This window comes from Aeromonas sp. R2-4, from assembly GCF_040908365.1.
GTDB classification, from domain to species: Bacteria; Pseudomonadota; Gammaproteobacteria; order Enterobacterales; family Aeromonadaceae; genus Aeromonas; species Aeromonas veronii.
This window is the reverse complement of record NZ_JBFODO010000021.1, coordinates 1-57,671: the sequence shown is the minus strand read 5'-3', so window position 1 is coordinate 57,671 and position 57,671 is coordinate 1. Positions and strand designations below refer to the sequence as shown.

Below are 57,671 nucleotides of genomic sequence, written 5' to 3'. Positions count from 1 at the left end.
CCACGCAACGGGTTGTAGGGGTCGATGCCGGTGAACTCCAGCGCGGCCTTTTCCAGGTTGGCCCCTTCGAAAGGCTCGACATGAAAGTGGAATACCTGATCGGGAACGAGCCAGCCCTGCTCATCCATTTTCAGGGTGTAAGCCGCGATTTCGAGCAGGGCATCGGTCTTGGCGTTGAACCCGGCTGTTTCAACATCGATGACGACGGGGTAAAAACCACGGAAACGGCCCTTGAGGGTATGAACTGCGTCGGTCATGGGATCTCGGTCGGGATAAAATGAGGCGGCATTATGGCAAAAAAGCACAGGCTTGTCCCCCCATCCCACGCAGTCGGCCGCGGCAAGATGGCGCAGGATTCAATATCTGTGCAGCCACCAGCGGGCGGCAATCAGCGCCGTGAGCGTGCCCAACAGGGCGCTGGCCAGCACATCCACCGGCCAATGCATTCCCATTACCATGCGCGACAGACCAACCCCCAGCGCCCACAACGGCAGCAGCCAGACGCCCGTGGGGGCGCGGGCCAGCCAGATAAGGCCGAAAAATTGGGCCAGGCTGATGGCGGCGATACTGTGGCCGGAGGGGAAGGCGTAGTTCACCTCGGCCTGCCAGTGGTGGCCGAGCCACTCAGGCAGGGCCAGCAACTGGCTGGCGGCATGAACCTGTTCACTGCGCACATCGATGCTACTGGCGTAGAAGTGCTTGATGGCCGGGATCAGCGACTGACTCTCCAGCCAGAGCAGATAGGGTCTGGGCTCTTCGGTCAGGTGTTTGATCAGGCTCTTGAGCACCCAGTCGCTGGCGAGCAGGGCTGCCAGCGCACACCCCAGTGCAATGAAGGGGGACAGCTCCAGTTTGAGTTTGTAGCGGGTCTGCAACAGCAAGAGGGCGCCACTGACCCCGATCCCGGGAATATCGACCATGCGGGTAAGGGCGTATGACCACCATAGCCAGCCTGATTGCAGTGAACCGGTCAGAAAAGGCTGCCAGGGCAATGTGGCGAGTAGTAACAGGGGCAGGATTAACAGGGCTGTGAAGCCAAGCACCTGACTGCGGGTGAGTGAGGCGGTTGACATTGGGAGCGGCGGAGCGTGTGGCGGCATGGTGGGTATGGGCGATCGCGAAAAAAGAGGGGCATTGTGCCACCGTGACATGCTCGGACAAAGCCGAGCAGCACGTTTGTTACCTCTGCTTACACATTTTGTGGCCACATCCTCTGTTTGAGCGGGCGGATGGAGCGGCTGCCGCGCAATGTGGTCCCGTTTCGCGCCGGATTGCATCACAGGCTGAAATCTCGGGCGGCTTTGCGCTAGAATGGCGCCCCCGTGGCGGTTGTGACCAAAGAGAGCCCGATGAAGATAGTAGTTGATGAGAATATGCCCCATGCCGTGGAGCTGTTTGCCGAATTTGGCGAGGTGATCCCCTTGCCCGGACGGCAGATGCAGGCCCGCGATCTGCTGGATGCCGATGTGCTGCTGGTGCGTTCGGTCACCCGCGTCAACGGCGATTTGCTGGCGACCAGCCCCAAACTCGGGTTTGTCGGCACCGCCACCATAGGCACAGACCATGTGGACAAGGCCCTGCTGGCAAGCCGCAATATTCCCTTCTTCAGCGCCCCCGGTTGCAACAAGTATTCGGTGGGGGACTATGTGCTTTCCGCTTTGCTGGTGCTGGCGGAGCGTTACGAACTCGAGCTCTCGGCCATGACTCTGGCGGTGATTGGCGCGGGCAATACCGGCGAGTGCGTGGCTGGCAAGGCCCAAGCGCTCGGCATGCGGGTGCTGCGCTGCGATCCGCCCAGGGCGCGGGATAATCCTGATGCGGGCTTTGTCGATTACCAGACCGCCCTTGGCGCCGATATCGTCAGCTTTCACGTGCCCATCACCCGTGAAGGGCCGGATGCTACCTACCATCTGCTCGATGCCGAACAGATTGCCGCGCGTCCTGCCGGACAGATCCTGATCAACGCATCCCGTGGCGAGGTGTGGGATAACCGTGACCTGCTGGCGCGCCAGTTGGGCGATGCGCCTTTGCGACTGGTGATGGATGTGTGGGAGAACGAGCCCGAGCCACTGGCTGCGCTGGTGCCCCATACCGAGATTGCCACCCCCCATATCGCCGGTTACAGCCTGGAGGGTAAGGCTCGCGGTACCTGGATGCTCTATCAGGCGCTCTGCCAGCAGCTGGGACGCCAGCCTCGTCAGGATTTGAGTCGGCTGTTGCCCGCCCCCGATGTGCAGGCGGTGGTGCCGGGCCGCGCGCCGGATCAGGCGCTGATCAAGCAGCTGGTGCATCTGGTTTATGATGTGCGCCGTGATGATGCCCGTTTCCGGACCCGACTCGGCCTGCCCGGCAGCTTTGACGAGCAGCGCAAACACTACCCCGAGCGCCGTGAACTATCCTCCCTGCAGGTTGAGGGAGCGTTTGCCGACCAGGCGCTGGGCGAGCTGGGATTTGCGCTGTCACGCCCCTGAATCGGGGACTAAGAGTTGGAAGATAACCGGAAGGGGTGAGCCGTACTGGCTACCTCGACCCCCTTTTTTACTGAGCTGGCGCAGATGCTACTGCGCCGGCTCAGCCATATCAGGCAGCGTCATCTCGCCTTGCGGGAGACTGCCGACCATGGCGCCATCCGGCGCCATTGCAGCATTATCAGAGGAGAACAGAATGAGCCAGCAGTTTAACGTAGCGGTATTGGGTGCCAGCGGCGCCGTGGGTCAGGCGATGATCGAGATCCTGGAAGAGCGCGAATTTCCGGTAGCGACCCTCTATCCGCTGGCTTCCAGCCGCAGTGCCGGTGATACCGTGCGCTTTGGCGGCAAGAACCTCGATATCCTCGATGTGGAGGAGTTTGACTGGAGCCAGGTGCAGATCGCACTCTTCTCCGCCGGTGCCGAGGTCTCTGCCAAGTGGGCGCCGATTGCTGCCGAACACGGCTGCATCGTCATCGACAACACCTCCTGCTTCCGTTACGACGAAGATATCCCGCTGGTGATCCCGGAAGTGAACCCGGATGCGCTGGCCGATTTTCGCAATCGCAACATCATCGCCAATCCCAACTGCTCCACCATCCAGATGCTGGTGGCCCTGAAGCCGCTGCACGACGAAGTGGGCATTGCCCGCATCAACGTGGCCACCTATCAATCCGTGTCAGGCTCCGGCAAAGAGGGGGTCAGCGAGTTGGCGGGTCAGACCGCTCATCTGCTCAACGGTCGTCCGGTGGAACCGACCCTCTATCCGCAACAGATCGCCTTTAACCTGATCCCGCAGATCGACAGCTTCACTGACAACGGCTACACCCGTGAAGAGATGAAGATGGTATGGGAAACCCAGAAGATCCTGGGGGATGCCAGCATTGCCGTAAACCCCACCTGCGTGCGGGTGCCGGTCTTCTACGGCCACGCCGAGGCGGTACACGTCGAGCTGCACCAGCCGCTCGATGCCGAACAGGTCAAGGAGCTGCTCCGCAATGCGCCGGGTGTGACCCTGTTTGATGACGAAGGGGACTATCCGACCCCGGTGCGTGACGCAACCGGCAAGGATGAGGTGCTGGTGGGTCGGGTGCGCCAGGATATTTCTCATCCAAGTGGTATCAATATGTGGATCGTGGCCGATAACGTTCGTAAGGGCGCGGCAACCAACAGTGTACAGATTGCCGAGCTGCTGGTTCGCGACTATCTGTAAGGCCGGTCAGATGCCACAGATGCGCAGCAGGGAGTGCTGCGCATCCGGCCTGTGATCAAACCGGGGTGTGACCCATGCCGCACTCCGTCACTTCAAGATTCTGTTGCGATATCAACTGATTAAGTTTTTTCCTACACTCAGGGTCAAGTTGGGTGCTAAATGTGTCGGACTGCTGGCTTGCCAGGCGAGCCTGATTTATATTGAACCGACTGTTTTGGGGTAACTATCCAGATTTTTCAATGTGATAGGGCCGTCATACGAAGGAACGAATATGGGACATTCCCGCATAACATTGGCAACGCTACTCGCATTGGGTCTGCTGGGCACCGTCCAGGCTGAAGACTCGGCGCGGGAGCCTTTTTTTGTCGAGCTAAAAGGCCCTGACGAACCCGCACCTCCCGCCGTCAATTCCCAGCCGCTGGCGCAGCCGGTCGCCAGACCCGCCGCACAACCGGTGCGTACAACCGCCCAGCCGGTGGTGCGTCAGGTCACTGCCAATGCCGGTAGCTATGGCCCTGTTCGTCCGACCGATACCCTATGGAGCCTGGCGAGCAAATATCGCCCCTCCAATCGGGTCAGCGTCTACCAGACCATGGTGGCGATTTACGAGAAAAACCCCCGCAGTTTTGCCGATGGCAATATCAACCACATTCTGGTGGGGTCCCGCATTCTGCTGCCGACCGCGGCCGAGGCGAGCGTCATCACTGATGCACAGGCCCGCGCCAAGTTCCGTAGCGACAACGCCAGCTGGAAGGGGTTAAGCCCCAAATATCTGGCTGACAAGCAGGCCCATACCGCCAAGCCGGCTGCCGCCAAACCCGCGAAGGTTGAAGCCGCCAAGACCGAGCTGGTGAAGGCTGCGCCTGCGCCGCTGCCAGTGGCGAAAGCCGCCCCCATTCCCGCCCCGGTGGTGGCACCGCAACCGGCGGCTGAAACCAAAGAAGTGGCCAAGGTGAGCGAGCCAGCGCCGAAAGAGGCGGTAGCACCTGCTCCTAGCGCAGCAGAAGGCACCACACCGGCGCCTCTGCCTTCCGATCTGGATAAACCAGTGGGCAAACCGGCCACTGAGATGGCGCTGGCACTGGAAGATGCCAATGCCCAGCTCGGCCAGGTGACCGAGATGAACCACAGGCTCAAGCTGCGTCTGCAATCCCTGACCGAAGAGGTGGAGACCCTCAAGGCCCAGCTGCAGGATCAGACGGCGCTGCAAAAAGAGATTGCCGAGCTCAAGGCCCAACCGGTCCCGCCGGCGGCAGCCGAGCCTGAGCCTGAGAAAAACTGGTTGATGGATCTGCTCTCCTCACCGCTCAACCTCGCCATGATCATTCTGCTGCCGGTGCTGCTGGTATTGGCGCTGGTGACCCTGTGGCTGCGTGCCCGTGCCCGCCGCGAACTGGAAGAGCAGGAGAAGAGCCTCTCCGAATCCACCGCCATGATGATGGATCAGGAGCAGAGCGAGTTTGATGACCTGCTGAGCGTCGATGTGACCGACAACGAGCCGGTGCGCCCTGTGCCGGATCTCAACACCCCGGATGGCTTTATGCCGATGGAGCCTGACGAGCCGGCCGCTAAGCCGGATGTCGATCTGGTGTTCAGCGACGAGGGCGAGATGGAGCTGCAGGGCTTTGAGCCTGAGCGGATGGCGGCCCAGCCAGCCAGTCGTGACCCGGATCTTGTGCCGGATCTCGATCTCGCGCTGGATGAGCCCATTGCGCTGGCCAACGAGCCCGCCATGGATCTGGCCAGCGAGTTCAACCCCAAGCCCAAGGCCGCTGACGAGATTATGAGCGAAGAGGAGCTGCAGGCAGCCCTGTTTGCCGAGCTGGATGCGGATCTCTCAGCCGACCTCGAGCCCGATTTGAGCTCCATCGACGAAGTCGGCTCCGCTGACGACGATCTGGCGAGCTTCGATCTCGGCGATTTCGACAGTGCCCTCGACGAGCCTGCTGCTGGCAAAGATGATAACGCCATTGATCTCAGTGCCGCAGAGGACGCTGACGAGAGTGCGGATGCCATGCTGGCCGAGCTCGGTCTTGAGCCTGTCAAGGCGAAGGAAGCGGAGCTGGATCTGGAGTGGGATCCCAACGAGCTGGCGCTCTCCGATTTCGAAGATGCGTTTGCCGAGGTGGAATCACATCCGGCAGATCTCCAGCCCCGTGAGCAGGCACAGGAGAGTGGCTACGTCGAGATCGACAAGCTGCTGGCTGAAGCGGATGCCACTGCGCCGGAGCAGGAGCCGTATCAGGGCTTCTCGCTGGATGTGGGGCTCGATGGCTTCCCCGAGGTGCTGCCGGAATCCACCGGGTTTGATGTGGATGCCGACGACGGCGGTGTGGGTGCCAAGCTGGATCTGGCCCGTGCCTACCTCGAGATTGACGACAAGGATAGCGCCCGCGAGCTGCTGCAAGAGGCGGCGGAGCAGGGCAGCGATCACCAGCGTGCCGAAGCCGAGAAGTTGCTCAAGCGGTTGGGCTAAAGCATCTCCCATCACGGGATCAGCAAAATGGGGGCAGCCAGCAGGCTGCCCCTCATATTTTGGCGATTTGCGATGGGGGATCATGGCCGTGCAGGCTCGCAATCCAGGCCAATTGCGCGTGTGGTGGGACTTTTCAGGCTGAGCGCGTATAATCCGCCCCGTTTCTTTCACTGCGTTTTCACAACAAGACAAGTTTATCCATGCGAATTGCCCTAGGTATTGAATATGACGGCAGCCGGTATTTCGGCTGGCAGCGTCAGCGTGAAGTGATCAGCGTGCAGGCTGAACTGGAGACGGCGCTGAGCCGGATTGCCAACCACCCTGTCTCCATCCAGTGTGCCGGACGCACCGATGCCGGTGTCCATGCGACCGGTCAGGTGATCCACTTCGATACCGAGGCGAACCGTGCCGAAGGGGCCTGGACCTTGGGGCTCAATTCCAACCTGCCGCCGGATATCGCCGTGCGCTGGGTCAAGCAGGTGGACGAGAGCTTCCACGCCCGCTTCAGCGCCACCGCCCGTCGCTACCGCTATGTCATCTACAACCACAACTACCGGCCGGCGATCCTCGGCAGTGGCGTCAGCCACTACCACGAGACCATCGATGAGGAGTTGATGCACCAGGCGGGCCAGAGCCTGCTGGGGGAGCACGACTTCAGCACCTTCCGTGCCGTCGCCTGCCAATCCAACACCCCGTGGCGCAATGTGACCCATCTGTGTGTCAGCCGCTCCGGCCCCTACATCGTGCTCGACATCAAGGCCAACGCCTTCCTGCACCATATGGTGCGCAACATCACCGGCTCCCTGCTGCTGGTGGGGCAGGGGCTCAAACCGGTGGAGTGGATTGCCGAGGTGCTGGCTGCCAAGGATCGCAATCTGGCCGGGCCGACCGCCAAGGCCGGTGGCCTCTATCTGGTCGACGTGGATTACCCGGCCGAGTTTGCTCTGCCGCAGTTGCCGCTAGGCCCGCTGTGGCTGCCAGACTCGGCACCGGGTACGACCAGTTTTTAGTAACTGCGCCCGAAAAATTGTGGTTTAATGACCCGTCATTTGTTGCCATCGAGCTATTAAGTCATTGAACAATCTAGGCTCGATGCGTTTTGTCAGGCACAAAAGCATTAAGGAATTCCATGAGCTGGCTTGAGAAGATTCTTCCCAAGAGCAAGATCACTGCGCCCCGTCGTCACAACATTCCGGAAGGGGTGTGGACCAAGTGCAGTGCTTGTGAACAGGTGCTCTACCGGGCAGAGTTGGAGCGCAACCTCGAAGTGTGCCCCAAGTGTGATCATCATATGCGCATCAGCGCCCGCGCCCGTCTCGAGAGCTTCCTCGATGAGCAGGGTCGTACCGAGATCGGTGCCGAGCTGGAGCCGCAGGATGTACTGAAATTCAAGGATTCCAAGCGCTACAAGGATCGTTTGTCTGCCGCTCAGAAAGAGACGGCGGAGAAAGATGCGCTGGTGGTGATGAAAGGGACCCTCAAAGGGGTACCGGTTGTCGCCTGTTCGTTCGAGTTCTCCTTCATGGGGGGCTCCATGGCCTCCGTGGTCGGTGCCCGCTTCGTGCGCGCCGTCGAGGAGTGCATCAAGGAAGGCCGTGGCCTGGTCTGCTTCTCCGCCTCTGGTGGTGCTCGCATGCAGGAAGCCCTCTTCTCCTTGATGCAGATGGCCAAGACCAGTGCTGCGCTGGACAGACTCACCAAGGCGGGACTGCCCTATATCTCCGTGCTGACCGATCCCACCATGGGTGGCGTCTCTGCCAGTCTGGCGATGCTGGGTGACATCAACGTGGGCGAGCCCAAGGCGCTGATCGGCTTTGCCGGCCCGCGCGTTATCGAGCAGACCGTGCGCGAGAAGCTGCCGGAAGGCTTCCAGCGCTCCGAGTTCCTGCTGGAAAAGGGTGCCATCGATATCATCATCGATCGCCGCGAAATGCGTAACCGTCTGGCCAGCCTGCTCGCCAAAATGCTGAATACTCACGTCATCGAAGAGTGAAGATGAGTTCAAACATGCAACAATCCCAAAGCCGGTCGCTTGTCGACTGGCTTTCTTATTTGGAGCAGATCCATCCGGTCAATATCGACATGGGGCTGGATCGGGTCGGTGCTGTCGCCCGGCGTATGGGGCTTACCCAGCTGCCGTTCAAGGTGATCACGGTGGCGGGCACCAACGGCAAGGGCTCCAGCTGTGCCATGGCGGCCAGCATTCTGATGGCCGCAGGCTATAAGGTCGGCGTCTACTCCTCGCCCCATCTGCTGCGCTTTACCGAGCGGGTGCGGGTCAACGGGCAAGAGCTGCCCGACAGCGATCACTGCGCCGCTTTTGCCGAGGTGGAAGCTGCTCGTGGCGAGATTGCCCTTACTTTCTTCGAGTTCGCCACCCTGGCCGGTTTGTGGCTCTTCTGCCGCGCCGCGCCCGATGTGCTGCTGCTGGAAGTGGGGCTGGGCGGTCGGCTCGACGCCACCAATGTGGTGGAGTCCGATGTCGCCATGATCACCTCCATTGCCCTCGATCACTGCGACTGGCTGGGGGATACCCGCGAAGCAGTGGCTGTGGAGAAGGCTGGCGTCTATCGCGCTGGCAAGCCCGCCATCAGCGGTGAGCCCAATCCGCCCGCGACTATTGCCAGCGAAGCCCAGCGTCTTGGCGCCAACCTGCGTCAGGTCGGTATCGATTTTCGTGGCGATGAGCACGCGAGCGGTTGGGATTATCACGGCCTCAACCAGTGGCGGGATCTGCCAAAACCGGCGCTGCCGCTGATGAACGCGGTGACCGTGCTGGCGGCGCTGGAATCCCTCGGCTTGCCGCTGCCGGAGTCTGCTATCCGCGACGGGCTGGCCAATGCCCGGCTAGCTGGCCGGATGCAGCAGCTGCAAAGTGTGCCGCTGGTGATCGTCGATGTGGCCCATAACCCCCATTCGGCAGCCTATCTGGCAGCGCAATTGTGCAAGATGCCCTGCTTGGGTGTACGCCGCGCCGTGGTCGGCATGCTCAAAGACAAGGACATGGCGGGATCCCTTGCCGAACTCGATGGTCTGATCGGCGAGTGGTATCTGGCCAGCCTCACCGGCCCGCGCGCCGCCACTGCTGCGCAGCTGGCTGCGGCGCTGGGGGAGGGCAAGGGCCCTGCCAGGGAGTTTGATGATGTCAGCGCCGCTTATCAGGCAGCGTTGGCCGCATCGAGTCCGGACGATATGGTCATTGTGTTTGGTTCGTTTTACACTGTCGCCGACATTCTGGCGGGTGTCGCCGTCTAGGCCACACCCCGACTCCCCGGCCCTCGGGCGGGGAGCCAAATCGCATATTGAGTTACGTAAAGGTAGGATTCAACTTGGCCTCGAAGTTTCAAAACCGTCTGGTGGGCACCGTCATCCTGGTGGCCCTGGTTGTTATTTTCCTGCCGGACTTGCTGGATGGTCACAAGCTGGCACAAAAGGAGGAGGCCTTTGCCAAGATCCCGCTGCGCCCCGAGCTGGAGCCTGCCAAGCCTGCGCTGCAGGTCTCGGCAGCCAGCAGCCTGCCAGCCGATCATCTGGCCAGCCAGCAACAGGCCTCTGCGGCCCAGCAGTGGCAAGTGGAAGAGGTGGCTGACCCTATGACCCTCGCCGGTCAGGGCAACGGCGCGCAGCCGGCGACAACCCCTGCCGCACCGGCGCCGGTCCAGCCGCAACAGAATGCTCAACCCAAGCCACAGCCCAAGCCGGAAGTGGTGGCCAAAAAGCCGGTCGAACCGCCCAAGCCAGCACCCAAGCCTACGCCAGCCAAATCGGTTGAAGTGGTCAAGGCTCCCGCACCGAGCAAGCCGCAGGCGGGTCAGATCAAGTCCCTCGACGATCTGATTGAAAGCAAGATGACCCAGCCGACCACCCCCGCGCCTGCTGCGGCACCGGCGCAGGGTAGCTGGATCCTCCAGCTTGGCGCCTTCAAGAACGTCGACAGCGTCAACGCGCTGGTGAGCAAGCTGCGGGCGGCGGGCTACTCTGCCCACACCTCGCCGCGCACACCGGTGCAGGGTCAGCTCAACCGGGTCTTTATCGGACCGGATGTCTCCAAGGCCAAACTGCAGGGGATGCAGGGGCGGATTTCCCAGATGACCGGCCTCAGTGGCTCGGTGGTCTCTTACAATCCGTGACGGCTTGCCGTTGGCAATGGCCCTTTGAAACAAACACCGCGCCCCGTGCGCGGTGTTTTTTATCTGGCCGTCGTGATTTTTAAGGACGGCGTCGTACAGGTCACCCCCCGGTTGGGATTTTCGGGCAGTTGGGGTAGTCTGAGCCCTTCTGCTACTCACAGGAGTTCAAGATGATCCTCTCGACGACCCCCACGCTGGAAGGCAAAACCATTCGTGAATACCGCGGCATCGTGGTTGGCGAAGCCATTCTCGGCGCCAACATTTTCAAGGATCTCTTTGCCGGGATCCGCGACATCATCGGCGGCCGCTCCGGTGCCTATGAAAAAGAGCTGGCCCGTGCCCGCGAGATCGCCTTCGATGAGCTCAAAGAACGTGCTGCCGCCCTTGGCGCCAATGCGGTGGTCGGCATCGATATCGACTACGAGGTGGTGGGGCAAAATGGCAGCATGCTGATGGTCAGCATCAGTGGCACCGCCGTGGTGGTCTGATCGGGCACCCGCCTCTGCATGGGCAATGAGCCGATAACCGGGTTATCGGCTTTTTTATTGCCAGTCTGATACGTGGCGGCTGGCAGGGTTATCACTCAACTCATTGATTTTAAATATTTATATTTATTAATAATTCCGCTGGCCGGTTTTATTTTTTTTAACTGGGTGGCCCGAGAGGGCCAAGCTAGAGTGCCGCCATCAGGAACGACACCGCTCACGGACGAGGTTCTCTTCTCTTGAAGGCGCATCACTATGAATCAAAAACCTGCTCTGCTGACCCTTGTCATGCTGGCCATGACAGCCCATGCCGGCAGTGCCCTCGCGGCGCTGCCCAATTTCAGCGCCACTTGTCCCACCGATATCCGGGTCAAGTCACAAGGGGGCAACGTCTTTATCAATGGCAAGAAGGCGACCCTGAAAACACTGGCGCCCGCCGCCTATTCGGCCACAAACGGCAAGGTGGTCATCGGGATCACCTTCGATCTGCCCGCCAGCGAACCCACCCTGGATTACGTCATCAAGCATGATCGCCGGGCCCACGGCTTTTGCACCGTGCACGCCTGGTCGGCGGGCAAGGCAGCCGCACTGCCGATGGCCAAGGGAGACTCGCCCTATCAGGGCAAGTGGATCGCCAAGAACCGCGAGACAGGCGCCACGGTGGCCAATATTCAGGTGGATGGCAAGGAGCAGGTGTGGGTCAACGGAGTCAAGGTGAAGGCGAAACGGGCCGATGGCGCGCTGCAGTTTCGTCAGGGCACCATCCTCTACACCTTGCAGGGGGATCCGCGCATTCGCGATGAGAGCGACTGGAATGACAGCGATGTTCAGAATACCGGCCCCATCCGGCTCGAGTAACAGACGTGCCGTGCCACGGTTTGGTCATTGATGCAAAAAACAGAGAGCGGCATGGCCGCTCTCTGTTTTGTTGTCTCTATTGGTTGATCGCCGTGCGGGGCTAGATGCCGTGGATGGCGTTGGCTTCCCCATACCAGTCCAGCTTGTCGGCCAGAGTGACCACTGTGCCGATGATGATGAGGCTCGGGCTTTTCACCTGACGGGCCAGCTCGGCCAGCTGTTGCAGCTCGCCGCGCACCACCCGCTGACTGAGCTGGGTGCCTTGCTCCACCAGCGCCACCGGGGTGTGACCGGGCATGCCGTGGGTTTGCAGCGCATCCTGAATGCGGGCGGCGTGGGCCAGCCCCATGTAGAACACCAAGGTCTGGCGGGGGGCCGCCAGCGCCGACCACTCCTGGGCGATATTGCCCTCCTTGTCGTGGCCGGTGATGAACTGCACCCGCTGGGCGTGATCACGGTGGGTGAGGGGAATGCCGCTGTAGGCGGCGCAACCCGATGCAGCCGTGATGCCCGGTACCACCGAGAAGGGGATGCCCGCCTCGGCCAGGGTTTCCAGCTCCTCGCCACCCCGGCCAAAGATAAAGGGATCGCCCCCCTTGAGCCGCACCACCTGTTTGCCGAGGCGAGCCTGCTCCAGCAAAAGCTGGTTGATCGCCTGCTGGGGCACACAGTGGCGGCCCGCCTCCTTGCCAACAAAGATCCGCTCGGCATCCCGGCGAACAAGCGCCAGCACCTCCTGCGAGACCAGCCGGTCATAGACCACTACATCCGCCTGTTGCAGCTGCTGCAAGCCGTTCAGGGTGAGCAGCCCCGCATCGCCGGGGCCTGCGCCCACCAGGGTGACGCTTCCCTTGCTCAGCACCGGCTCATTCAATAGCTCAGCGACGCTCTGCTCGGCGGCCTGCTGCTGGCCGCGGGCCAGTTGGCGGGCGAGGCGATCGTGGCTAAAGAGCCGCTCCCAGAAGTGGCGGCGGGCCAGCTTGTCCGGAATGAGTTTGACCCGCTCGCGCAGCTTGCCCGCCAGCGCCGCGAGCTGGCCGAGGTGTTGCGGCAGCATGGCTTCGAGTTTTTCCCGCAGCTGGCGGCTCAGTACCGGTGCCGCGCCTGCGCTAGAGATGGCCACCATCAGCGGCGAGCGGTCGATGATGGCGGGCATGATGGCGCTGCAGTGGGCCGGAGAGTCCACCACATTGCAGAAGATCTGGCGCAGGCTCGCCTCATGAAAGACCTGATGGTTGACCTCTGGCTGGTTGGTGGCGGCTATCACCAGCCACTTGCCATCGAGCAGTTCGGGATGAAAGCCGGCGGCGCAGACGGTCAGGCGACCCTGCTCGGCCCAGCTCATCAGTTGGGGTTCCAGGTGCGGGGCATTGATGGTGATCTTCGCCTTGGCATCGAGCAGCAGGCGCGCCTTGCGCACCGCCACCTCACCGCCGCCGACGATCAGGACCGGCTTGTTTTGCAGCTGACAGAAGAGAGGGAGAAAGTCCATAACAGGCTCCGGATGCAGGCCCGCTCGCAATGCCGCGCCGGGCGAGATAGCAGGGCGCGCCGTGACGCACCCCGGATGGTCGGGGGAAAGATCCCCCGACGGGAATAAAAAAGGGGAAGGGTGATCTACGCCCTGGCCAACGACAGATCCCCACCGGTGTCGGCCACTTGATCACGCTTCCCCAAACGAGGTTTTTCCTATTGCACCGCTTTGACGTGCATGTTGGCGACGTACTGATCTTCGGCCCAGAATATGCGGTCAGCGACCATGGCTTCCGGGTTGAGGGTGACGCCGCGCAGCACCCGCTCCTTGAACTTGTGATAACCGGCCCGGTCGATAAGGTGACCCATGTGCAGGTAGATGGGTTTGCCATCCAGCATCTCGGCCTCGAACTCGAACAGGTTCTTGATCACCGCATGCAGCACCTCTTCGGTCACCCAGTTGAGGAACAGCTTGCCGGTACGGGGGGTCTTCTTGCTGGTGCGGCCCCCCAGCTTGACCATGTAGAGCTGCTTGGGATCCCGCTGCCAGGCCAGGGTCGGGCAGGCCAGTACGCACTCGCCACAGCCGATGCACTTGCTCTCCTCCTTGACCGCCTTGCCATGCTTGATGGCGAGGCAATCCACCGCGTGGTGGCTGCATGCCTTGACGCAGGCGCCGCAGCCGATGCAGCGCTCGGCATTGAAGTGGATTTTGGCGATGCCGAGGATGCCGAAGTCGGCCATGTTGGCCTTGGCGCAGTCGTTGGGGCAGCCAGCGATCACCATCTTGAGGTGATAGGGGTTGGGGTAGAGGTGTTTCTCCATCCGCTGGGCCAGCCCGGTGCAGTCGATATTACCCTTCTGGCAGATGGTGTTGCCCTGACAGGCTACGATGTTGCGCCCACCGATGGTCTGGTAACCGGCTGTGGTGTCCTCTACCTCGATGCCGCAGGTCTCCACCTCGATCTCCTTGATAAAGGGTTCGAGTGCGGCGTTGACCTTGTCCATGTCCTGATACTTGATGCCGGGCATCGCCAGCTTCTGGCGGGTGGTGAGGTGGATCAGGCCGTTGCCATACTGTTCGGCGATCTGCTGGGCCACTGCCAGCAGGTGGGCGGGCATGATCCCGCCTGGAATGCGTACGCTGATCATCGCTTCGCCGCGCACCTTGGAGAGGCGGTATTCGTTCTTGGCGCGGGCCTTGATGATGTCGATATCGAGACTCATGGTGTTCTCCCTCAGTCGATCAGATGCTGGGCCTGGTCAAAACGAAAGACCGGTCCATCCACGCAGATATAGGTGTCGCCCATCCGGCAGTGGCCGCATTTGCCCACGGCGCAGGCCATGCGGCGTTCGTAGTCGACCCAGATGCGATCCTTGGGGATGCCCCGTTCGAGGAAGGCGAGCACCACGAAGCGGATCATGATGGGGGGGCCGACCACGATCACCTGGATGTCCTCCTTGTCAGCGAGATCCAGCTGATCGATGTAGTCGGTGACCCGGCCGATGCGAAACTGCTCGCTCTCCTTGCCCTCGTCCAGGGTGACGATGAGGTTCTGCTGCTCGGCCCAGAGCGGCATCTCGTGGCGATAGAGCACCGCCTGCTCGTTCTTGAAGCCGAGGATCATGTCGAGGGACTTCACCTCTTCCGGATGTTTGCTGAAGCGGCGCAGCAGCCCCTTGACCGGCGCGACGCCGGTGCCGCCCGCTACCACGATGAGGTGCTGGTTGCGGTAGGTCTCCAGCGGGTAGCCGTTGCCGTGGACGCCGCGCATCCACACCTTGTCGCCTACATCGAGGGCAAACAGCGCATCGGTCACTTTGCCGACTTTGCGGATCAACAGATCCACATAGCCATCGCCATAGTCGGAGACCGAGATGGGCGCTTCGCCGACGGTGGGCAGGGAGATCTCCACAAACTGGCCGTAGTGGACATCAAAGTCGCGGGAGACCCGAAAGTTCCACTCCAGCTCGGTGTGACGCTCGATGGCCAGAATGGTGTAGGCCTTGGGCAGCAGGCGGTTTTCGACCATGTCCTGCTGCGGTTCTGCTGTTGCGGTTTGCTGGCACTGGCACATATCAGTTCGCCCCCTGCGCGTGGTCGGTTGCGATGGTCTGTTCGACCACATCGGTCATCTTGTTGATGATGTTGCTAAAGGAGATGTAGTGAGGGCAGCGATCGTCGCAGCGGCCGCAGCCGACGCACATGTGCTCCTCCCCCTGACGGGCCTTGTAGTCGTTGACCTTGTGCAGGGCGCGATAACGCAGGCGCTCGCCATGCTTGGTGCGAAAGCCGTGGCCACCGGCCATGTCGCTGAAGCCATCCACCATGCAGCTGGCCCACTGGCGACGGCGCTCACCCTGCTTGGGGTTCTCTGCATAAGTGAGGTCGTGCACGCTGTAGCAGCTGCAGGTCGGGCAGGAGGTGGTACAGCGGCCGCAGCCGATGCAGCGGCTGTCGTACTCGGCCCAGACCGGATGAGCGGTGAGGATCTGGCGGATCCGCTGGGGGTCGTTACAGACACTGTCCGGGGTGCGTACCTTGACCGGGTTGCTCTGGACAAATTCCGGGGTGAAGTCATCGGATTCACCGAGCTCGGCAAAGTAGCCGAGCAGCTCGGGATCCTTCACCTCGATGCGGGCTCCCTCATCGCTCAGACGAATGGCGGCGGCGTAGTCCCGGGTCTCGTTGCTGCCCATGGAGACGCAGAAGCAGTTCTCGAAGCTCTCGCGGCACTCCAGCAGTACCAGCTTGAGCTTGCTGCGCAGCCGGGCGTAGTAGACGTCGCTGTTCTGGCCGTTTTTCAGGTAGACCTGATCCAGCCTGCGCAGAGCGTGGATATCACAGCTGCGCAAGAACAGCAGGGTGGGCTTGGCCTCTACCTTTGATTCGCGCAGCTCCAGATTGTCGAAGTGGAACAGGGTCTGGGTGATGGGGAGCACCACCTCTTTCGGGGAGAAGTGGGACTTCTCCTGCCACACCAGATCGGCCGGATGACGGATGCTGTGATAGGTGACGTTGTCGGTGTCGGAGAAGCGGCCGCCCCGATATTCGGCCGCGGGCGCCATGATCCGGTAATCGGGCAGCAGCCGCTCGAACAGCTGCGCCAGCGCGGGATGGGTGAGAAGAAACGACATAAATAAACACCTTGTATGAGGGTGAGATGCCCTGGCATAGGGATGAGGAGCGGGCCGGGTGTCTGGCACCGGTTCTGGCCGCGCTTGCCTCGCCACGGTCTGTTTTTATGACTCATGTTGCTCAACTGACCCGATTGTTATTGTGTTGGCGGCGCGTGCGTCGCGGCAGGTCGGGTCATGCCTGTAAAACCCTTATCAATTGAGCAGGGCGGCCTGATAGCCTGCGCACTTGCCCATCACGTATCCCATCTCCAGCTTGTTGATATCGCGGGTGAAACGGGAAACGGGGAAGTAGTCGGCCGGGGCGATCACCTCGATCTGGCAGTCCTCCGGCGGATTGGCGATAAAATCGAGCGCCTCGTTGTAGCTGCGATCCCGCTGCTCCAGCGCCTGTGCCAGCGCGGGACGGGTCTTGAGCAGGGTACGGATCATCCAGGGGAAGGGCATCGGCTTGAGCCGATAGCCGAGCGGCTCGGAGAGGATCACCGTCAGGTGACGGGCACCGCGGCGGTAGGCCTCGATCACCGGGATGGAGTCGGCCACCCCGCCATCTGTCATCGGTACCCCGTGTACCTCCGGGTATTCGTGGGAGGCGAGGGGAATGGCGCAGCTGGCGGGCAGCACCTCGTTCATGTTCTCCGGCTTGACCCGGATGTACTCAGCCTTGCCGGTCAGGGTATTGGTCACCACCGCATAGAAGGGGATGCCGGTCTCCCGGTAGGCGTGAATGTCGAGGGGATACTTGCGACAGCTGGTGTTCCACAGCCAGTGGATATCCACCAGATTGCCCCCCTTGGCAAAACGCAGGGGATCCATAAACTGCTGGCTGCATGCCAGTTTGGTCAGGATCTCGTGGCTGCGGCCATGCTGGCTGGCGAGATAAGCCAGCAAGTTGGTGGCCCCCGCCGAGACGCCGATGGCGAAGTCAAAGGGGCGATAGTCATGCTCGATAAACGCATCCAGCACGCCGCTGGCAAATATGCCGCGCATGGCGCCGCCTTCTACAACCAATGCGCTGGGGGATGCGTTTTTGTTCATGACAGGCACCTCATTGATAAGTCAGAGAGAAAAAGTGGGAAAGAGAACGTTCGGGCTGTCAGGCCGACCGTTCTGACAACCAACCGGGGTTGGCCATCGCAATGAGGTCATTCTAGGAAGGGGATAGTGTTTAGAATATCTGTTAATAATGAATCAAGTGTTTTGTATTTCTAAACGACACTGATAAACCCGTTGTGATCAAAGGGGTTGTGTAGGAGTCTCAACGACTCTGTGATGGCTGGATATTGGCAAGGATGAGTGTGTCATGACGTTATTGGTTCCCCCGCAGCTCCGATGTGGCGATACCATCGCTTTTTTCTCCCCCTCCAGCGCGGCGACCGCCTGGGCACCCAACCGTTTTGCCCGCGCCAGAGCCTTTCTTGAGGGGCAGGGCTTTAGGCTCAAGGCGGGCAGCCTCACCGGCCAGCAGGATCACTGGCGCTCCGGTTCCATCGCCGCGCGGGCCGAGGAGCTCAACGCCCTTATTCGCGACCCAGAAGTGCGCTGCATCATGTCGGTGATTGGCGGCAGCAACTCCAACTCCCTGCTGCCCTACCTCGATTTTGATGCGCTGAGGCGCGATCCCAAGATCATTGTTGGCTACTCCGATGTGACGGCGCTGCTGCTCGGCATCCATGCCCAAACTGGCCTGGTTACCTTTTATGGCCCGGCGCTGGTGGCCTCCTTTGGCGAGTTGCCGCCGCTGGTGGATGAGACGCTGGCCAGTTTTTTACAGATTGTGCTGGCCGATGACGCTGGCGTCCCCTGCACGTTGCCTACGCCAGCACAATGGAGCGATGAACGGCTGGACTGGGAGAACCAGACCCGGGCCAAGCAGTGCCAGCCCAATCGGCTGATCTCGGTGGGCTCAGGCCGGGTTGAGGGGCGGCTGATGGGCGGCAACCTCAACACCATGGCGGGGATCTGGGGCTCCCCCTATATGCCGCCCATCGAGCGCGGTGATATTTTGCTGCTGGAGGACAGCCTGAAATCTGCCGAGACGCTGGAGCGCTCCTTTGCCCATCTCAAGCTGTGCGGGGTGTTTGAGCGGATCGGCGCGCTTATCCTCGGCAAGCACGAGTTGTTCAACGATCAGGGTAGCGGCAAGCGCCCCCTCGATATCCTGCTGGAGGTGGTGGGGGAGCCAAACTTCCCCATTCTGGCGGAGTTTGACTGCGCCCATACTCACCCCATGCTGACGTTGCCGCTGGGCATCGAGGCGGCACTCGATCTCGACCGCCAGCAGCTCACGCTACAGGAGCACTGGTGGCGAGCAGAATGAGCACGAAATGAATGTCAAAAAACAAGGCCGCTTAGCGGCCTTGTCTGTTTTTGTGGGGCGTGATCAGGGCAGGGCATCGGGCCGGAAGCTGGCGCGGATCTGCGGCACTAGGCTTGAAGGGTCGAACCCTTTCTCCTCGCCCAGCACCGGATGGAGCAGGGGCTTCTCTTCGATGGGGGTGATTTCCCCCGCCAGCAGCTGGCGGGTGGCCTGACCCATCTGGTAGAGCTGGCGCACCGGCGCAAACTGGGTCGCCAGATTGAGGGGATCATCGGCGCGGGTGAAGGCCATCATGGGGATCTGGTAGGTGGCATCGCGTGCCGGCTTGTCACCGTGAATGCCCTTGCCGGCAGACATCAAAAACGGCTGGTGATCGCCAAAGGCCACCACCAGATAGCGCTTGCCCGACTGGTCGAGGGTCTTGAGCAGCCGCTCCAGCGAGGCCATGGCATCCACCACCCCTGTGTAATAGGTGTTGAGCAGCTGGGTGTCACTCTCGCTCTGGTTCGGGCAGGCGCCGCTGCGCTCCTGCCCCTGATAGCGGGGGCCATCGAAGGGGCCATGCCCCTGCATGGTGACCGCATAGGCAAACAGCGGTTTGTCATCTTGTTCGCCGCGCTTGAGCAGGTGGTCGATCAGCGCATCATCGGAGATATAGAGCCCCTTGTGCTCGAGGGTGGTGAAGCGGGTGTCGAACCAGCGCTCCTCATAGCCGAGCGCCGGGATCGCCTTGGCGCGCCCCCAGAACTTCTCTACATAGGGGTGGGCAAACAAGGTCTTATAGCCGCTTTGTCTGGCGCTCTGGGCCAGTCCCGGCACCTGCTGTGAGAGGTAGTAGTAGGGCACCACCCCCTGCTTGAGCAAGCCCACCGGAAGGCCGGTGTTCATCTCGAACTCCGCCAGCACCGTCATGCCGCCGGTGGTGGGGGAGTGGATGGTTTTTTGCCACTGCTGCACGCTGGCGGGCAGGGAGAGGGTGGGAGCCGGGGCGCAGATCCGCCCCTTCCAGTCGAGCCAGAGCGACTCATATTGCAGCACGATCACCAGATCCCAGCGCGGCGCAATGCCCTGGGGCGGATAACTCAGCCGCGGGGTCAGCTCGTTGATCTGCAAGGGGTAGCGAAACACGCTGCCGCTTTGCAGCATCTCGTCCACCAGATTGAACAGATAGAGGCCGGGGCCGGAGCGGATGATGTCCCTGTGGTAGTTGACCGCGCGATCCACGTAGCGAATGTTGGCCCCCAGCAGCTTGTTGCCGGTCTGGGTGGCAAAGACGCAGAGGGCAAAGAAGGCGACGGTGGCCGCGGCTGTGCGCAACACCCAGCGTGACAGGGCAAAGCGCCAGCAGAGAAACAGTGCCAGCAAAACGGTGAAGATGGGCAGGATGGGGTGCTGGTCGAGCAGGATCCGCAGCAGCGCCAGCAGGTTGCCAAAATCATCACCCCCGAGCGGCACGCCGTAGATGGCGATCTTCATAAAGTTGGCCAGCAGACCTATGCCAGAAAGCGCGGTAAAGACCAGCCCCATATAGAGGTTGAAGCCCGCCAGCGCGCAGAGGCTCCAGCCCAGCACCATGCTGCCCCAGGCCAGATAGTAGTGCTCCGGCCGAAAGCCTGACCAGAGCAGAAATTCCCCCAGCTTGAACACCACGAAGCCGTGCAGCAGCACGAAGGTGAGGTTGCCGAGCAGCAGGCTGCCGATGATCCGCCAGCGCAGGCTGCGGCGCAGCTTTGGTAGCACCGTCTTGAGCACGGCGGCGCTCAGGGCCAGCACCAGGGTCAGGCTCACCACCAGATAGGTGAGGTTGAAGCCCTGTTCCGGCAGGGTTTGCAGGATCTGGCTGAAATCGCCGCTCTCGGGGCGATCTTTTAGCAGCAGACCGATGCGCAGCTGATAACGGCTGGCCAGTGCATCGTCCGGGGCGCGCAGGGTGCTGTTGAGATCCAGGGTGCAGCGGTTATTGCGGCACACCTGACGTTTATCCACCGCTTGACTCAGCTGGTCGATCCGCTCCCCCTTGTCGTTGAGCAGCTCCACCCGCACCTTGTCCCCCGCTTGCAATGGCCCTCGCAACTGCCACTGACTGCGCACCACCAGATAGAGACCGCGGCTGTCGCTTTTATAGAGCAGGGCGTGGCGGGTGAGGGTGGCCAGCGGGTTGTCGGCGGGGCCCAGCACCAGCGGCTGGGCACGGCCCAGCCAGCTGCCGGGATTGATCAGCGGCAACAACAGGGTCAGCAGCAGCAATCCGCCCAGCAGGGCAAGCAGCAGAGAGGGCAGACTCAGGACGCGGGGGCGGCCTGAGGAGGGGCGATTCATATAAGCTCATCCTTTGAGCGAGTGAGGGAGAGATCGTTCATCCGCATAGAGTTTGACCCGATGGTGCGGGCCTTGTTTCAGCTTGTCAATTTAATGACCACTTAATGAATATTTGGTTACAGCTCAACCTTGCAAATTGTGATCCCGATCGAGGGGTTGTTCGGAATATGTGATGAAAGCGTCATCATGGGGTTTTGCCACTGGCTTGGGAGGGATCTGCTGTTTAGTCTCTCGATAGCGACTGGAGGTACATGTATGAATCCCAAAGTGATGGCACGTCAGGCCAGATTGCTGCGCATGCTGGAGAGCAAGGAAGAGATCCGGATCGGACGCGAGCGCGACTGCCCGCTGCCGCTGGCCCAACTGGTCAAGCTGAAGGATAGCCATCCGGCTGTGGTCAAGGTCTATCGCCACGGTCTCACCGCCGAGGTGTTTCACCTCAAGGTGGAGGGGCATCACTGGTGCCTCAAGCGGCGCCGTCAGGATTCGCTGGTGGCCAACCTCGATGGCAAGACCGCCTTTCTGACCGAGCTGGAGCGGCGGCGCGAAATCGAGGCGCTGCGCGAGCTGCACCCTACCGTCCTCTCCCACGTGGTCTGCACCAGCTTTGGCTCGGCGCGTGCCGGGGTGCTGGTCTCCCCCTGGTTGCGGGGCGTGCCGGTCCATCAGCTCAACGAACGCAATCTGGCCCAGATGCTGGAGGTGCAGGGGGAGCTGGCCCGCTGGGGCTGGTTTGACTGGGACCCGAGCCCGGGCAACCTGCTCGATGACGGCGAGCAGATCTGCGTGTTCGACTTTGGCTATATGTGGACCTTTGATCCCCGCTTTGAATACAACTCCAATGGTCTGGTCGACCCGCAGTTCCATGTGCCGGAGCGACTGGAGACCCGCACCCTCTCGGGGCTTTGGCTCGATGAGGCCGATCCTCTGCCGCAATTTCGCTACTGGCGCGAGCTTTGCCTGAAATGGGTCAAACGGGAGATCCATCACCTGATCCGCGAAGGGGCCAGCGCGCCCGTGCTGGCCCGCCTGCACGCCCTGCAAGGGGAGTGGAGCGCCGCGCTGGCGAGCGACGACGCGCTGGTCGCCAACTGGTGGCGGGACATGTATCGCAGCCACCGGCTCGATGTGGCCGATGATCTGAGCGGCCAGAGCTGCGGCCCGCTTACCCTGCGTCGCCTCGACTGGTTGATGCAGGCAGTGACGGATCACTATCCGCTGCTGGTGGACAATCTCTCGCCTCAGGAGACGGAGCTCGGCCAGACCGGGCTGCTGGCCCGCTTGCAGCAGCTGCGTCGGGAAGCCGTGGCCTGTCAGTTGCCAGCCACCAGCCTTGCCTGAGCTAACACATCCGCGGAATACAAATGAACAGGGCGCCGTGTTGGCACCCTGTTGCATGGTCTGGTTCGCCTCGCGGTGAGGGTCAGTCCAGCAGCTCCTGATGGAGGCGGTTGACGATATTGCCCGCCTCGCTCTCCTTGACCAGGAAGCAGAGGTTGTGGGCGCTGGCGCCGTAGCAGATCATCCGGATGTTGTGCTCGCGCAGGGCGTCAAAGACCTGACTGCCCACCCCGTTCACTTCGCTCATCCGGTTGCCGATAAGCGCCACCAGTGCCAGACCGGTTTCCACCTCCACCTTGCAGAGCTGGCCCAGCTCGGCCAGTACCTTGTCGCTCAGGATCGGTTCGCCGTTACTCTGGCTGCCGGTGTGATCCAGCGTCAGCGACACGCTCACCTCCGACGTGGTGATGAGGTCGACCGAGATGCGGTGACGGGCCAGAATGCCGAACACTTCGGCCAGAAATCCGTAGGCGTGGAACATGTTGAGGCTGTGCAGGGTCACCAGCACCTGCTGGCGGCGCAGGGCGACGGCGCGAAACAGCGGGCTTGAATCTGTGCTGGCGCGGATCCAGGTACCACCGGCGGCGGGGTCCTTGGCGGAGCCGACAAACACCGGAATATTCTGGCGCACCGCCGGTTGCAATGTGGCGGGGTGCAGCACTTTGGCGCCGAAGGTGGCCATCTCGGCCGCTTCGACAAAGCTGATTTCGGGAATGGGGCGGGCGCGGGTGACGAGGCGCGGATCCGTGGTGTAGATGCCGGGCACATCGGTCCAGATCTCGATACTGGCGGCATCGAGTGCTTCGGTGAGCAGGGCCGCGCTGTAGTCAGAGCCGCCGCGCCCCAGCGTGGTGGTGCGGCCATCGCCATCGGCACCGATAAAGCCCTGGGTGATGATGAGGCTGTCGCCAAGCTGCGGGCCCAGCGTCTGCTGGCAGAGGGTTCGGGTGGTGGCCAGATCGACGGTGGCCTTGCCAAAGCGGCTGTCGGTGCGCATCAGCTGGCGCACATCCTGCCAGTGGGCCTTGACGCCGCGCTGGCGCAGCAGTTCGGTAAAGAGGCGGGTAGACATCAGCTCGCCGCAGGCGATGAGGCGATCGGCCAGCTCTGCATCGGTATGTTGGTGGGCTTGCTGGGCCATGAGGCGGATCTCGTCCAGCTGGCCATGAATGAGGGCGCTCACATCAACAGGGTTGCCGAGATCGGTCAGAATGGCCTGCTGGATCCCGGCCAGTTTGGCCAGCTGCTCGTCGCGGCCCGCTTCGTCCAGCTCCCCTTGTGCCAGAGCGACCAGCAGGTTGGTGACACCGGCGCTGGCGCTCAGCACCACCACCCGGGTGGCGGGATTGGCCAGCACGATATCGGCGCAGTGATTCATGGCCGGGAAGTTGGCGACACTGGTTCCGCCAAACTTGGCGACATTGATCGGGCTCATTGCTTACTCCTGTCTTATTTTAAGATTCCGGTTCCATCGGGCAAAAAAGAGAGGAGGAGGCTGAAAATGGCAGGAATGAACGAAACTATCCCGGCCAGAAGCACTCCACCTGCAGAGCCCATCCCGTACCGCCCCTGACAGGGCGCGGTGGGGGATGATCACTACCGATGACAACCCGGGGGATTCAGCCCCCGCAGCCGACGTTGAGGTTACCAGTCTCCTCACTCGTCTCGGCGCTGCTCCCCCTGACCCAAGTTCACCGGACGCTGGCGTCCTCCCTTGGGCTGCCTGGGCAGCGCTCCTCTTCTGGCTCCACCAGGGCGGTGGAGTGCATTTAGAAATACCCTGCGTTGGATTGCACTGTCAATCGAGTTTGTGAAAAAGTTCAAATTGTCAGCTAACTCAACGCAGGATCAATGACTTAGGCAATGGTCTTTGACAAAACCTTGGAACGGCGCTGCCAGTTGTAGAGACGCTGGCGCGCCACCGGCAGATCTTCCACTTCCAGCGGATCGAAGCCCCGCTCCCGGAACCAGTGGATGGAGCGGGTGGTGAGCACGAACAGGCGGCGAATGCCGAGCCGTTTGGCCCGCTCGGCCACCTTGGCCACCAGCTGATCCCCCCGGTTGGAGTTGCGATAGTCGGGGTGGATGGCGACGCAGGCCATCTCCGCCATCGCCTCTTCCATAAAGCAGTAGAGGGCCGCGCAGCCGATGATGAGGCCATCGCGTTCTATGATGGTGAACTTGTCGATCTCCATCTCCAGCTGCTCGCGGGAGCGGCGCACCAGAATGCCTTCCTCCTCCAGCGGGCGAATGAGATCCAGAATGCCACCGATATCTTCGATGGTGGCGGCGCGGGCCTGCTCGGCACTTTCCCGCACGATCTGGGTGCCGAGGCCGTCGCGGCTGAACAGCTCCTGCAACATGGCGCCATCATCCTGATAGCTCACCAGATGGGAGCGGGGCACCCCGCCACGGCAGGAGGCAATGGCCGCACGCAGGTAGCGGGCGGTGCCGGACATCTCTTCGCCCGCCTGCTCCAGCTCCACCAGCAGCTCTTCGGCCTGCTCGGGGAAGAGCTCGGAGATGGCTTCACCGCGCCTGTCCATTACCCCCTGGGTGCTGCTGAAGCAGATGAGCTTGTCCGCCTTGAGGTCGACCGCCACCCGGCGGGCCACCTCTTCGGAGCTCAGGTTAAAGCTCTCGCCGGTGACCGAGCAGCCGATGGGGGAGATAAGCACCAGACTCTTCTGGTCGAGCTGGCGGGTGATGCCCTCCACGTCGATGCGGCGCACCCGGCCGCTATGGCAAAAGTCGATGCCATCATCCACCCCCAGCGGCTGGGCAGTGACGAAGTTGCCGCTCACCACGCTGATCCGTGCCCCCTGCATGGGGGTGTTGGCGAGCCCCATGGAGAGCTGGGCGGTGATGTCATATTGCAGGCCACCACACACCTGTTTGATGATGGTGAAGCTCTCGTCATCGGTGACCCGGATCCGCTTGTGATACTGGGCCTCGATACCGGCGCGGGCCAGCGCTTCATCGTTTTGCGGACGTGAACCAAACACCAGCACCAGGCGTATGCCCAGTGTCTGCAGCAGGGCGATATCGCTGACGATATTGGCGAAGTTGGGGTGGCAAATGGCTTCTCCCCCCATCATCAGCACAAAGGTGGCGCCCCGATGCACATTGACATAGGGGGTGGATTGCCGGAAGGCATTGACCAGACTGGGTTCGCGTTCACGCACTTGATATTTCTTCCATAAAAAAACAGCGATTGGCTCAATATATGAAAATTAATTCACAAATCAAGACTAAATATTGATTTTGGCCGTTTCTGGTCTACGAGGGGCGGCTTGGCCGTGCGGATCGGGAAAGGATGGTTGGAAGTGCAGACGGCCGCCGGGGCGAGCGGGGAGGGGCCCGCCGGTTGATCCGGCGCGATAAACTGCTATCTTCGATGCTCCTTTTCGTCAGCTGTGTGATTTCACAGGGTTTTATACAAGGACAGAATTCATGGAACAGATTATTTCACCGGCAGATGCCCTGCCGGGACGACGCGAAGCGATGGTGATTGGTCAGCAGCATGCGGTGAATGGCAACCCGACCCAGGGCCCCTGGCCCGAGAACATGGAGATCGCCTGGTTTGGCATGGGTTGCTTCTGGGGTGTGGAGCGCCTGTTCTGGCAGCAGCCGGGCGTCTACTCTACCGCGGCCGGTTATCAGGGCGGCGTGACCCAGAATCCCACCTACAAAGAGGTGTGCAGTGGCCTGACCGGCCATGCCGAGACGGTGCAGGTGGTGTTTGATCCGGCGGTGATCAGCTACGGCGACCTGCTCAGACTGTTCTGGGAGCAGCACGATCCGGCGCAGGGGATGCGCCAGGGCGGGGACATTGGCACCCAGTATCGCTCGGTGATCTTCTATGGCGACGAGAGTCAGCAGATCATTGCCCAGCAGAGCATGGCGGCCTACCAGCAGGCGATGGCGGCAAGCGGCGACAGCCGTGCCATCACCACCCGCATTCTGCCGCTGGCGCCCTTCTACTACGCCGAGGATTACCATCAGCAATATCTGGAGAAAAACCCGGATGGTTACTGCGGATTGGGTGGCATTGGAGTCTGTTTGCCGCCCAGCCTGAACCGCTGAACAGGTTTGTAGTCGATTTCTTAATAAAAGTGAAAATAAATGGTCGGAGGAGGGAACTTATTGCGACCAGTCGGGACTAACTAGGTAGCGTCCAGGGATCGGATGCAAAGTCCAGACACATTTCTTGCCTTGATAACCGCCTGATGAATGAACGCACTGGCGGGTTGAAAATGATAGCAAGCAGGGCTGCCCACCAAGGCGGCCCTTTTCCTTATCTGCTGCTTTGAAATCTTGCGCTGGGCGGGAGAGCCGGACGGCAGATCAGCCGATGGCGCTGTCGAACAGGTTCTTGATGAGATCGATAAACTCGATGAGGAAGGTTTTCTGTTCCGGGGTCGGGGCGCGCAGCCAGACGGCGGAGAGCACCTCTTCCAGGTCGGCGACCACGGCGTCGGCCTCCTGCATGATGGCGAAACGCACCTTGGGATCGAGCTGGGGATTTTGCTCGCAAATGGCCATCAGGTTGCTGGCAACACGGCCACTGACCAGATCTTCGATGGTCTCTTCACCATCGTTCTGCTGCTGGGATTCAAACAATCCCAAACTCTCCACCAGATACTCGATCAGCGAGATATAGCCTTCACTTTCTACCACCATGGTTGCTGCCTCAATACAGTAACAATACGAAAATTAAGCGTATTTTAGTGGCTTGCCCTAGCTTGGCAAGCAGCAGTGCAGGCGATGGCGAGTAAAACTGACTCCGCCCCGCTCCACGCACTCCAGCCCGGTCAACGTAAAGCCATGTCGTAAAAATAGCTCATAACTGAAGGCGCTGGCCTCGGTGGTGATGAGGGTCATACCGAGCCCTCTGGCCCCCGCGAGCGCTGTGGTGAGCAGCAGATTGCCCAGCCCTTGGCGCTGATGGTCGGCGCTGACATAGAGCAGGCTGAGGTGGCCATCGGGGCTCAGGGTGACAAAACCGAGGGGCACATTTGCCTGCTCCGCTACCCAGCCGTGGTGCTCGCGCAGTTGGCTGACAAAGCCCGGATGTTGTGAACCGAGGGCCCACTGCTCCACCTGCTCGGCGCTGTAGTGCTCGGGGCCGCTGCGTCGCACCGCCTGCTCAAACAGGGTCACGAGGGCGGGGATATGTGCCTCGCCAAGGGGGACAATGCAAAGTGCTGGACTAAGTGCTGGGGTCATAAGGTTGGGCCGTCAGTAGGGGGGAGGGGGCGCGGCGCCTGTGGTCGTTTGGCTTTGGGCAGACCCGCGACAACCCGCTCATAGGAGTGGTGCACCCAGCCCTGCCACAGATCATCCGGCAAGGTGCTGTTCAGGGTCACTGTGTTCCAGTGTTGCTTGTTCATATGCCAGCCCGGTTTGACCTCGGGGTGGATCTCGCGCAGCAGCAACGCCAGCTCGGGCTCGCATTTGAGGTTGATGGTGAGCGGCTCGGCCTGCCAATCCACCAGCGCGAACATCTTGCCCGCGATGCGGTAGACCAGGATCTCCGGGCCAAACGGGGTATCTTCGGTGGCGCCCGGCAGGGTCAGCAGAAAGTGGCGCAAACGGGTCAAATCCATGGAGAGTTCTCGCGCAAGGGGTGATCCGGGTCATGTCAGGCGCATATCTATCGGCGGGCCTGTTCTGTTAATATGCGCGCAGCCGAGTATACCCCCCATCACCAAGGGAGCCTATTGGATGTTGTATCACAAGACTTTCGAACTGGGTCCCGAGCGGGATTGGGTGGTGTTTGTCCACGGCGCCGGTGGCAGCTCCTCCATCTGGTTCAAGCAGCTGCGCGCCTATCGCGAGCACTTCAATGTGCTGCTGCTGGACTTGCGCGGCCACGGCCAGTCTCACCAGCTGCAACAGGTGGTCAAGGGCCACTACAGCTTTCGGGAAGTGACCGAAGATATCGTTCGGCTGCTCGATCATCTCGATATCCGCCGCGCCCACTTTGTCGGCATCTCCCTTGGCACCATCCTTATTCGTCATCTGGCCGAGCTCTGCCCGGAGCGGGTGAAAAGCATGGTACTGGGGGGCGCCATCTTGCGGCTCGATATCCGCTCGCGGGTGCTGGTGCAACTGGGCCGACTCGGCCAGCACTTCCTGCCCTATATGTGGCTCTACCGGCTGTTTGCCTTCATTATCATGCCGCGCCAGCACCATCAGGAATCGCGCAACCTCTTTGTACGCGAGGCCCGCAAGCTCTGCCAGAAAGAGTTCAAACGCTGGTTCCGCCTCGCCACCGAGGTTAACCCGCTGATGCGTTACTTCCGCGAACGCTCCCTGCCCATTCCCACCCTTTATGTGATGGGGGAGGAGGATCATATGTTTCTGGCCCCGGTGCGCGAACAGGTGGCCCGCGATGCCAGCTCCTCGCTGGCGGTGATCCAGCAGTGTGGCCATGTCTGCAATGTGGAGCAGCCGGAGCAGTTTAATCGCCGTACGCTGGCATTTATTCAATCGCTAGGCAGCGGGAGGAAATAACTAGTTATCTCAAATTGTTACTCAGAGCTGGAGATATTCGAGTAAAGATTTTTTCTGTGGTGTATTTTCTATCGGTTAGGATGTGGTGTGCCTACTCGCCGAATAAATAATCTTAACCTGATAATTGAAAGAAACCCCGGAATAAAATTTTTTGCCGGGGTTTTATAATGTTAATGTCAATTGAGTATGCACTTCTTTGACGTTTAGGTAACTAACTGTTAAGGTAAGTCCTCACCGCCTTTATATAAGGCACCATTACAACGCTTTATTCGTAAATAACCGTATCGGCAACCTTTTATTACGCCATATTTCTCAATGGCTGCAATGGTATAGTTAGAGCATGAAGGCGTGTAAATGCACCGTCTATTATGAAGATGGCGTAAATGTTTCTGATAAAATCGAACAGCCAATATTGCAATTATCTTCATAACTCTTTCTCAAAAACACAGACTAACCAAGCTCCTTTTCCACCCCCACAGCCAGCGACGGTAACTTCTCTAAAATCACTAGAATGTAAACGCCATCCACTTTCGGCATATTGATTAAGGAAAGCTTGAAATTGTTCACAGCGTTTAGAGTCCCATCCATTATCTTTCGCACCACAACCTGATACGGTAGGGATAAATGTATCAACTTTATATGTGAAAGGCATAATAACTCCTGAGTTCAACAAAGTACGGGTTTTCTAAAGATTAAGTTAGATTGTTTTTGTATCAAGGAGCGCGTTATAAATGTGCTGCCCATAATCAACCTAAACAGATGCACTCACAAAATACGGTATTTCAATAGATTAATTCGTATATCTACCTTTTATATACTGATGGTAGTATTGACCAACTGAACGTGCAGTTACAAAAGACCTGAAAATGGGTTCTGGAACATTATAAAAAGTATACACAGGAATGCTCTCTTCGAAATCAATAAACATTTGCATAGACTCCGCATTGTAGCCAACGCGACGAATTGCAGTTGAATTTACATGTATCCATTCAGTCATGTTTTTATCCTTTGATTATTATCGGTTCTAGGTTGACTTGTTATCAACTTAATGATTTTCATATGTTTAATAACAAGCTGCAGCTAATTTAGGCGGACTGGTTGTACTGCCGCAATTAGAGCTGGAACATCAATATTATTTAGCTTTCCATTCTTTAGCTTTTTATGTAAATATGGCCCGAATTTTTGCGTTACATAAATGTTGTCCATCCAGCGACGGAATTCTCCAAGAGCATCTACGGGGTAAATCCATGCCATCGGATCTTTTTGAGGGAAATCAATAGGAAAGTTATGACGGTGTTTTATTCGCTCACCATATTTATGGTTTAGCGCATGATCACTCCAGTGCTTTCCCCATGCGATACCAACGCTAATGTCAGGCATTGTTTTGCTGTCAAACGGCATACCGTTTCTAATGCTGGAAATTATTAGGTTAGCAATTTCAGAGAACACACTAAAATAGCCAGATGGCAATTCATTGAGAGTTATTCTCTCATGAAATACTTTCCAGTAATGTGGTATTGCATCTTCAGGGTTATAACCGGTGTGTTCATATATAAATGTGCGAAGTGTTAATTTTGCAAGGCTACGGTAGTTACGTTTTGCTTGTTCTTGAGGTATTTGTGAGTCGAAAGCATAATACTCAAGGATTGCCATGCAATTTGTATCATTAATAGCATGGTAAGTTTTGCCATCAACAGTAATTGGCACATAAAGATTATTTGGATCACCTCCTTGCTCTAGAATTAGTCTCTCTATAGCTTGGCCACGAGGCTTAGTGCGTAAGTCAATTTGCCAGTCTTTTACTAGAGTAATAATGACACTCGGCGCTACACCACAAAGTGTAGCCAAACCTCTTGCGCCAAGGTAAGGGGTTCCATCATTCATAACTCCCATTTCAATACCATCAGGAGCTGTATGCCTGACAGAAGATAGTTGAAGTTTATATTGCTCCATGGATTCCTCTTTTTAGTATCATTCTATGAATGAATATGTTTATTTAAATTTCAGATGATGGCGTTAAACATTGTGATGATATTTTCCTATCAGCCAAAAGATTACTGCTGCATGAATTTTCAGCCTTTGGCATGCTGTTTTAAACCCAATTAAGGCGGGCCAATCCATACGCTTTTCCTAGCTGCTTTTGGAACCTTGAGTGCCGGATGAGAAAGATATCAAACGGCGATCAATTTAAGTGAGTAAAAAGTTAGTTATCGCTCGGATTTTGAAAGGTTTTTTGACGAGGATCAGACTAGAGCCAAATTGGCTGCGGGTTGAGTGGGTCAGGGGAGTTCAATAAATAGACAGATAAGGCAACCTTGACGACTGGCGTCAAGTGACAGAAGTGGCTGGGCAATATCACGGTTATGCCCTGTTATAAGGGTGATTTGTTTTTAGGTCATCGAGCAGACCGGCCACGTTTGTCGAGGGGGTTCAGTAGCCGGTCATCTCCAGATAGCCGACCCCCTTGGCATCCCCCGAGATAGAGACCGCCCCCTCCCAGTAGTCAAAGCGACCTGTCATGGCCTGATTGGGCTGACGGGCTTTGATGGTGAGGCTCATTCCGGCGGCGTTTAGCTGCCACTCAACGGGGTAATCCTGCCCCTTGGGGCCGCGCCAGGTGTTGCCCGGCGTAAGGTGAATCGCGTCGGGGGCGAGCACCCGGCTGCTGCCATCCCGCTCAATCAAGATGCCGTAGCGGTTCTCGGGCTCAGTGCGTCCCGATTTGGTGCGCAGGCGAAACAGCATCAGCTCGCGGCCATCGGCCAGTTGCAGCGAAAACCAGTCCCAGCCCGATTGCCACTCCGCCAATACCGAGCTGCTCCACTCGTGATCAAACCACCCTTGTCCGCTGACGGTGCGGGTTTCGCCATCGCGAGTCAGGGTGCCGCTCAAATGCAGGCGTGGGTAGGAGTAGTAAAAGGAGGCGTTGCCCGGGCTCTTCTCGCTGTAACCGGCCTTGCCTTGCAGCACCAGCGGCTTGGCGGCAGTGACGGTGAGGTTCAGCTCGCCAATCTTGCTCTGCACCTTGAGGGTGGCGGGGAAGAGCGCCTCCCCTTGCGAGGCAAGCCGCCACTCCCTGAGCCAATATTGGCCGCCGTTGGCTCCCGCCAGCCCCGGCCCCTGCCGACTGGCCCGTTCATCTTGCTGGTGGCTGCCACGGTCGAGATCCGTGATGGCAAACTGGGCCAGCCAGAGCTGGGGGGTGAGCCAGGGGTTGCTGGTGCGGAGTTCTTGCTCGATACCTTGGCGAAACAGGGTCCACTGCATGCCATATTCACGCCCCTCCTCATCCTTGAGGTTGCCGGTGAGATACCACCACTCGGAGCGGTAATCGGGGTGGGCGGCGTGATCCTCCGGCAGTGTGATGGTTTGCCCCGGCTGCACCTTTTTAAAGCTGTCGTTGCCACCGCCGAGCAGGGCGCCCAGATCGCTGGCCTGCGCGCTGCCAATCATGGCAATCAGCGGGATCAAGAGGGCGGCGAGCCACAGGGGCCGTAAGGAGGACAAGCTTCCCCTCACCCTGGCCCTCTCCCGAAGGGAGAGGGGATGGTTCAATGCCGCACTGTGATCTTCTCTGCGCTGAAGAAAGGGCGGAGAGAGGGACGTGGTTAATGGGAGCTGCAAGCCATGGTTGAGCCAGTGCGCTAACCGATATGTCATACCACTCTCCTTGCTGCATACCAGGAGGCCAATGCGCCACAGACTGGCGCCAGCAACAGGGCGGTGACCGCATGAAGGGGGGCGGCCTCGAAAGCGAGGCGCCAGCCAAAGGCGCGTGGGTTAACCACCTCGATCAGCACCCAGGCGAGGCCATACCCCACCGGCAGTGCCAGCAGGGCGGTGAGCAGCCCCAATCCCGCCCCTTGCCACACCAGCAGCTGGCGGCAGTGGCGGGGGCTCAAGCCCAGACTCTGCAAGGTCTGCAGCTCGCCACGGCGTGCCAGCCCCAGCACCATAAAGGCCGAGCCGATCCCGACAAAGGCGATGCCGAGGATCAGCAGTTTCAATAGCTCGGTCACCACAAAGGTCTGGTCAAACACCTTGAGCGCCGCGCTGTGAATGGCGGGGGCGGAGAGCAGATTGAGCTGCTCGCCATAGCGCTCGCGCAGGCGGTCGGCCAGCTGCTCGGGGTCGTTGCTAAAGAGGGCGAGGGATTGCACCGCTCCCACCTCGAATGCGTGCAGGATCTGCCCCTTGTCGCTGCCGTAGTCCTGATAGACGCCGGTGACGGTGAACTGCCTTGGCCCCTGCTCGCCGCTCACCTCAAGGGTCTGTCCTACCTTGACCCCGAGGCGCACCGTCAGCGGCTCGCTCGCCAGCACTTCGTCGGGACGGGCGGGCCAGCGTCCGGCCAGCAGCGGATAGGCCGCTTTAAGTTGGGGGATAAAGTCCATCTGCGCCCACTCGATGGGCTGCCCCTGCCAGCGGGCAGGATGCACCGAGCGGCGCGAGGCGGCGCTCACCAGCGGATTGGCGAGCAGGGCCTTAAGGGTTGTATCGCTCAAGGTGCCCTTGTTGCCCGCCACCCCCTTGGGGGCGGTGACGTAGAGATCGGCGGCCAGACGCTGGCCGAGCCAGATCTCCACGCTGGAGCGAAAACTCGACACCATGACCCCGATGCCGATGGCCGCCGCGATGGACAGCTGCAACGCCATCACCGCGATGGCGGTGCGATCGAGGTGATAGAGGGTCTCGGCCACCCCGAGCCGGGCGGTGAGGGGGCCGCCCGCGCGCCGTCGCAACCAGCCAAGCAGGCCGCGCAGGGCATCGGGCAGCCAGAGCGCCATGGCCAGCAGCCAGCCGCCGGCGATAAAGAGGGCGCCACTCAGACCCGTTTGCGGCAGCCAAAGGCACAGAGCGCACAGCAGCAAGATGGCGATGGCCAGCACGCGCCGTCGCCACGGGTGAGCGGGGGGGCGGCTGCTGCCGGCACGCAGTTCGAGGGGGGATTGGCGCAGCAGTTGCCACCAGCCTGGCAGGTTGGCGGCCAGCGTGCCGAACAGCCCGATCAACTGCGCCTTGAGCAGGCTCACAGGGGAGAGGCGAAGCAGATCGATGGGGTTGGGCCCATAGAGATCGGCCAGCGCCTGGGTCAGTTGCCCCATCAGCGCCAGCGCCAACAGGCTGCCGAGCAGCACCCCGAGCAGGGTGCCGATGGTGGCAAGAATAAGCAGCTCCAGAATGAGCCAGCGGAGCACCCGGCTCGGCCCCATCCCCAGAATGATCAACTGGGCCAGCTGGGGGCGGCGCACGCTCTGCACAAATCTTTGGGCGTTGAACACCAGAAACAATCCCACCGCCATGGCGAGCAATGAGAGCGCCGTCAGGTTAAGGGCCAGTGCATCGCCAAGCTGGCTGGCATCGAGCGCCGGGCTGATGGGCTCAAGCCACAAGGGCTGGTTCAGGTAATCGGTTTGCAGGGTGGCCTGCAGGGTGCGAGCCTCTGGTTCGCTTAGCTTGAAGACGATGCGATCGAGCCGACCCGCTTTGCCCAGCAAGGGCTGGGCGAGGCCGATGTCGGTTATCAGCAGCCGCTCCATGGGCACGGCGCCCGGTTCAAAGGTGCCTGCCAGCGTCAGGGTCAGGGTTCGGGCACCATCTCTGCCGCCCAATACAAAGCGGCGGCTCTGGCCCGCTTGCCAGCCAAGGCGATCTGCTTCGGGGGTCGCCAGCCAGATGCTGTCGGCGCGGTTGAGGGAAAATGCGGGTTCGCTCGCGGGTTGGGCGCCAAACAGCTGGCGCAGGGGGCCGGGGTTGAAGAGATCCATCCCCAGCAGTTGAAAGCTGCGCCCCTCTTCATCCTTGAGCCAGCCATGGAGCTGGGGCATGGCATCGAGGGCGGGCTGGCTGGTCACCAATTGCACGTAAAGTTGTTCATCCAGCCCGCCAGCGGGGGCCAGCCGGTAGTTGGCCTCCCCTGCCAGCTGGCTGCGGGCTGCGACAAAGTTGGTGCGGGCACTGTGATTGAGCAGCTCGATGGCCACCACCAGCGACACCCCCAATACCAGCCCGGCCAGACTCATCAGCAGCAACCAGGGGTGGCTGCGATAGAGGCGCAGCAGCGCTTTGAGTGGCAGCATCAGCGTGTCTCCGGCTGGCGCAGTTGCCGCTTAGTCATGACGGGGCCCCTTGAGCTCGATAAGTTGCCCCCCTTCAAGGCGCAGCACCCTGTCGGCCAGTGCTGCATAGGCGGGGTTGTGGCTCACCAGCAGCAAGCCGGCGCCAGTGCCCCGCACCGCCGCCACCATCAACGCCATCACCTGTTCGGCATTGTGCTCATCGAGGCTGCCGGTGGGTTCGTCGGCGAGCAGCCAACTGGGTTGATGGATAAGGGCGCGGGCCAGCGCCACCCGCTGTCGCTGGCCGCCAGAGAGCTGCTCCGGCCAGGCATGGCGCTTGTGGTTCATATCGAGCCGGTGCAGCAACTGGTCAATCTTTGTCTCATCCGGCGGCATACCGTTGATAGCGAGCGGCAGGGCCAGATTCTCGGCCACGTTCAGGGTCGGCAGCAGGTTGAAATCCTGATAGACGATGCCGAAATGGCGGCCCCGCAGGCGCGCCCGCTCGTCGGGGGATCGGGTGTCGAGCCGGGTCTCCCCCAGCCAGATCTCCCCTTCGTCCGGTGCAATCAGCCCGGCGATCAGATTGAGCAGGGTCGACTTGCCGCAGCCGCTTTGGCCCAGCAGCAGGGTGATCTCGCCAGCGGGGAGGGCGAGATCGAGATGGTGGAACAGCGGCAGTCGTTCACTGCCGTTATCGAAGCTCTTGCAGAGGTTGCGCAGGGTCAGCATGGGATAACCGTTTGATGGTCAATGGCTTTCATCATGCTTGGTACGCTAGCACGGCCAGCAATGATCAACACCCCTTACGGTTGATCAAGAGTGCCAGTTAGTGATCAAGGCGGCAAAAGAGCAGTGGATCCTCGCTGGATCCCGCTTGCCCGAGGTGGTTAGAATAGGGGCTTCCATGGGTCACAGGATGAGCAAGGATGTTACACAAGCAAGTCAGTTTTATCATCGATAGCAAGGGCAACAAGCAGGCTGCCGTCGTCCCCATCGAGATCTACAACGAGCTGATGACCCTGCAAAAGGCACTCTCTGACAACCGGCCGGGGGAGCGCGAGCTTTACCACTTCAACGGCAAGGGGGCCGAGGCCCACGGTTATCCGGTGGGCAAGCGGCAAAATCCGGGCTTTATGGTGCTGGCCGGTTCCACCGCCAATGGCGAGGATGCCGCCTCTTTGCGTGAAGCGGTGATCGAGCTGCGTCACGAACTGCTGGAGAAGGGGGTCATAGTGCCCCGCAGTCAGGGCGGCTTTGTCTTTACCGCCGATCAGCTGTTCAACAGCCCGAGTCTGGCCGCCAGTCTGGTGGCGGGCAATAACCGCAGCGGTCTGGATGCCTGGCAAAACAGCGCAGGCTATACCCTCAAGCAGTCGGGTTTCGGCAAGAAATAATCCCGCGTTTCGACAGCAAACCAATTAAGCGTTAATTGACCTGGATGAATTTTTCTTTTCATCCAGGTGCTAGCATCATTGCCAGATGGTTCTAAAAGGAAGAGACCATGTCTGCGCTCACCCCTGTTATTTTGCTGCTGTCCCTGTTTATCCCTCCCGCCCATGCCAGTAGTGGCCCTGTTCTGTTGACATCCTCCTCAATCGGACTTTTTTGTGTCGGATTGTTTGTGTTGGCCTACGCCCTGGTGATGGCTGAAGAGTATCTGCAACTGCGCAAGTCCAAACCCGTGCTGGTGGCCGCCGGGGTGATCTGGATCCTGATCGGTATCGCCTATGCACAGCAGGGTATGAGCCCTGCGGCCGAACAGGCCTTCCGCCATACCCTGCTGGAATATGCCGAGCTGATGCTGTTCCTGCTGGTGGCGATGACCTATATCAACGCCATGGAGGATCGGCGGCTGTTCGATGCCCTGCGCGCCTGGCTGGTGCGATCCGGTTTTCACTTGCGCACCCTGTTCTGGTTGACCGGCGGGCTTGCTTTTTGTATTTCGCCGGTGGCAGACAACCTGACCACTGCGCTCTTGATGTGCGCCGTGGTGTTGAAGGTGGCCAACGGTGATCGGCGTTTTGTCAATCTTGCCTGCATCAACATAGTGATCGCCGCCAACGCCGGAGGGGCGTTCAGTCCCTTTGGCGATATCACCACCCTGATGGTGTGGCAGGCGGGCAAGGTGCAATTTGGCCAGTTCTTCACCCTGCTGATCCCCTCTCTGCTCAATTTTCTGGTCCCGGCCATCCTGATGAGCCTGATGGTGCCGCGCCATGTGCCGGAGGCTGATAACGAGGTGGTCGATCTAAAGCGGGGGGCCCGCCGCATCGTCGCGCTGTTCTTGCTGACCATCATCACGGCGGTGCTATGCCACAGTTTCCTCCACCTGCCACCCGTACTGGGCATGATGCTGGGGCTCGGCTATCTGCAGTTTTTCGGCTTCTATTTGCGCAAGTCGCTGCCACGATCCCTTGCCCGCAAGCGTGCGCTCTATGAACGCAATGGTGATGAGGTGCGGTTGCGCAGTCTGGGTTCTGTGGTGCCATTTGACGTGTTCAACAAGGTGGCCAAGGCGGAGTGGGATACCCTGCTCTTCTTCTACGGGGTGGTGATGTGTGTCGGTGGGCTGGGCTTTATGGGGTATCTGGAGCTGGTCTCACACTGGTTGTATGACGCTGGGGATCCCACCATGGCCAACATCTTCATTGGGGTCTTGTCCTCCGTCATCGACAACATTCCCGTGATGTTTGCCGTGCTCTCGATGAACCCGGATATGGCGCTGGGGCAGTGGCTGCTGGTGACCCTGACCGCCGGAGTGGGCGGCAGCCTGCTCTCCATCGGCTCTGCGGCCGGGGTGGCCCTGATGGGACAGGCCCACGGCATGTATACCTTCTTTGGCCACCTGAAGTGGCTGCCTGCCATCTTGCTCGGTTATCTGGTGAGCATAGGGGCGCACCTCTGGCTCAACAGTGCCCAGTTCTGAACGTCCGGGCGCCAGTACGAAAGAGGCTTCCGTTGACGGAAGCCTCTTTCGTTTTCCTGACAGGAGGGAGGGGGATCAATCGCCTCGCTTGCCGGTCAGCAGCCAGTAACTCAGGGTTGAACCCACGCCGCAGCAGGCGATGGCGATGGCCATGGGCAGCGGCGAGTGGGGCGGATTGAGGTTGACCAGAATACCGACCAGGGCGCCGATACCAAAGCGCAGGGTGCCTGCCAGTGCCGATGCGGTGCCCGCAGATTGGGGGAAGTGGCCCATCAGGCCGGTCATGGCGTTGGCGCCCACCAGACTGATATGGCCGACAAACAGCACCACCGGAATGACGATGCCCCACAGGCCGCCGGTCTGGCTCCAGGCGTTGTAGACCAGCAGAGCGCCCGCGCAGGGCAGCACCAGCAGACCGTATTGCAGCATCCGCTCGGCGCCCACCCCTTTCACCAGTCGGCTGTTGACGAAGGTGACCACCATCATCAGCAGAATATTGAGGCCAAACAGCCAGCCGTAGTGCTCGGTCGGCACCTTGAAGTACTCGATATAGACGTAAGGGGAGCCGCTTAAGAAAGCGAACATGCCGGAGCTGGAGAGGGAGCCGCACAGCACATAACCCATGGCGCCGCGATGGGAGAGCACCCCCCAGTAGTTTTTGAGGATCTGGCCCAGATTAAGCGGCTGACGGTGCTCCGGTTTCAGGGTTTCCTGAATTTTCCACTGCATCACCAGACAGATCAGCAGGCTGATCCCCACCAGCAGCCAGAAGATCACCCGCCAGTCGGCGTGGGCGCTGATATAGCCGCCCACCACAGGGGCCACCAGCGGCGCCAGGGTCATCACCAGAATGACGAACGACATGGCGCGAGAAAACGCATCCTTCTCGAACAGATCGCGCAGCAGGGCATTGACCACCACAGAGCCCGCCGCGCCGCCCGCCGCCTGCAACATCCGATAGGCCAGCAATTCAGGCAGGGAGTCCGCCATGGCACAGCCCACCGAGGCGATGGCAAACATCACCAGCCCCGCCAGGATCACCGGCTTGCGGCCATAGCTGTCGGCCAGCGGGCCGTAGAAGAGCTGGCCGATGGCAAAGCCGCCCAAAAAGGCGCTGATGGTGAGCTGGGCGCCGTCGATGCTGGTGGCCAGATCCCGGGCGATGGCCGGAATAGCGGGCAGATACATATCCACCGCCAGCGGGGTCAGACCCGCCAGAGCGCCGAGCAGGATAAACAGGAAACGGGGGGAGAGGGCGGCAGCCTGAGCTGTTGGCGATTGGGGCATAGGGTGTCCAGTTGATGCGAAACGTCGGGTTGAAAAGCGCGAAAAAAGCAGTCTATCAGTTTTGTCGCAGCTATGGATCCGGTATGGCGAGCCAGAGTCCGGGCTCGGCGGCAAAGCGCGGGGCAGACCAGTGCTGGCGCACCGCAGTGGGCATTTCGCTTGCGGCAATGGGGCGGCGACTGAGGCGGCAGGCTCCCCGAGAGAGCGCCAGCGCCGCATCCCCCTTGTACCAGCCGTCCGTGACCGGCAGTGCCGTGGTCTCCCGCAGCAATCTTACCCCCCACTGGGTCACCAGCGCCGGGCACGTTGTTTCTGCCAGCCTTGCTGCCTGCACCATGGCGGGCGGACGGGGCAGGGTGAAGGTCGCGCCGAGCAGCAGCAATCCGGCGACCGCGGCCACCCACTCAGCACGGCGCGGCAGCCAACCCGCCAGCAGCACGAGACCGAGCAGGGTGATGGGGGCCAGATGGCGGGGATTGTCGGGGTTCTGGCCAAACAGGGTCCAGAGCAGCAGGGCGAGCCAGTAGAGTGTCCAGAGTGGGGAGAGGGCGGCAGGGTGGTTTTTTGCTCTTTGCCAAAGCGGCAGTACCAGCAAAGCCGCCATCAACAGCGGCCAGAGCGGGGTGAGCTGATCGTTGAAGGTGCTCGCCCAGCTCAGCAGCCGATCGCCATGGGCCGCCGCCGTGTTGCCCCACAGGGTAAAGTGGCCGTCGGTAAAGCGGCGCCCCTCGCTGAAGTAGGCCCAGCCATCGGCCTGCCAGACAAACAGCAGGCTGATAAGCCCCACCAGCACGATGGAGAGCACAAACCTGACGCGGGTGCCCTGCTGCGCCATCCCGAGCCAAAGCGGCAGCAGGGCCAGCACAAAATAGGAGGGGCGCAGCGCCAGCATAAGGCCCAGTAACAGACCCGCCAGTGCAATTCTGCGCTGCTGCAAGGCCAGCAGCGTTCCAAGCCAGGCGGCGAGCGCGGGTCCATCCGAAAGGCCGGAGAGCGCCAGCGTCGGGGTGAGCGGCAGTGCCAGCACCAGCAACCAAACGGGCGCCAGCAGGCTTGGCCGTTGCCACAATCTCATCGCCAGCAAGGCGGCGAGCGGCGCCAGCAAACTGCTACCGAGCAGGCTTGCCCACTGCACCGCACGGGCCGGATCGTCTACCGCCAGATTGATCAGCCGCGCCAGCCAGATAAAGGCGGGGTAGCCCGGAAAGTGGGGGGAGAACTCCAGCACGCTAAAGCGCGTCACCCCGTGGGCAAAATTGAGGGCATCGTCGGAATCGAGGGCCACCGGAAAGGCCAGCAGCCAGCCAAGCCAGGCCAGTTGCAGCAGAATGAGCAGCCAAATGGTGGTGGAGAAGGGGGAAGGCCAACGCCGATACGTTGCCTTCCCCCTCATCCCCAGCCCTTCTCCCGCAAGGGGAGAAGGGGGCAAACCGGCGTCCGGGTGCATTTATCGGCTGGCCGTGCGTAGGGTGGGTAGAGCGAAGCGAAACCCACCGTTTGTCACAGCGAGATGGCGCAATGATTGGCAGGTTGCCATCAAAGCGGTGCCAGCACGGCCATCAGCGCTTTTTCTGCATCGCTAAAGGCGGCGGCATTGGCAGGCTTGGCACCCACCCCGAATACCCCCGGGTTGCCGATGGCATCCAGCACCTTGGCCAGCGCCTGCTCGGCCGCCTTGCGATCCCCTTCGTTGAGAGAGGGGAGGATCAGATCGAGGAAGCGCTTGCTCTTGACCACCAAGACTTTGGCGGTCTGGTAGTCGCCAAGATTCTGGCTGGCCCCTTCCAGGCGGCGCTCGATCTCCGCCTTGTAGGCGCGGTTGAGCAGGGCGGCGGTGGCTGCGGCATCTTTGGCCTTGATAGCGGCGCCCAGCGGCCCTTGCAGCTCCACCTTGTGGTGTTGCTCCAGATAGGTCAGCTCCTCGGCAATCTCGCTCAAGGTAGCGCTGGCATCCTTGCCGCCAGTGGCGGCGCCCAGCAGTGCCTCGCGGGCGTCGATCAGTGGCTCCTTGCCGGCGGCGGCGTAGGAGTAAGCCTGCGCCTGCCCGCTGAGTGTCAGCAGCAGGGTAAGGGCGAGTAAACCCGGGCGGATGGTCATCCTGTTCTCCTTACTTATGCCAATGGCGCGGCACTCAGGCCACGCTCTGGGTTTCAATCACGGTATTTTCGTTGCGATGGTTAAAGGTGTTGCGGCGTCTGTCTACCTGTTGGACACCGACAAGCCTCACGCCACGCTCTGGGTTTCGATCACGGTGTTTTCGTTGCGATGGTTGAAGATGGCGTGGCGTCTGTCCACCCCATCGATCACCATGTCGGCGGCCATCATCCCCATCTCCATGGCGGTGTCGGTGAAGATGTAGCGGAATGTCCCCTGACGGCCGGTCATGATGAGGTTACTGATCGGCATCAGCGCCTTGATGGCTTCGTTGCGGCGCGCCTGATAGCCGAGATCCATCAGTGGATAGGCGTATTCGCTGCGGGCTTCGAAGGTCTCTTCACCAAGCTTGGCGGTATCGACGCCAAGGCTCGCCAGATCGGCGGTGACCCGACCGCGCAGGTCAGAGAGCGGCGCCTGCCAGGTGGCATCCCCCGGATTGCAGGGGATCTCCAGCATCACCGAGGTCTGGCCCTGTGGCGCCATAAAGGGGCTGCGGCGGCGCGGCTCCTGCAGGCGGGTGGCCAGAATGTGGGGGTCTGAGAGGTACTGCCAGGTGTTGTCCGACAGGTTCTCTGTTTTAAGCGGCATATTGACGAAGCGAAGCGACCGGTAGTGCAGATCGCACGGCAAGCCAAGATGCTGGCAGGTGAGCGGCAGCGGCAGGGTGGAGATCACCTGATCAAAGCGTTCGCTCTGTTCAATGTCATCTTGTTTCCAATACACCCGTTCGATGCGGCCATCGGCCTGCTCAAGGCGGGTGATGGTGGCGCCAGTTTTGAGCTCAACGCCCTCTGCCACCAGTCGCTCCCCCAGAGTGGTGAATATCTGGCCGAAGCCATATTTGGGGTAGCGGTATTTACGGGCATAGGTGCGCACCGAGATACTCCCGTTGCGTTTTGGCAGCAGGCGGCGGGCCACGTCTTTGAGATCGATGAGGCTGATGCGCTGGCCGGCCCAGTCGGCGGAGAGCTTGTCCGGATTGATGCCCCACAACTTGCCGGTGTAGCCCTCGAAAAACTGGCAGTAGAGGGTGCGACCGAAGTGGCTCTGGATCCACTCGGCAAAGCTCGCCTTGGCAAAATCATCCGGCTTCTTGCTAAAGGGCAACTGCAGCAAGTCTTTCACCGCACCGGCCATCAGGGCGAGCGGCGCCGTCTTGAGCAGGTTGGGCAGGTTCAAGGGGTAGTCATAGGTGCGCCCGCCAAAGCGGATCACGCTCTTGCGTTCGGCGTGGAGCAGGTCATCCCCCATCAGCTCGTCGATAAAGGCGAGCAGCTCGGGGTTTTTGGTGATAAAGCGGTGACCGCCGTAGTCGAAGCGATACTCCCCATCGCGCCCCTTGAAGGTCTGGGTGGCGCACATGCCGCCGACCACCGGCTCCTGCTCGAACAGGGTGACGGCAAAACCGGCGCGGCGCAGGCGCCAGGCCGCCATCAAACCGGCGGGGCCGGCACCCAGTACCGCAATGCTTTTCTTGTTGTTATCGCTCATGACCTATTCCGAAACTGCTTGATAGATAAGGGAACCGCGCCAAGGCGCGGCTCCCGAATGGTGTTATTACCCCGTGGCCTTGCTACCACATGGCATGCGGGCTCAGCCCTTGCTGGATGCGGAGCTCACCTGCGGGCGATAGCTGCGCTGCCAGAGGGTAACGAAGATCGCCAGATAGAGGGCCCAGGTCAGCAGCTGCAAGCCAGCGGGTGAGGCATTGTAGCCAAACAGGGCGCGCAAGAAGGTACCAAATACCCCCTGATCGTCGAGAATGTGGCTGATATCGAACACCGGCGTGGTCCAGAAGGTGATGATGTCTGCCGCTTGCAACATGTTGACGGCGGACGAGAGCAAGCCTGCGGCGATGATGATGATAAGCAGGCCGGTCCAGCGGAAGAAAGGGGCCAGCGCCACCTTGCGGGTGGAGCGCAGCAGCCCCCACACCAGCGCGATGGAGACCAGCAGCCCCGCCAGCGCGCCCATCAGGCCGGATTGCAGATCGACCCCTTGGCCCGAATAGAGCAGGGCGGAGAAGAAGAGCACGGTTTCAAACCCTTCGCGCATCACCGCCAGGAAGGCGAGCAGCACCAGACCAAACAGGTTGCCGCCATCGATGGCCGCATCGATGCGCGCTGTCATGGCCCCCACCTGGGATTTGGCCTGTTTTTGCATCCAGATCGCCATATAGGTGAGCACCAGAGTGGCAAACATCAGGATCCCCGCCATCAAGAGGTAGTTGTAACGCTCGCTCTCGAACTGGCTCACCACCACCTGGAACAGGAAGGCGACGACAAGTGAGGCGATAAGGCCAAGCCCCACCCCCAGATAGATGAACTTGTTGTAGCGGCTCGCCCCCAGCTTGGCGAGGTAGGAGAGGCAGATGCCGACCAGCAGGAAGGCTTCCAGCCCCTCGCGCAGGGTAATGAGAAAACTTGCAAACATCAGGATTGAGGCTCCGTAGCGGGCGTGACGGGAAGAGGCTGCAAGGCAAGTTGCAACCGATTTAGCTGCACTATGGGTGGCTCCGGCAAGCTCGGCTCGGCGGCGCGCACCGCATCATTGACCCACTTGGGGTAGGTGCGGAAATTGAGTTTGATATCGGCCTTGAAGGGCCCTTGGGCTTCTGCGGGCAGCGGCCAGACTTCATCGCGCCAGCCATCGGCCGGAATGCGGGTATCTTCCAAGAGCTTGGCGTAGCGCCAGAACTTGAGCCCCACCGGCTTGCCCTCTGCATCACCGAATACTTTGCGAAACAGTCGCGCATCTTCAGGGACAGCGCCATCCACCGGCTGGCCGCTGGCAAGCACCACCTTGCCGCTGGCGTCGGTGACGGTCAGCTCCAGCCATAGTTCACGAAAATCGGCCACCCCGGTGGGCAGGGCATGGCCCGCGCCGGTATTGGCGACCCGCACCACCAGCTGCTGACTATCGGCAGCCTGTTCGATACGGGCGGAGAGGGTCGCGCTGGAGCGCAGCAGGGCCAGACTCTCCTGTTCAAGGTCGGGATTGCGCAGCCCCACCAGCTGGTGCTGGGCACCAGTAAAGTTGTGGCGATAGAGCCGCGCCTTCATGGTGCCGTTTTCGGTGGACTGGCCCGCCACCGGCGCACCGCCATTGCCCGGCTCCGGGTTCATATGGCAGTCGATACAGGTGCGCCGCTTGGCGGGATCGTCAGAGTTCGCGAAGCTGGATTTTTCCCACTCATCCCAAGTGTTGACGATATTAGCGCCGGTGCCCGGTGCAAACTCGTTGTGGCACGACTTGCACAGAGCCGCGTCGCGGTAAAAATCTTTCTGATAGGAGGCTTTGTGGGTCGCCGGACGGGCGTTGATCTGCCGCTCGGCCAGCCAATGCTGGAGGCTGCCGCCCGGGGCATCCTCGAACACATAGCTCTCGCGGTCTTTCAAATTCACGGTAAAGGCGCTGTTGCCGCCCGCGTCTTCTACCTTGGTGATGCGATGGCAGAGCACACAGCCGGTCCCTTCCTCCACCACAGGTTCGCCAGCCTTGTGGGCGGCAATCAGCGAGGCGCCGCCCTGCTCGAACATGTGGGAGCCCTTGGGCAGGTCCAGCTGGCCTGTCATCACCTGCTGGGGCATATGGCAGCCTTGGCACCACTGACCGAACGCTTCCCCTTCGGTTTCGCGGGCCAGCGCCTGCACCACCTTGTAGTAGGGATGGGAGTTGCCCATTAGTCGGTGGTTGCTCTCGCTCCAATCTTTGAAGGCCTGTTGGTGGCAGTTCTGGCAGGAGGCGGAGTTGAGCCACTCCTTTGGGTGAGTGGTCGGCGCCTTGGCGGGATCCGTGCGCGGGGCATCGAGTCGCAGCCAGTTGGCGAGATAGGGGAGGTTGCCATCAGCGGTTACAAAGGCATGCAAGTCCTCCATCATCGCCTTCACCTCGGGCTGGGGCTTCGCGGGGTCAACTGCCTCGGCCCTATCACGGGTGTCATGGCCCATGCCGCCCTGGGTCTGCTGGGTCATGCGCAGGTATTCGCCGACAAAATCCCCCGCCACCATGTTGGTGAGGTTGGCGTGGCCGTTGATGGCGTTGTCGCCGCTCTTCTGGCGATGGGCCGCCATCAGATAGCGGTTGGTGAAATTGAACCCGTCCAGATGGCAGGAATTGCAGCTCATCCAGTTGTCTCCCGCCATGGGGAAGCGTGAGTTGGACGCTGTGTTACCTAGGTTGAACAGCCGCTCGCCGCGCTGAAGCGGCTCGGGGCGCGGATCCGTCTCTACCAGTTTGGCGAAGTGGGGCGCATCGACGGTGACTCGGGCAAACGGGCCGCTGCCGCCGCTATTGAGGAGTGTGAGATCCTGTCCCATGGCGTTGTGCACCAGAATATGGTCACCGTCGATCAGCAGATCCCGCGGATTCTGGCCCGGCAGGTGACGCAAGAGCTGGGTCGCCTTGGCGCCCCCCTGAAATTTCTTGCGGCGGTGGCGGTTGTTGTTGGACTTGCCGCTGCGGGAGAGGTCAAACACCAGCAGATCTTCCGAGCCCGCCAGGGTCAGATAGACCCGCTTGCCATCGGCGGCAAATCGGGCTGCAAACGGGTTGGAGACGATCTGGCTGCGGTTGCCGACGCTGGGCAGATTGATCTGCAAAAAGAGCTGCTTTCTTTCATCAACCCGCTCTTTCTCCTCATCGAGATCGATGATGGAGACGGCCGGAAAGACGGTGCTCTGAAACTGGAAGGGGTGGCTGAAGCTCCACAGTACATGGGGCAGCCAGGCTTCGCTGCCATCAGGGGAGAGGGCGATGCCATCGAGCAGGCGCGGCAGGCCCTGGGAGTCGCTCGGCGTGTCGCTGTGGGTCTCGGCCAGGGTGATGAGCTTGGGCTTGGGAAGCGAAGCCGCCTTGGCGCCGTGGCCAAGCTTGGCGAGATCATAGATGGCGAGCTTGCCGGTCATGGCGTGGGTCAGCAGCAGGCGATCGTCGTTGGTCAGGGCTAGTCCACGGGGAGTCTCGGCGGTTTCTGCATCCAGCTGGAGGTTGCCCGCGGTGTCGTAGGCCTGCAGGCGAGCGGATTCGAACAGCGTCACCCAGAACCACTGCCGTTTGGCATCGAAGATGACCCCATAGGGGTGATGACCGGTGGGGATCGCCTTTTCCAGATCGAGATCATCATCCAGCAGCAGCAGGCGATCACCGCTGTAGTCGGTGACCAGCAGAGTGCCATCATCGGCGCGGGCTAGCTGGCGCAGATCGCCACCCAGCTGCACCTCTTTGAGCCGCTTGCCGCTATCGCGCTCAAGCAGGGTGACCGAGCCAGCGCTCAGGTTGGCGGTGACGAGGCGCGGGGCGCTTCCCTCCTCATAGGCGAGCATCCCTGAACTCATCTGCTGGGCAAACGCGAAGGGGCTGGCCAGCAGCAGGAGGAGGGCCAGCAGGGGTGACAAATATGCAGAGAACGATGACTTCAGCATGGGATCAGGTGCGCCATTTCAAGATGGTCCAGCGCCAGGCGTGGCGCAGCACCAGAGGAGTGAGCAGCAGTGCGCTCAGCCAGTGGGCCCAGCTGGCGAGGTTGCCCATCGCATCGCCCGGAGTGCCGTGCAGCACCAGCAGCAGGCCGCTGGCCAGACAGACCAGCAGCAGGGCTTCGATAATCCGCCCCGTGGTGCGCAAAAAAGGTTTGTTGCTGCGGTTCAACAAGCTGCGATGGGAGAGCCAGAAGGCGCCAAACAGCAGCGGAAACAGGGTGAGCGAGAGCATCACATGCAAGAACAGATTCCAGCGCGCCAGCGACCAGAGCGGGGTCAGCGGTTCCCACAGCAGCAGGCCGGAGAAGAACATCAGATAGAGGGTGCCCTCGGCGGCCTGATGGTGGTAGGCCAGCCACTGCCAGAATTGTCGGGGTGAGAGAGAAAGGCTTGTCATAAATGCTCCAGCACCCGGGCGGGGCAGCCCGGGGGGAGCAAGTTTATAACGCAGTAAGAGTAATGAAAAGTGTTATCAATTGTATTGCTGGTGAATCAAGGCTGAACAAGCACAGTGATCAAGCTCGACTATTTATGCTCCGCCATCCGTTCGGTCACCGCATAGATGAGCGCGGCCAGCGAGAAGGCGAGAAACACCACCACGGACCACTTCATATCGACTTCATTGATGATGCCATCTTCGAGAAACGCCTTGAGCACCTCCACTCCGGCAATGGTCACCAGTGAGTTGATGACGATGAGCTTGAGGGAGGCAAAGTTGATCTTGCTAAGCCAGTTGCTGCTAAGGGAGGCGCGCTGCTCTTCCGTCTGGATAAATTGCACATAGCCACAGATGGCGACCAGGATCAGCATCTGGGCCACCAGTATAAAGTCCACCAGGGTCAGCACGCCGGTAATGAGATCCAGATAGGGGATCTCGAAAATGTTTACAGAAAGCTGATAGAGCTGCATGGCAAACTTCACCATCAGCAATACCACGCAGATGAGAATGCCAATGTAGAAGGGGAACATCATCAATCTGCTGCCATTGAGCATGAAATTGAATCGACGCATAAAAACTCCAAGGTAAGGGAAGCTGGGTGATTATGACCTGAATTGAGGCTATTGGCAGCGACGTGTCGTCAAGTCACCAAGCTTTCACTATCACCTATTGCAGTACCAGCACAGCTGGTGCTGCAAGTCGTGAAGGTCTATCCCGGTAGCATGGGGGCTACCAGTTTGGTTCATAACTCCAGCTCGATTATGGGGATCTCCCAACGTTCGCTGCGCATCTTGGGTTGATACTCATCCTTTTCCTGCTCTTTACGCCGCTCTACCAAGGCGATCACTCTGGCTTCGCGGATTGTATTCACATCGAATTTCCAGGTTTCTTCTCCCTGTAGGGAGAGGCGAGCGATCTTGTGACTGCGGTGATAGACATGGAGCCTGTCCTGTTTGTCGGGGGCAATGCGTACGGCATCGCCTACTTTCAACGCTCTCAGTTCGTTGTGAATAGTCTGGCCTTCATCACTGTGACCTGCATATCCCAACACCAGTTGCGACATACCCATCATGGCGAAACGACGTTGTCTATCCGGTCGGGTTGCGTTAGGTCTCTGCACGTAGCAGTGGGAGGCGATCAGTGGAATATGGGGATTACGTTGATCGTGGCGAGCCATGAGAACCAGCCTTTCGATAGCACGTGTCATCCCCACATAGAAGAGACGCCGCTCCTCTCCCAGGTTACAGTTCGATAGCTCCGCTACGCGTTGCCAGCCGCCGTCGAGGAGTATCACATGGCGATACTCCTCCCCCTTAACCCCATGTACCGTACTTAACAATACTCCTTTACCGAAGCGGATCTGGCGCTTTTGCTCGCTCAAATACTCGTAGAGGAACATCAGGAAGTGGTGGGCAGAAAGAGCGTGCTCTCCCTGGCTGGCTTGCCATTGAGCAATCAGATTGTGCAGTAGCTCCTCCCAACGGTTGGCCAGTGAGAGTGGAGGGAGAGGGGCTGCAAGTTGCTCCGCTGTCAGCAGGGCATGACCTTGCTGTTGTAGCCAATTCTGATAGCGCAAGATTTCACGGCAGCGATGCACAGGAAAACCGTTCTCTTTATCCAGAATAAAACGACAGGGAATATCGGCATCTGCCAGCGCCGAGCGAACCCAGGCCAGTTCCTCCTTCTCCAGCCCATTACGGGCCAGCACGGCGATAGATTCCAGCGGGCAAGTGGGAGTCTTCTCACGGATAAGCGCGATATGTCTCACGACCTCGGCTGCCTGTTGGGCTGCATCCTGGCACTGCTGGATGATGACGCGACCCTGTGCTGTCTCCATCCCCTCCCAGTGCCCCCCGGCCACTTCCATCTTGCGCCTGTCGTCGATCTCGATGGGATGTGTACGCTTCATGCGATCCTGATTGTGCTCAATCAGGCGGTTGGAGGTCTCGATGATGTGGGCGGTGGAACGATAGTTCCAGGTCAGGAAGTGAGTCTGGGCGTTGTAGTCTTGCTCAAAGCGGCGAATAAAGCTGACGTTCGCGTCGCGAAAGGCGTAGATCGATTGGTCATCATCACCCACAGCCATCAGATGCAGTCGGGCCTCCTCATCCTCTTCGCTTTTGCCCACCAGTGCCGCGATAAGCTGGTACTGTTGTTCATCAATGTCCTGATACTCGTCGACGAGCAGAAATTGCAGCCCACCGAGCAGTTTTTCCCGCTGCTCTTCCAATTCGAGACCGAGCTGGTTCTGCTCTCCCCGGAGCAGCTTGATTGCGTCATCAATGATGGTGGTAAAGTCGATATCGTCGGATGTCCGGTTTTGCACCGCATTGCCTGTCAGACTCATTGCGAGACCGTGAAAGGTGAATACCGAGACCCGTGCTCCGTCACGCCCCAGCAACTCGGTCAGGCGTCGGCGCAGGGACATCGCCGCATTATGGTTGTAACAGAGCAACATGATCCGCGATGGGGAGATCTGCTTGACCCGCATCAGATAGGCGCAGCGGTGGATAATCACCTTGCTCTTGCCTGACCCCGGCCCTGCCAGTACCAGCAAGTTTTGCTCGGGCGGTGCTTGGACGATCTGTTCCTGGGAACGGTTGTGAAGATCTTCGACGATGCGCTTCCAGGAGTGTTCGCTGGTCGCCAGCTCCAGGATTTTGTTGCGCCCTTTGAAGTAGTGACCGAGAAACTTGTCAGCTTCCATGGAGAAGTAGTCTGTCACCAGCTTTTTGGCTTTCTTGAAGTGTTCCAGGCTGATGCGGGCGTATTCATTCATCACATGGATCTGAATCACCTTCTGGCGATAGTGATGCTCAAGCGGCTGATAGTCTGCCTTGTTGTATTGTTGCTGCCGCTCAGCGGTCAGCGTGAGGGTCATAGCGCTTCGGAACACGGCAAGGCCATTTTGCAGCACGATGGCGTGTTGCTCATGCAGGTAGAGCAGTGCCCGCTCTGCCCCTTTGAGCAACCACTCCTGCTGGCTGCTTGCCTCCCGCTTGTTCATTAGCTGAGCCACATCCATGTCTTCTCGCAGGTATTTGACCAGTTGTTCCAGGGCAAATGACAGCATCACTTGGCGCTGGACACTCTCTTCGCTGCTTGCCAACAGGGTGTAGAGAAAATCGAGGGTGGCGCCTGTGACTCGATGGCGTTGATCAATTGTCTGCTCAATCTGGGACCAGGTTCGGTTGAAGGTGAGTTGGTAAAGATCCCGAGAGAGATATTTGACATCAATGGCGCCTTTCTCGCCCCCCGAGCGACCATCCTGGGCCCAGCTGGTCAGCAAATTGCGCAGCAAGCCAGGGTTACACCGCTCATGCCCCAGATCTTTGATGGCCTGATTGACCAGTCGAATGTTAAAGATCAGCCCTTGCCCTGTATCAGGTTCGGGTTCTTTTTCACGCAAGGTGTCCAGCATCGCCTTTTCAATGCTGTGTACTTGCCCGCAGAGCACCCGGGCATTGTCTCTTCCTTTGGGGCGAAGCCAGGTAGTCAGTAACATCCCCTGAGAGAGAAGACCGACATCCGCCATCTGGGTGAGTACCCGCATCACTTCGCTGGCCTGAACACCACTTCCCTTGTCTGCCATGTATTGGCCTGCTTCTTCGGCGATGGTATCGGCACTGAGGCCATCATCGTCGGCAGCACTCATCAGCGCCTGGATAACCGCTTGCCATATGGCTTTGGCCTTGGGGGCCAGTTTCAGACTCTCAACCCTTTTCATCGCCTCTTCTGTGGAAGCAAACAGAGGGCGCCCCTGAAATACCTGAGTGATGTTGTCACTGCGTTCCAGATAGCCCGCTCGTTCGAGCCAGGCAATAGCTGTCTTGACTTTGGTATCCGCATTGCTGTCATCGGCAGCGAAGCTGGTTTCTACCTCTGGCTGGTTGATGAGCTCTGCACTGGTGGCGACCAGTGGCGAGTTGTTCTCCTGCTTGCCTCCTTTGCTGGCCCTGAGTCTTATTCCGCGCAGGATCTGTTTGATATCGCGCAGGCTGACTTCACTCATGGCCTCGAGCTGGAACTGTTTCTCGATATCCTGTTCATCAAACAGCAGTACGCAGTGAGCTTGTGCTGTATCGCGTCCCGCTCGTCCCGCTTCCTGTAGATAGTTTTCGAGGGAGCCGGGGATATCGGCATGGATCACCAAACGCACATCATCCTTGTCTATCCCCATCCCGAAGGCGTTAGTCGCGCAGATTACCCGGATCTCGCCATTGATAAATTGTTCGAGAGTCGCTTTTTTCTGTGCACTGTCCATTCGGGCGTAAAAGCGCGAGACAGGGAGGGATTGTTGCTGACCGAGGAAATCGGCCAGCTCGTCCACGCTGCGCTTCGTTGCGCAGTAGATAACGCAGGAGCCGGGCTTTTCCTCACCAAAGAACTGCTCGAGCAGGTTAAGGATATGGCCCTGTTTATTGAGACCGGGACACTCAACGACGGCATATTCGAGGTTGGTACGTTCAACCCCGCCTTCCAGTCTGAGAAGAGGTCGGGGCTGTTTATCGAGAAACTGGGCGCAAATATCCTCAATCACATCCGGTTTGGCGGTCGCGGTATAGCAGAAGACAGGAGGCATGGGGACCTGCTGTTCCTTGGCAATTGTGGCGATGGCCTTGGCGCAGTAGAGATAGTCAGGGCGAAAATCATGTCCCCATTTCGACAGGCAGTGCGCTTCGTCAAATACCCAGCCACCGATCTGACGTTGTCGTATTGCTTGTTTGACTGTGCGGTTGCGCAACTGCTCGGGGGAGATATAGAGCAAGGCGATATCCCCCATGCGGATCTGTTCAAGAATCGCGCCTCGCTCTGGTAGCGTCAGCAGCCCCGAGATAGCGGCAACCCCTTCAATACCGGCCTTGTGTTTAAGGTTGTCCACCTGATCTTTCATCAGTGCCTGCAGGGGGGATATCACGACCGTGAGAGCACCGCTTCGCTGGTTACGCACCAGTGCCGGGAGCTGGTAGCAGAGCGACTTGCCACCGCTGGTTGGGAGTATGCCGAGCAATGCGACGCCAGCCATGGCTTCCTCGATCAAGGTCTTCTGCAATGGTGTCCCATCAGGCAGGTTGCGAAAGTTGTCGAGCTCGAAAATTCGCTGCAGATGGCGGCGTGCGTCGTGGTTCTCCTTACAATAGCTGCAGTCAGCATGACCGCAGTGACGTTCACGAACTGTGTGAATGATTTCTGCGGTCTGGGGGAAGCGGCGCCAAATCCAGGGGGGCAATACGGAGTTCCCGCCGGACACGGGCAACCAGGCGCAGGCATAAGCCAATGGTAACAACAGCATGGGTTGACGCAGGGCATCACCAATTACTCGGTTGAGCTGATTGGGGCACGCTTTCTCATGGGCAATGCTCTTGATGAGAGTGGGTAGCTCCGAGACCCGCACTGGCGGGCGGTCTGTCAGTCTGGCAAACACCAGTGACAGACCCTGAGTGTTAAATTGCGCTATGACTCCCTGGTCAAACAGATATTGATAAAGCTGCAATTGGGACAGGGGTAAGGCTTGTAGTGCTATCAGCTGTTCCGAGAAAATCTGCAATGCGAGCCTTGCATCCGCGACCGGGTCATTGAGGGTATCTCGAACCAGTTTGTAATCCTTGACCAAGCGGTGATAGGGGTTTTTGGGAAAGGCAAGGGGAGATAGATAGAGGGTATCTATTACCGGCTTTTCGAGAAGTAACTGAGGGCGTACAGCCTGTTTGGCCAACCAGGGGAGATCAAAATCGAGAATATTGTGACCAAGGATCACATCCGCCCTTTGTGCCAGCGCATTTAACTCCTTGAGTGCGAGATCCTGCGGGCCCTTGAGATTGAGTTCACGACCAGCCAGGAGCGCCCCCAGATGACGGAGTTTTTCGTCCCGGGTCAGTTCAAGGTCAAAGGAAAGAATCTTGTCATCCCCAAACAGGGTCACGACATCAGTCGAGTTCATTAATAGCCATCTCCATCTGGCGTTGACCTCTCATGGCGATAATAAGTGCCAAGAGATCAGTGAGTTGGCCGAATATTACCCGAAATGTTGAATGATGGCATCATTCAGAGCCCTCTGGCCGCGGTTCTTTTGGCGGACACCCGGTTTTGTAAATGCCGCTGCCCGATTAATCGTTCATGTTGGGATAGTGTCGTTCTGGCCATGGCCAACTAACTGATCTTGTGAGATTATTTTACTTCCTTCTCCGTTCGGAACGCATTGTGTCCCTCGACTACTACCAGTGCCATGCCACCGAATTGGCGACTCGTTACCAACAGGTATCTGCGCGCGCCGTTCACGGCGACTGGCTCACACTGCTGGAGCCTTGGCTCCTTGCGGCACCGCGCTGGTTACTCGATGTAGGGGCCGGCAGTGGTCGGGATGCCGCGTTTTTAGCCGAGCTCCATCAGGGCAACATGGTGGTCGCTGTCGAGCCATGTCAGGCACTTGCTGCGCAGGGGCAATGTCATACCTGTGAGGCTGCGGTGGCGTGGGTCAATGATGCTATGCCGGCTCTCTCTCGCGTGACCGGTACTTTTGATCTGATTTTGCTCAGTGCTGTCTGGATGCATCTACCCCCGAAGTCTCGTCCCTTGGCTCTGGCACGTCTTCATGAGCTGCTCTCACCAGATGGTTATCTGGTACTGAGTCTGCGCCTGGTTATCTCGGAGCAGGAGATGCGGGAGCGAGCCATGTATCCGGTAGCTGTCGATGAAGTGGAGCGGCTTGCATTGGAGGGGGGGATGACACTTCTCCATGTGTCAGAACCACTGGGGGATGCCTTGGCGCGTAGCGGCTTGAGTTGGCAGAGTCTGATCCTTGGAGGCGAACATGCACGCTTCCCCTGAGCAGCAACTCTCTTTTATTGCCTATCTGCAACGCATCTTTACCGAAGGCGATTTTGTTGCCACTTACAAGTGCGCCTTGCTTCACGGGATTGCAGATATCGCAATTGAGCGCAGTACCGAGACCCATGAGCTGATGGCGGCGCGCACTATTACGCTGGACGAACTGGCCACCAAGTTTGTGGAGCTCTATTGGCAGCACAGTCTGCCCTACTCGGCGACGGGAGAAACGGCCACCTTGCTCAAACAGAGCAGCGGTCGTCAGGCCATCATGCTGACGGAGTTGTCCCGGCTGCGTGAAGAGGGGGTCCGCTCGGTAACTGCACTGCGTCGTCACGACGCCTGGCGGCCTCTTCTTGCCCGAGTTCGGCGCATCCTTGTTGAGGGACCCTTGTGGCGTCTGCAGATCCTGGGTGGGCGAGAGGAGTGCCACCTCGATCCTCATCAAAGGGGCGCGGATCATATCTGCCTTAACCCCGGCATTCTCTACTGTCTCCACCGCTTTTACGATCTGGTGGTCTCCCTCTCCCGACAGCATTGGTTACAGCTTATCTGCGACATCAAGGGTAATCAGCCACTGATTGGCCCAAGTGTGGGGTTGGAGAATTTTCTATTTGGTTCAAGCCGTCAGGCACTGGGGCGAGTAGGAGAGGTATTGAGGGACTTGCAGGGAGGAACCTGTTTTTACTGTAACAAGGCGATACACGGGAGTGGTGAGGTAGACCATTTCATCCCCTGGCGTCGTTATCCAATCGATTTGGGCCACAACTTCGTACTGGCACACGCCAACTGTAACCGGAGCAAACGGGATTTTCTTGCCGCTCCCGAGCACAGGGATGCTTGGTATGAGCAGAATATCCTGACTCACGGGGCGTACCTCACGGACGAGCTGGCCCCTCTGGTGAGCGTCGATGTCGAGCGTTCTACTGCCATCGCCACTTGGGCCTATCAGCAAGCACTCCTTGAGCATGCCAGGTTGTGGCGTGGTATTGGCCTGTTTGTGGACGTGACAGCCCCCAGTGTGGGGATGAGTAATCTAGGCTTCTCTAGACTCTTCTGAGGCAGATACGAAAAAGCCCAGCCAAAAGGCTGGGCTTTAGAATTTGGCTCCCTCGACAGGACTTGAACCTGTGACATACGGATTAACAGTCCGCCGTTCTACCGACTGAACTACGAGGGAAAAGTGGCTCCTCCTACTGGACTTGAACCAGTGACATACGGATTAACAGTCCGCCGTTCTACCGACTGAACTAAGGAGGAATTGCCTGTCTCGTTAAGACGGGGCGAATATTAATGACCAGGGCGGCGGGTGTCAACCCGCGAATTTCCCGAAAACCGGATTTTCGGATTGTTTGCCCAAAAGTTGCGCTTTGCGGTTTATTTTCAGCACAATCAGTCCCTTGCCATCGCTCCCCCCAACCGGCGCAGGGGGCATTGGTTCGGTTCGCATCAACCTGATGATGACAGCATGATGTCGCGAACGTGCTGGCAATCCGATGAGGCTCAAATGGTAATCTTTGTGGCTAAAAGGGGGATAGCTGGAGTCAAGATCGGCGATTTGGCGGCAAATAGGCCAAATAATGGGTGAGCGCGCGTTTCATTGATCCTGCCCATCGAAAAAATGGCCCGTCTGGAGTAAGGTTACGCAGGATACCATCGCCGCGTCGACAGCCCTGCCGGCCCTTGATGATGATCGGGCGCCGGATCTCTCCGGCCTTTATCTCCCTCTTCTGGTATTACGATATACATGCACAAGCAAGCCTCTTTAAATAGCGTGAAGCTCGCCATAGCCTTACGCCAGTCCTGTATTGATGAACCCTACAGCATGGCCCGCTTCGGCCGTGATCTTATCGCCGGTGTGACGGTGGGCATCATCGCCATCCCGCTCGCCATGGCGCTGGCCATCGCCAGCGGTGTACCGCCGCAACACGGTCTCTATACCGCCATCATCGCCGGTATCGTGATCGCCGTGACCGGTGGCTCCCGTTACTCCATCTCCGGCCCGACCGCTGCCTTTGTAGTGATCCTCTACCCGGTCGCCCAGCAGTTCGGGGTTGGTGGTCTGTTGATGGCGACGCTTATCTCAGGCCTCTTTCTGGTGGCGATGGGGATGGCCCGTCTTGGCCGCCTTATCGAGTACATTCCCCCGTCAGTGACGCTGGGCTTTACCGGTGGTATCGCCATCGTGATCGCCACCTTGCAGATCAAGGACTTCTTTGGCCTAAGCGTGCCCGAGATGCCGGAAACCTATCTGGGCAAGGTCGAGGCGCTGGCCGCCGCCCTGCCAAGCTGGCAGTGGGGCGATACCCTGGTGGGGGTCGCAACGCTGGCTGTGCTGCTGCTCTGGCCGCGCCTGCGTCTGCCGGTGCCCGGCCACTTGCCCGCGGTGCTGGTCGGGGTAGGTCTGGGTTTTGGCCTCCATTACTTTGGGGTGGATGTGGCCACCATCGGCAGCAAGTTCAGCTATACCCTGGCCGATGGCACCCAGGGGATGGGGATCCCGCCCATCGCGCCGACCCTGGTGATGCCCTGGGCCTTGCCCGGACCGGATGGCTTGCCAGTTGAATGGAACCTGGCGGCTGTTGAGCGGCTGCTGCCTGCCGCCTTTTCCATGGCGATGCTGGGGGCGATCGAATCGCTGCTCTGCGCCGTGGTGCTCGATGGCATGACCGGTCGCAAACACAGCTCCAACGCCGAGCTGGTGGGGCAGGGGCTTGGCAACATCTTCGCCCCCTTCTTTGGCGGCATTACCGCTACCGCTGCCATCGCCCGCTCTGCCGCCAACGTGCGTGCCGGCGCTACGTCCCCCATCTCGGGGATCGTCCATGCGCTGGTGGTGCTGGCCGCCATTCTGGTGCTGGCCCCCTGGCTCTCCTGGTTGCCGCTCTCGGCCATGGCTGCCTTGCTGCTCATCGTGGCCTGGAACATGAGTGAAGCGCACAAGGTGGTGGAGCTGATCCGTCGCGCCCCCAAATCCGATGTGCTGGTGCTGCTGGTCTGCCTGTCACTCACCGTCATTTTCGACATGGTCATCGCCATCACCTTCGGGGTGATCCTGGCATCCCTGCTCTTTATGCGCGAAATCGCCAAGATGACCAAACTGCACGATTTGGCCGAGCACAAGCGCTATGCCCATGAGGTGCCGGACAACGGCCTGCTCTACAAGATCAACGGTCCGCTCTTCTTCGCAGCGGCCGAACGGGTCTTTGCCGAGCTGGAAGCGCAAGTGAAAGGACACAAGGTGCTGGTGTTGCAGATGGAGGCGGTTTCCATCCTCGATGCGGGCGGCCTGTCTGCCTTCCTCCACTTTGGCAAGCAGATGGCTAAAGCCGGTGTCGAGTTGCGGGTGGCCGAGTTGCAGTTCCAACCGCTCAAGACCCTGGCCCGTGCCAAGGTACGGCCGCAGCCCGGCAAGCTGGAATTCTACGGCTCGCTGGAAGAGGCGCTCAAAGGTGAACATTTGCACGAAGCGGCAGTAAATTGATTGAAAGGGATACGAAACGGCATATTTTTGGTCACTTGGTTCGGATATTGAGCAAACGAACGCAAAAAGTAAAAAATTGCATTGACCAAAAGCCATCGTATCCCTTACATTACGCCCCGTCGCCGCGGCATGGTCCGCAAGCGAATGTGCAGCTCAAGCACATAAAGCAGTGAGCAAAAATTTGGTGAGGTGTCCGAGTGGCTGAAGGAGCACGCCTGGAAAGTGTGTATACGGCAACGTATCGAGGGTTCGAATCCCTCCCTCACCGCCA

At 59.7% G+C, this 57,671-nt stretch carries 47 protein-coding genes, 3 tRNA genes and 1 riboswitch (1 of these 51 running past the window's edge); of the genes, 19 read left to right on the top strand and 31 right to left on the bottom strand.

Annotation, left to right across the window (positions count from 1 at the left end):
• Positions 1–257, bottom strand: partial view of a ribonuclease T gene (gene rnt, locus AB5Z05_RS11000; protein WP_005333780.1) — the beginning only. It extends 421 nt beyond the left edge of the window; only the first 257 of its 678 coding nucleotides appear in the window; its start codon is at positions 255–257; the stop codon falls past the left edge of the window.
• Between the two features lie 99 nt (positions 258–356).
• Entirely contained in the window at positions 357–1,100 is a 744-nt protein-coding gene (locus AB5Z05_RS10995) for a phosphatase PAP2 family protein (RefSeq protein ID WP_368151504.1), read from the bottom strand.
• Between the two features lie 249 nt (positions 1,101–1,349).
• On the opposite strand from AB5Z05_RS10995, the gene AB5Z05_RS10990 reads away from it, so the two are divergent.
• The 9 genes from AB5Z05_RS10990 (at position 1,350) to AB5Z05_RS10950 (ending at position 11,630) form a co-directional block, all read left to right on the top strand.
• The gene (locus tag AB5Z05_RS10990; RefSeq protein ID WP_368151502.1) at positions 1,350–2,471 is read left to right on the top strand and encodes a 4-phosphoerythronate dehydrogenase; all 1,122 of its coding nucleotides are present in this window, start codon (positions 1,350–1,352) and stop codon (positions 2,469–2,471) included.
• A 193-nt stretch (positions 2,472–2,664) separates the two neighbouring features.
• The gene (locus AB5Z05_RS10985) at positions 2,665–3,681 is read left to right on the top strand and encodes an aspartate-semialdehyde dehydrogenase (RefSeq protein WP_368151500.1); all 1,017 of its coding nucleotides are present in this window, start codon (positions 2,665–2,667) and stop codon (positions 3,679–3,681) included.
• A gap of 271 nt (positions 3,682–3,952) precedes the next feature.
• Positions 3,953–6,157: a FimV/HubP family polar landmark protein gene (locus AB5Z05_RS10980; protein WP_279487913.1), complete on the top strand. Its 2,205-nt coding sequence runs from the start codon at positions 3,953–3,955 to the stop codon at positions 6,155–6,157.
• 200 nt (positions 6,158–6,357) lie between these two features.
• Positions 6,358–7,167 carry a tRNA pseudouridine(38-40) synthase TruA gene (truA, locus tag AB5Z05_RS10975; protein WP_368151498.1) on the top strand — a complete coding sequence of 270 codons (810 nt, stop codon included), beginning with the start codon at positions 6,358–6,360 and terminating at the stop codon, positions 7,165–7,167.
• Between the two features lie 119 nt (positions 7,168–7,286).
• Entirely contained in the window at positions 7,287–8,150 is an 864-nt protein-coding gene (accD, locus tag AB5Z05_RS10970; RefSeq protein WP_005333765.1) for an acetyl-CoA carboxylase, carboxyltransferase subunit beta, read from the top strand.
• Positions 8,151–8,152: 2 nt separating this feature from the next.
• Positions 8,153–9,412 (top strand): bifunctional tetrahydrofolate synthase/dihydrofolate synthase, encoded by a 1,260-nt coding sequence (folC, locus tag AB5Z05_RS10965; RefSeq protein ID WP_368151496.1) that lies wholly within the window; start codon positions 8,153–8,155, stop codon positions 9,410–9,412.
• A gap of 74 nt (positions 9,413–9,486) precedes the next feature.
• Positions 9,487–10,287, top strand: coding sequence for a cell division protein DedD (dedD, locus tag AB5Z05_RS10960; protein WP_368151494.1), 801 nt, complete (start codon positions 9,487–9,489; stop codon positions 10,285–10,287).
• Positions 10,288–10,457: 170 nt separating this feature from the next.
• A complete protein-coding gene (locus AB5Z05_RS10955; protein ID WP_005333757.1) occupies positions 10,458–10,775 on the top strand; it encodes a heavy metal-binding domain-containing protein in 318 nt (105 codons plus the stop codon).
• A 252-nt stretch (positions 10,776–11,027) separates the two neighbouring features.
• Positions 11,028–11,630, top strand: a complete 603-nt coding sequence (locus tag AB5Z05_RS10950) for a hypothetical protein (protein WP_088869211.1) — start codon at positions 11,028–11,030, stop codon at positions 11,628–11,630.
• Positions 11,631–11,730: 100 nt separating this feature from the next.
• Here the strand turns inward: AB5Z05_RS10950 and cysG are convergent, their stop codons facing one another.
• The 5 genes from cysG to AB5Z05_RS10925 form a co-directional block, all read right to left on the bottom strand.
• Entirely contained in the window at positions 11,731–13,122 is a 1,392-nt protein-coding gene (cysG, locus tag AB5Z05_RS10945; RefSeq protein WP_368151491.1) for a siroheme synthase CysG, read from the bottom strand.
• Positions 13,123–13,319: 197 nt separating this feature from the next.
• Entirely contained in the window at positions 13,320–14,330 is a 1,011-nt protein-coding gene (gene asrC / locus AB5Z05_RS10940; protein ID WP_040066440.1) for a sulfite reductase subunit C, read from the bottom strand.
• An 11-nt stretch (positions 14,331–14,341) separates the two neighbouring features.
• Positions 14,342–15,181, bottom strand: coding sequence for an anaerobic sulfite reductase subunit AsrB (gene asrB, locus AB5Z05_RS10935; protein WP_139740358.1), 840 nt, complete (start codon positions 15,179–15,181; stop codon positions 14,342–14,344).
• A 1-nt stretch (position 15,182) separates the two neighbouring features.
• A complete protein-coding gene (asrA, locus tag AB5Z05_RS10930) occupies positions 15,183–16,241 on the bottom strand; it encodes an anaerobic sulfite reductase subunit AsrA (protein WP_368151489.1) in 1,059 nt (352 codons plus the stop codon).
• A gap of 195 nt (positions 16,242–16,436) precedes the next feature.
• The gene (locus AB5Z05_RS10925) at positions 16,437–17,279 is read right to left on the bottom strand and encodes a patatin family protein (protein ID WP_005333746.1); all 843 of its coding nucleotides are present in this window, start codon (positions 17,277–17,279) and stop codon (positions 16,437–16,439) included.
• A gap of 265 nt (positions 17,280–17,544) precedes the next feature.
• On the opposite strand from AB5Z05_RS10925, the gene AB5Z05_RS10920 reads away from it, so the two are divergent.
• Complete coding sequence (locus AB5Z05_RS10920; protein WP_368151487.1) at positions 17,545–18,561, top strand: S66 peptidase family protein; 1,017 nt, start codon at positions 17,545–17,547, stop codon at positions 18,559–18,561.
• A 63-nt stretch (positions 18,562–18,624) separates the two neighbouring features.
• Here AB5Z05_RS10920 and AB5Z05_RS10915 read toward each other — a convergent pair whose 3' ends face one another.
• Positions 18,625–20,880 (bottom strand): LTA synthase family protein, encoded by a 2,256-nt coding sequence (locus AB5Z05_RS10915; RefSeq protein ID WP_368151485.1) that lies wholly within the window; start codon positions 20,878–20,880, stop codon positions 18,625–18,627.
• A 255-nt stretch (positions 20,881–21,135) separates the two neighbouring features.
• Between AB5Z05_RS10915 and AB5Z05_RS10910 the strand changes: the two genes are divergently transcribed.
• Positions 21,136–22,221, top strand: coding sequence for a hypothetical protein (locus AB5Z05_RS10910; protein ID WP_043819581.1), 1,086 nt, complete (start codon positions 21,136–21,138; stop codon positions 22,219–22,221).
• 82 nt (positions 22,222–22,303) lie between these two features.
• On the opposite strand, the gene lysC is transcribed toward AB5Z05_RS10910, so the two are convergent.
• Together lysC and argA are read right to left on the bottom strand one after the other, a co-directional pair.
• Positions 22,304–23,656, bottom strand: coding sequence for a lysine-sensitive aspartokinase 3 (lysC, locus tag AB5Z05_RS10905; RefSeq protein WP_368151483.1), 1,353 nt, complete (start codon positions 23,654–23,656; stop codon positions 22,304–22,306).
• Between the two features lie 90 nt (positions 23,657–23,746).
• Positions 23,747–23,970, bottom strand: a riboswitch (Lysine riboswitch).
• A 107-nt stretch (positions 23,971–24,077) separates the two neighbouring features.
• Positions 24,078–25,406 (bottom strand): amino-acid N-acetyltransferase, encoded by a 1,329-nt coding sequence (gene argA / locus AB5Z05_RS10900; RefSeq protein WP_005345063.1) that lies wholly within the window; start codon positions 25,404–25,406, stop codon positions 24,078–24,080.
• Positions 25,407–25,674: 268 nt separating this feature from the next.
• Between argA and msrA the strand changes: the two genes are divergently transcribed.
• Complete coding sequence (gene msrA, locus AB5Z05_RS10895) at positions 25,675–26,307, top strand: peptide-methionine (S)-S-oxide reductase MsrA (RefSeq protein ID WP_005352745.1); 633 nt, start codon at positions 25,675–25,677, stop codon at positions 26,305–26,307.
• Between the two features lie 261 nt (positions 26,308–26,568).
• Here msrA and AB5Z05_RS10890 read toward each other — a convergent pair whose 3' ends face one another.
• The 3 genes from AB5Z05_RS10890 to AB5Z05_RS10880 are packed head-to-tail and all read right to left on the bottom strand — an operon-like array spanning position 26,569 to position 27,830.
• Positions 26,569–26,904: a DUF3802 family protein gene (locus AB5Z05_RS10890; RefSeq protein ID WP_005333735.1), complete on the bottom strand. Its 336-nt coding sequence runs from the start codon at positions 26,902–26,904 to the stop codon at positions 26,569–26,571.
• A 57-nt stretch (positions 26,905–26,961) separates the two neighbouring features.
• Entirely contained in the window at positions 26,962–27,450 is a 489-nt protein-coding gene (locus tag AB5Z05_RS10885) for a GNAT family N-acetyltransferase (RefSeq protein ID WP_075115141.1), read from the bottom strand.
• Entirely contained in the window at positions 27,447–27,830 is a 384-nt protein-coding gene (locus tag AB5Z05_RS10880; RefSeq protein WP_019446158.1) for an MmcQ/YjbR family DNA-binding protein, read from the bottom strand. Before AB5Z05_RS10880 ends, AB5Z05_RS10885 begins: the two co-directional genes overlap by 4 nt.
• Before the next feature lie 118 nt (positions 27,831–27,948).
• Between AB5Z05_RS10880 and AB5Z05_RS10875 the strand changes: the two genes are divergently transcribed.
• Positions 27,949–28,740, top strand: a complete 792-nt coding sequence (locus AB5Z05_RS10875; RefSeq protein WP_158112256.1) for an alpha/beta fold hydrolase — start codon at positions 27,949–27,951, stop codon at positions 28,738–28,740.
• A 218-nt stretch (positions 28,741–28,958) separates the two neighbouring features.
• Here AB5Z05_RS10875 and yidD read toward each other — a convergent pair whose 3' ends face one another.
• The 7 genes from yidD to AB5Z05_RS10840 all read right to left on the bottom strand — a co-directional run bounded on the left by yidD (position 28,959) and on the right by AB5Z05_RS10840 (position 35,531).
• A complete protein-coding gene (gene yidD, locus AB5Z05_RS10870) occupies positions 28,959–29,168 on the bottom strand; it encodes a membrane protein insertion efficiency factor YidD (RefSeq protein ID WP_129503840.1) in 210 nt (69 codons plus the stop codon).
• The gene (locus AB5Z05_RS10865; RefSeq protein ID WP_129503841.1) at positions 29,165–29,392 is read right to left on the bottom strand and encodes a DUF4177 domain-containing protein; all 228 of its coding nucleotides are present in this window, start codon (positions 29,390–29,392) and stop codon (positions 29,165–29,167) included. Before AB5Z05_RS10865 ends, yidD begins: the two co-directional genes overlap by 4 nt.
• Positions 29,393–29,530: 138 nt before the next feature.
• Positions 29,531–29,737: a KTSC domain-containing protein gene (locus AB5Z05_RS10860; protein WP_201950553.1), complete on the bottom strand. Its 207-nt coding sequence runs from the start codon at positions 29,735–29,737 to the stop codon at positions 29,531–29,533.
• Positions 29,738–29,820: 83 nt separating this feature from the next.
• A complete protein-coding gene (locus AB5Z05_RS10855; protein WP_368151479.1) occupies positions 29,821–30,693 on the bottom strand; it encodes a hypothetical protein in 873 nt (290 codons plus the stop codon).
• A gap of 477 nt (positions 30,694–31,170) precedes the next feature.
• Positions 31,171–32,211 (bottom strand): lipocalin-like domain-containing protein, encoded by a 1,041-nt coding sequence (locus AB5Z05_RS10850; RefSeq protein WP_368151553.1) that lies wholly within the window; start codon positions 32,209–32,211, stop codon positions 31,171–31,173.
• A 185-nt stretch (positions 32,212–32,396) separates the two neighbouring features.
• Positions 32,397–34,820, bottom strand: a complete 2,424-nt coding sequence (locus AB5Z05_RS10845) for an FtsX-like permease family protein (RefSeq protein ID WP_368151477.1) — start codon at positions 34,818–34,820, stop codon at positions 32,397–32,399.
• Between the two features lie 30 nt (positions 34,821–34,850).
• Positions 34,851–35,531, bottom strand: coding sequence for an ABC transporter ATP-binding protein (locus tag AB5Z05_RS10840; RefSeq protein ID WP_342400942.1), 681 nt, complete (start codon positions 35,529–35,531; stop codon positions 34,851–34,853).
• A 197-nt stretch (positions 35,532–35,728) separates the two neighbouring features.
• On the opposite strand from AB5Z05_RS10840, the gene AB5Z05_RS10835 reads away from it, so the two are divergent.
• Together AB5Z05_RS10835 and nhaD are read left to right on the top strand one after the other, a co-directional pair.
• Positions 35,729–36,196 (top strand): DUF4357 domain-containing protein, encoded by a 468-nt coding sequence (locus tag AB5Z05_RS10835; RefSeq protein WP_005333716.1) that lies wholly within the window; start codon positions 35,729–35,731, stop codon positions 36,194–36,196.
• 107 nt (positions 36,197–36,303) lie between these two features.
• On the top strand, positions 36,304–37,728 hold the full coding sequence (gene nhaD / locus AB5Z05_RS10830) for a sodium:proton antiporter NhaD (protein WP_005352707.1): 1,425 nt from the start codon (positions 36,304–36,306) through the stop codon (positions 37,726–37,728).
• A 75-nt stretch (positions 37,729–37,803) separates the two neighbouring features.
• Here nhaD and AB5Z05_RS10825 read toward each other — a convergent pair whose 3' ends face one another.
• From AB5Z05_RS10825 to AB5Z05_RS10785, 9 genes are all read right to left on the bottom strand, one after another.
• Positions 37,804–39,015: a Bcr/CflA family multidrug efflux MFS transporter gene (locus AB5Z05_RS10825; RefSeq protein ID WP_042055658.1), complete on the bottom strand. Its 1,212-nt coding sequence runs from the start codon at positions 39,013–39,015 to the stop codon at positions 37,804–37,806.
• Between the two features lie 70 nt (positions 39,016–39,085).
• Positions 39,086–40,351, bottom strand: a complete 1,266-nt coding sequence (locus tag AB5Z05_RS10820; protein ID WP_368151551.1) for a hypothetical protein — start codon at positions 40,349–40,351, stop codon at positions 39,086–39,088.
• A 200-nt stretch (positions 40,352–40,551) separates the two neighbouring features.
• The gene (locus tag AB5Z05_RS10815) at positions 40,552–41,112 is read right to left on the bottom strand and encodes a hypothetical protein (RefSeq protein ID WP_139732316.1); all 561 of its coding nucleotides are present in this window, start codon (positions 41,110–41,112) and stop codon (positions 40,552–40,554) included.
• Positions 41,113–41,238: 126 nt separating this feature from the next.
• Entirely contained in the window at positions 41,239–42,663 is a 1,425-nt protein-coding gene (locus AB5Z05_RS10810; RefSeq protein WP_368151475.1) for an NAD(P)/FAD-dependent oxidoreductase, read from the bottom strand.
• 102 nt (positions 42,664–42,765) lie between these two features.
• Entirely contained in the window at positions 42,766–43,605 is an 840-nt protein-coding gene (locus AB5Z05_RS10805; RefSeq protein ID WP_368151473.1) for an FTR1 family protein, read from the bottom strand.
• Entirely contained in the window at positions 43,605–46,595 is a 2,991-nt protein-coding gene (locus tag AB5Z05_RS10800) for a YncE family protein (protein ID WP_368151471.1), read from the bottom strand. The genes AB5Z05_RS10805 and AB5Z05_RS10800 overlap by 1 nt, the downstream gene beginning before the upstream one ends.
• 4 nt (positions 46,596–46,599) lie before the next feature.
• A complete protein-coding gene (locus tag AB5Z05_RS10795; RefSeq protein WP_368151469.1) occupies positions 46,600–47,049 on the bottom strand; it encodes a hypothetical protein in 450 nt (149 codons plus the stop codon).
• A 128-nt stretch (positions 47,050–47,177) separates the two neighbouring features.
• On the bottom strand, positions 47,178–47,663 hold the full coding sequence (locus AB5Z05_RS10790; protein ID WP_005333692.1) for a YqhA family protein: 486 nt from the start codon (positions 47,661–47,663) through the stop codon (positions 47,178–47,180).
• A gap of 170 nt (positions 47,664–47,833) precedes the next feature.
• Positions 47,834–53,032, bottom strand: a complete 5,199-nt coding sequence (locus AB5Z05_RS10785) for a RecQ family ATP-dependent DNA helicase (RefSeq protein WP_368151467.1) — start codon at positions 53,030–53,032, stop codon at positions 47,834–47,836.
• Positions 53,033–53,292: 260 nt separating this feature from the next.
• Between AB5Z05_RS10785 and AB5Z05_RS10780 the strand changes: the two genes are divergently transcribed.
• Positions 53,293–53,919: a class I SAM-dependent methyltransferase gene (locus AB5Z05_RS10780; protein WP_368151465.1), complete on the top strand. Its 627-nt coding sequence runs from the start codon at positions 53,293–53,295 to the stop codon at positions 53,917–53,919.
• The gene (locus AB5Z05_RS10775) at positions 53,903–54,976 is read left to right on the top strand and encodes an HNH endonuclease (RefSeq protein WP_368151463.1); all 1,074 of its coding nucleotides are present in this window, start codon (positions 53,903–53,905) and stop codon (positions 54,974–54,976) included. Before AB5Z05_RS10780 ends, AB5Z05_RS10775 begins: the two co-directional genes overlap by 17 nt.
• Positions 54,977–55,020: 44 nt before the next feature.
• On the opposite strand, the gene AB5Z05_RS10770 is transcribed toward AB5Z05_RS10775, so the two are convergent.
• Both AB5Z05_RS10770 and AB5Z05_RS10765 read right to left on the bottom strand, forming a co-directional pair.
• Positions 55,021–55,096 (bottom strand) — tRNA-Asn (locus AB5Z05_RS10770).
• 4 nt (positions 55,097–55,100) lie between these two features.
• Positions 55,101–55,176, bottom strand: a tRNA-Asn gene (locus AB5Z05_RS10765).
• Between the two features lie 487 nt (positions 55,177–55,663).
• On the opposite strand from AB5Z05_RS10765, the gene dauA reads away from it, so the two are divergent.
• Together dauA and AB5Z05_RS10755 are read left to right on the top strand one after the other, a co-directional pair.
• Positions 55,664–57,400 (top strand): C4-dicarboxylic acid transporter DauA, encoded by a 1,737-nt coding sequence (gene dauA, locus AB5Z05_RS10760; protein WP_005333688.1) that lies wholly within the window; start codon positions 55,664–55,666, stop codon positions 57,398–57,400.
• 183 nt (positions 57,401–57,583) lie between these two features.
• A tRNA-Ser gene (locus AB5Z05_RS10755) sits at positions 57,584–57,671 on the top strand.

Coding starts and splice junctions, on each gene's coding strand:
- AB5Z05_RS10880 (WP_019446158.1), bottom strand. CDS start 27,830: ATGGATTTGACCCGTTTGCGCCACTTTCTGCTGACCCTGCCGGGCGCC.
- asrA (WP_368151489.1), bottom strand. CDS start 16,241: ATGTCGTTTCTTCTCACCCATCCCGCGCTGGCGCAGCTGTTCGAGCGG.
- AB5Z05_RS10810 (WP_368151475.1), bottom strand. CDS start 42,663: ATGAGCGATAACAACAAGAAAAGCATTGCGGTACTGGGTGCCGGCCCC.
- AB5Z05_RS10885 (WP_075115141.1), bottom strand. CDS start 27,450: ATGACCCCAGCACTTAGTCCAGCACTTTGCATTGTCCCCCTTGGCGAG.
- AB5Z05_RS10910 (WP_043819581.1), top strand. CDS start 21,136: ATGAATCCCAAAGTGATGGCACGTCAGGCCAGATTGCTGCGCATGCTG.
- AB5Z05_RS10990 (WP_368151502.1), top strand. CDS start 1,350: ATGAAGATAGTAGTTGATGAGAATATGCCCCATGCCGTGGAGCTGTTT.
- nhaD (WP_005352707.1), top strand. CDS start 36,304: ATGTCTGCGCTCACCCCTGTTATTTTGCTGCTGTCCCTGTTTATCCCT.
- dauA (WP_005333688.1), top strand. CDS start 55,664: ATGCACAAGCAAGCCTCTTTAAATAGCGTGAAGCTCGCCATAGCCTTA.
- AB5Z05_RS10855 (WP_368151479.1), bottom strand. CDS start 30,693: ATGGAGCAATATAAACTTCAACTATCTTCTGTCAGGCATACAGCTCCT.
- AB5Z05_RS10995 (WP_368151504.1), bottom strand. CDS start 1,100: ATGCCGCCACACGCTCCGCCGCTCCCAATGTCAACCGCCTCACTCACC.
- AB5Z05_RS10915 (WP_368151485.1), bottom strand. CDS start 20,880: ATGAATCGCCCCTCCTCAGGCCGCCCCCGCGTCCTGAGTCTGCCCTCT.
- AB5Z05_RS10980 (WP_279487913.1), top strand. CDS start 3,953: ATGGGACATTCCCGCATAACATTGGCAACGCTACTCGCATTGGGTCTG.
- yidD (WP_129503840.1), bottom strand. CDS start 29,168: ATGAAGATAATTGCAATATTGGCTGTTCGATTTTATCAGAAACATTTA.
- AB5Z05_RS10865 (WP_129503841.1), bottom strand. CDS start 29,392: ATGCCTTTCACATATAAAGTTGATACATTTATCCCTACCGTATCAGGT.
- AB5Z05_RS10825 (WP_042055658.1), bottom strand. CDS start 39,015: ATGCCCCAATCGCCAACAGCTCAGGCTGCCGCCCTCTCCCCCCGTTTC.
- AB5Z05_RS10955 (WP_005333757.1), top strand. CDS start 10,458: ATGATCCTCTCGACGACCCCCACGCTGGAAGGCAAAACCATTCGTGAA.
- lysC (WP_368151483.1), bottom strand. CDS start 23,656: ATGAGCCCGATCAATGTCGCCAAGTTTGGCGGAACCAGTGTCGCCAAC.
- AB5Z05_RS10840 (WP_342400942.1), bottom strand. CDS start 35,531: ATGCTGACCCTGCGCAACCTCTGCAAGAGCTTCGATAACGGCAGTGAA.
- msrA (WP_005352745.1), top strand. CDS start 25,675: ATGGAACAGATTATTTCACCGGCAGATGCCCTGCCGGGACGACGCGAA.
- AB5Z05_RS10925 (WP_005333746.1), bottom strand. CDS start 17,279: ATGAACAAAAACGCATCCCCCAGCGCATTGGTTGTAGAAGGCGGCGCC.
- AB5Z05_RS10860 (WP_201950553.1), bottom strand. CDS start 29,737: ATGACTGAATGGATACATGTAAATTCAACTGCAATTCGTCGCGTTGGC.
- cysG (WP_368151491.1), bottom strand. CDS start 13,122: ATGGACTTTCTCCCTCTCTTCTGTCAGCTGCAAAACAAGCCGGTCCTG.
- AB5Z05_RS10950 (WP_088869211.1), top strand. CDS start 11,028: ATGAATCAAAAACCTGCTCTGCTGACCCTTGTCATGCTGGCCATGACA.
- AB5Z05_RS10790 (WP_005333692.1), bottom strand. CDS start 47,663: ATGCGTCGATTCAATTTCATGCTCAATGGCAGCAGATTGATGATGTTC.
- AB5Z05_RS10785 (WP_368151467.1), bottom strand. CDS start 53,032: ATGAACTCGACTGATGTCGTGACCCTGTTTGGGGATGACAAGATTCTT.
- truA (WP_368151498.1), top strand. CDS start 6,358: ATGCGAATTGCCCTAGGTATTGAATATGACGGCAGCCGGTATTTCGGC.
- AB5Z05_RS10920 (WP_368151487.1), top strand. CDS start 17,545: ATGACGTTATTGGTTCCCCCGCAGCTCCGATGTGGCGATACCATCGCT.
- AB5Z05_RS10875 (WP_158112256.1), top strand. CDS start 27,949: ATGTTGTATCACAAGACTTTCGAACTGGGTCCCGAGCGGGATTGGGTG.
- AB5Z05_RS10800 (WP_368151471.1), bottom strand. CDS start 46,595: ATGCTGAAGTCATCGTTCTCTGCATATTTGTCACCCCTGCTGGCCCTC.
- AB5Z05_RS10815 (WP_139732316.1), bottom strand. CDS start 41,112: ATGACCATCCGCCCGGGTTTACTCGCCCTTACCCTGCTGCTGACACTC.
- asrB (WP_139740358.1), bottom strand. CDS start 15,181: ATGTGCCAGTGCCAGCAAACCGCAACAGCAGAACCGCAGCAGGACATG.
- AB5Z05_RS10845 (WP_368151477.1), bottom strand. CDS start 34,820: ATGCTGCCACTCAAAGCGCTGCTGCGCCTCTATCGCAGCCACCCCTGG.
- AB5Z05_RS10795 (WP_368151469.1), bottom strand. CDS start 47,049: ATGACAAGCCTTTCTCTCTCACCCCGACAATTCTGGCAGTGGCTGGCC.
- AB5Z05_RS10985 (WP_368151500.1), top strand. CDS start 2,665: ATGAGCCAGCAGTTTAACGTAGCGGTATTGGGTGCCAGCGGCGCCGTG.
- AB5Z05_RS10775 (WP_368151463.1), top strand. CDS start 53,903: ATGCACGCTTCCCCTGAGCAGCAACTCTCTTTTATTGCCTATCTGCAA.
- accD (WP_005333765.1), top strand. CDS start 7,287: ATGAGCTGGCTTGAGAAGATTCTTCCCAAGAGCAAGATCACTGCGCCC.
- AB5Z05_RS10835 (WP_005333716.1), top strand. CDS start 35,729: ATGTTACACAAGCAAGTCAGTTTTATCATCGATAGCAAGGGCAACAAG.
- AB5Z05_RS10890 (WP_005333735.1), bottom strand. CDS start 26,904: ATGGTGGTAGAAAGTGAAGGCTATATCTCGCTGATCGAGTATCTGGTG.
- folC (WP_368151496.1), top strand. CDS start 8,153: ATGAGTTCAAACATGCAACAATCCCAAAGCCGGTCGCTTGTCGACTGG.
- AB5Z05_RS10805 (WP_368151473.1), bottom strand. CDS start 43,605: ATGTTTGCAAGTTTTCTCATTACCCTGCGCGAGGGGCTGGAAGCCTTC.
- asrC (WP_040066440.1), bottom strand. CDS start 14,330: ATGAGTCTCGATATCGACATCATCAAGGCCCGCGCCAAGAACGAATAC.